The organism is Streptomyces sp. NEAU-YJ-81, assembly GCF_017592595.1.
In the GTDB taxonomy this organism is placed as follows: domain Bacteria; phylum Actinomycetota; class Actinomycetes; order Streptomycetales; family Streptomycetaceae; genus Streptomyces; species Streptomyces hygroscopicus_B.
The window spans coordinates 1-57,671 of the sequence record NZ_JAGFNO010000038.1 but is presented as its reverse complement, the minus strand read 5'-3'; the positions used below and the strand labels follow the sequence as shown (position 1 = coordinate 57,671).

General features: G+C 73.7%; 4 protein-coding genes and 1 pseudogene (1 of these 5 running past the window's edge). All 5 read left to right on the top strand.

Annotated features, from left to right (window positions below):
- Window positions 1-2,607, top strand: the final stretch of a protein-coding gene (locus J5X86_RS43935) for a type I polyketide synthase (RefSeq protein ID WP_208522224.1). It extends 7,686 nt beyond the left edge of the window; 2,607 of the gene's 10,293 nt are visible here — the last part of the coding sequence; its start codon lies beyond the left edge, outside the window; it ends in the stop codon at window positions 2,605-2,607.
- Between the two features lie 25 nt (window positions 2,608-2,632).
- On the top strand, window positions 2,633-28,309 hold the full coding sequence (locus J5X86_RS43930; RefSeq protein WP_208522223.1) for a type I polyketide synthase: 25,677 nt from the start codon (window positions 2,633-2,635) through the stop codon (window positions 28,307-28,309).
- Between the two features lie 79 nt (window positions 28,310-28,388).
- Window positions 28,389-33,350, top strand: a pseudogene (locus J5X86_RS43925) (type I polyketide synthase); the annotation flags it as partial.
- Window positions 33,351-33,611: 261 nt separating this feature from the next.
- The gene (locus J5X86_RS43920) at window positions 33,612-49,208 is read left to right on the top strand and encodes a type I polyketide synthase (RefSeq protein ID WP_208522221.1); all 15,597 of its coding nucleotides are present in this window, start codon (window positions 33,612-33,614) and stop codon (window positions 49,206-49,208) included.
- Between the two features lie 51 nt (window positions 49,209-49,259).
- Window positions 49,260-57,671 (top strand): type I polyketide synthase (locus tag J5X86_RS43915; RefSeq protein ID WP_208522220.1); only part of this gene is annotated, 8,412 nt, incomplete at its 3' end.

Genomic DNA, 57,671 nt, shown 5'->3' with positions numbered 1-57,671 from the left:
GAGGAGATCACCAGCCCCGACTTCTGGGTGCGCCACGTCCGCGAGGCCGTCCGCTTCCTCGACGGCGTACGGGCGTTGGAAGCCCAAGGCGTCACCACCTTCGTGGAGCTGGGCCCCGACGGCGTCCTGACCGCCATGGCCCAGGAGTGCGTCACCGACGCCGACGTGGCGGGCTTCGCGGCCGGGCTGCGCAAGGACCGCCCCGAGGCCGAGACCCTCACCACCGCGCTCGCCCAGGCGTATGTCCGGGGCGCCGAGGTGGACTGGGCCGGGTACTTCGCCGGGACCGGCGCCCACCGCGTCGACCTGCCGACGTACGCGTTCCAGCGCCGCCGCTACTGGCCGGAGTTCGCCCTGGAGGCCGGGACCGCGGCCGAGGGCGCCGTGGACGCGGTGGACGCGCGATTCTGGGAGGCCGTGGAGCGCGAGGACTGGGAGTCGCTCGCCACCGAGCTGCGGGTCGAGGGCGACCAGCCGCTCAGCGCGGTGCTGCCCGCCCTGTCGACGTGGCGCCGCGCCCAGCGCGAGCGGTCCGCCGCCGACGGCCACCTCTACAACGTGGTGTGGAAGCCGCGTCCGCAGGCCCCGTCGGGCTCCCCGGCCCCGGCCGGCACCTGGCTGACCGTCGTTCCCGCGCACCACGCCGACGACCCGCGGATCACCGCCGTGGCCGACGACCTGACGGGGCGCGGGGTGCGGGTCGTCCGCGTCGAACTGGACGCCGCGGACACCGACCCCGCGGCCGTGGGCGACCGCCTCGCCCAGGCGACGGCCGACGGCCCGGTGGCCGGAGTGCTGTCCCTGCTGGCGCTGGACGAGCGGCCACACCCGGCGCATCCGGCGGTGCCAGTCGGCCTCGCGCTGACCGGTGCGCTGACCGAGGCGCTGGCGCGGCCCGAGGCGCTGGCCCTGCGGGGCGAGGACGCCCCGGCGCGGCTGTGGTGCGCCACCCGGGGCGCGGTCGCGACCGGCGGCGCCGACCGGCTGGACAGCGCCACCCAGGCCCAGGTCTGGGGTTACGGCCGGGTCGTCGCCCTGGAGCAGCCCGAGCGCTGGGGCGGTCTGGTCGACCTGCCGGAGACCGTGGACGAGCGGGCGCTGGACCGGCTCGCGGCCGTGCTCGCCGGGGCCGACGACGAGGATCAGGTGGCGATCCGCGCCACCGGGGTCTTCGTACGCCGCCTCGTCCCGGCCCCGCGCGACGTGGCCACCGCCGCCGCCGAGCCCTGGACGCCGCGCGGCACCGTGCTGGTGACCGGTGGCACGGGCGCCCTGGGGCGGCATGTCGCCCGCTGGCTGGCCCACAACGGCGCGGAGCGGCTGGTGCTGCTCAGCCGCCGGGGCCCCGACGCGCCGGGCGCGGCCGAGATCGTGGCCGAACTGTCCGGCACCGACACCGCCGTGACCGTCGAGGCATGCGATGTGGCCGACCGCGACGCGCTCGCGGCGCTCGTGGAGAAGCTGGCCGCCAACGGCACCCCGGTACGCGCCGTGGTGCATTCGGCCGGGATCTCCCAGGAGCCCGGCACCGGCACCGAACTCCCTGAGTTCGCCGGGATCGTGGCGGCCAAGACGACCGGGGCGGTCCACCTCGACGCTCTCTTCGGCGAGGACGCCGAGCTGGACGCCTTCGTGCTCTTCTCCTCGATCGCCGGGGTGTGGGGCAGTGGCGGCCAGGGGGCGTACGCGGCCGGAAACGCCTTCCTCGACGCGCTGGCCGAACAGCGCCGGGCGCGCGGTCTCACCGCCACCTCCGTGGCCTGGGGCCCGTGGGCGGAGGGCGGTATGGCCGCCGAGGGCGACGCGGAGGAGCAGTTGCGCCGCCGTGGACTGCCGCCGATGGCACCGGAGCTGAACATGGTCGCCTTCCAGCGGGTGCTCTCCCGCCAGGAGACCGCCGTGACGGTGGCCGATGTCGACTGGGAGCGGTTCGCCCCGGCCTTCACCGCCGCCCGCCCCCGCCCGCTGATCGACGATCTGCCGCAGGTCGCCAAGGCCCTAGGGGGCGGTGGCGAGGGCGAATCGGCGGACACGGCGGCGGCCGACGGCGCCTCGGCGCTGCGCGAGCGGCTCGCCGGACTCGCCGTGGCCGACCGTAAGGACGCGGTGCTGGAGGTGGTCCGCACCCATGTGGCCAGCGCCCTCGGCCATGCCTCAGCCGACGAGGTCGAGGCCGGACGCGCCTTCAGCGAGCTGGGCTTCGACTCGCTCACCGCGGTCGAACTGCGCACCCGGCTCGGCGCGACCACCGGCCTCAAACTGCCCGCGAGCCTGGTCTACGACTACCCGACACCGGCCGCGCTCGCCGAGCATCTGCTGACCGAGCTGATCCCGGACGGACCGGGCCACGGCCCCGGCCATGCCCAGGCCCATGTGGACACCGATCCGCAGGACGCCGAGCTGCGCCGCACCCTGGCCACCATCCCGATGGGCCGGATCCGGGAGGCGGGGCTGCTGGACACGCTGCTCCGGCTGGCCGATCCACAAGCAGCCACTTCCGATCCCAGCCGCGTCGAGGACGAGGCGGAGTCCATCGACGAGATGGACGTCCAGCACCTCATCGACATGGCGCTCGACCTCGACAGCCTCGACGGCAACGATTCCTGACGCGGGCCCAAGCACGGAGTACACGATGACAACCCCCAACGAAAAGCTCGTTGACGCGCTGCGGGCCTCGCTGAAGGAAACCGAGCGGCTGCGGAAGCAGAACCAGCAGCTCGCCGACGCGTCCCGGGAACCGATCGCGATCGTCGGCATGAGCTGCCGGTTCCCCGGCGGCGTCGGCAGCCCCGAGGAGCTGTGGCGGCTCGTCGTGGACGGCCAGGACGCCATCTCCGGCTTCCCCACCGACCGCGGCTGGGACATCGAGGCGCTGTACGACCCGGACCCGGAGCGCGAGGGCACGTTCTACGCCCGCGGGGGCGGCTTCCTGTACGACGCGAGCCGGTTCGACCCGGGCTTCTTCGGGATCTCGCCGCGTGAGGCGCTCGCGATGGACCCGCAGCAGCGGCTGCTGCTGGAGACCTCCTGGGAGGCGTTCGAGCGGGCCGGGATCGACCCGGACACGATGCGGGGCTCGCGCACCGGCGTGTTCGTCGGCGCGTCCACGCAGGCGTACGGGGCGGGGGAGTACGACCTCCCGGAGGGTGTCGAGGGCCATCTGCTCACCGGCACCGCCTCCAGCGTCGCGTCCGGGCGGCTCTCCTACGCCTTCGGCCTGGAGGGTCCGGCGGCCACCATCGACACCGCCTGCTCGTCCTCCTCGGTCGCGCTGCACCTGGCGGTCCAGGCGCTGCGGCAGAGCGAGTGCTCGCTGGCGCTGGCGGCGGGCGCGACCGTGCTGTCCTCCCCGGATGTGTTCGTGGAGTTCAGCCGTCAGCGCGGACTCTCCGCCGACGGCCGCTGCAAGTCCTTCGCGGCGTCGGCGGATGGCACCGGCTGGTCCGAGGGTGTCGCGGTGCTGCTGGTCGAGCGGCTGTCGGACGCGCGGCGCAACGGGCACCCGGTGCTCGCGGTGGTGCGCGGCAGCGCCGTGAACCAGGACGGCGCGTCCAACGGCCTGACCGCGCCGAACGGCCCCTCGCAGCGGCGCGTCATCCGGCAGGCCCTGGAGAACGCCCGTCTCAACCCCGCCGACGTGGACGCGGTGGAGGCCCATGGCACGGGCACCACGCTGGGCGACCCCATCGAGGCACAGGCCCTCCTGTCCACCTACGGCAAGGAACGGCCTGACGGGCGCCCGCTGTGGCTCGGCTCGCTGAAGTCGAACATCGGCCACACCCAGAACGTCGCCGGTATCGGCGGCGTCATCAAGATGGTGATGGCGATGCGGCACGGGGTGCTGCCGCAGACGCTGCACGTGGACGAGCCCACCCCGCACGTCGACTGGTCGGCGGGAGAGGTGTCCCTGCTGACCGAGGCGCGGCCGTGGCCCGAGACCGGCCAGCCGCGCCGGGCGGGCGTCTCGTCCTTCGGTGTGAGCGGGACCAACGTCCACACCATCATCGAGCAGGCGCCCGAAGCCGAAGCGGCGGAGGCTGCTTCGGCTCCCGTGGCGGCTCCGGCTGTGGTGCCGTGGGTGCTCTCGGGGCGGGGCGTGGCCGCGCTGCGGGACCAGGCCGAGCGGCTGGTCGCGCATGTGGAGGCGCGTGGCGAGCTGCGGCCGGTGGACGTGGGGTTCTCGCTGGCGACCGGGCGGTCGGCCTTTGAACACCGTGCGGTGGTGGTGGCCGAGGACCGGGATGGGCTGCTCGCTGGTCTGGGTGCGCTGGTTGAGGGTCGTGGTGCGCCGGGTGTGGTCGAGGGTTCGGTGGCCGGTGGCAAGGTGGCGTTCCTGCTCACGGGGCAGGGGAGCCAGCGGCTTGGGATGGGGCGTGAGCTCTACCAGGCGTATCCGGTGTTCGCCGAGGCGCTGGATGCGGTGTGCGCGGAGCTGGACGCGCATCTGGAGCGGCCGCTGCGGGATGTGTTGTTCGGGGATGACGCGGCCGTACTGGATCAGACGGGGTTCACTCAGCCTGCGTTGTTCGCGGTTGAGGTGGCGCTGTTCCGTCTCGTTGAGGCGTGGGGTCTGAAGCCGGACTTCCTGTCGGGGCACTCGATCGGTGAGCTGGCTGCCGCGCATGTGGCGGGTGTGTTGTCGCTGGCGGACGCGGCGAAGTTGGTGGCGGCGCGTGGCCGTCTGATGCAGGAGCTGCCTGCCGGTGGCGCGATGATCGCCGTCCAGGCGTCCGAGGACGAGGTGACGCCGCTGCTGACCGAGCGGGTGTCGATCGCCGCGCTCAACGGGCCCACCTCCGTCGTTATCGCGGGTGATGAGGACGCGGCTGTCGCGATCGCGGAGTCGTTCGAGGCCCAGGGTCGGAAGACCAAGCGGCTCACGGTCAGCCACGCCTTCCACTCGCCGCGTATGGACGGCATGTTGGAGGCGTTCCGCGAGGTGGCGCAGGGGCTGACGTACGAGGCCCCGCGCATCCCGATCGTCTCCAACCTCACCGGTTCCGTCGTCTCCGCCGAGGAGATCACGACGGCCGACTTCTGGGTGCGCCACGTCCGCGAGGCCGTCCGCTTCCTCGATGGCATACGGACGCTTGAGGCGCAGAACGTCTCCACCTTCATCGAGCTGGGCCCCGACGGTGTCCTCACCGCCATGGCCCAGGACTGTGTGACCGGCGAGGATGCCGCGTTCATCTCCGCGCTGCGCAAGGACCGCCCCGAGGCCGAGGCGCTGACCACGGCCATCGCCCGGGCGCAGGTCCGTGGTGTGACGCCGGACTGGGCCGCGTACTTCGCCGGGACCGGCGCCCACCGCGTCGATCTGCCGACGTACGCCTTCCAGCATGAGCGGTTCTGGCTGGAGCCGGGTGCGGCGTCCGTGGGTGATGTGGCCTCCGTCGGGTTGGAGTTGGCCGGACACCCGCTGCTGGGTGCGGCGGTGCCGCTGGTGGAGTCCGATGGACTCGTCTTCACGGGACGACTTGGCCTCGACACCCATCCGTGGCTGGCCGATCACACGGTCCGGGATGCGGTGGTGGTCCCGGGCTCGGCGTTCGTGGAGCTTGCCGTCCGGGCCGGTGACCAGGTCGGTTGTGACCTGCTCGATGAGCTGACCCTGCACGCCCCGCTGGTGCTGCCCGCCCGCGGTGGCGTCCGGCTGCAGGTCACGGTGGGTGCCTCGGACGACGCCGGGCGTCGTTCGTTCACCGTCTCCTCCCGTCCGGAGGACGCCGCCGCCGACACGGCGTGGGTGCGGAACGCGGGCGGTGTGCTCGCCTCCGGCGCCCCCAGCCCGTCGTTCGACCTGGCCGAGTGGCCGCCGACCGCCGCCGAGGCGATCGAGCCCGACGCGCTCTACGCCCGGCTGGCCGGGGACGGGTTGCGGCATGGCCCGGGGTTCCAGGGGCTCACGGCCGCCTGGCGGCGCGGGGACGAACTCTTCGCCGAGGTCCGGCTGGACGACGACGTCAAGCCCGGCGCCGGAGAGTTCGCCGTGCACCCGGCGCTGCTGGACGCCGCCCTGCACGCTCTCCACGGCCGCGAGGGCGCCCAACTGACCGATGTCTGGCAGGGCGTCCGGCTGTACGCGGAGGGTGCGTCCGCGCTGCGCGTACGGATCGCGCCCGCCGGAGCCGACACCGTGACCCTGGCGCTCGCCGATGCCACGGGCGAGCCGGTCGCCGCCGTTGACGGTCTGCGCTGCCGTGCGCTCCCCGACGACCTCACCGGCGACGCGGACGTGGCGCGGCAGAGCCTGTTCCGGCTCGACTGGGTGGCCCCGCAGACCACCTCCGCCGGTCCGGATGCCGCCGCCCGCCGTATCGTCCTGGGCGAGGACCCGTTCGGGCTGGTCCCGGCCGGAGTGGCCGCCGCCTCCGCCCCCGATCTGGCCGCGCTGGGCGCGTCCGTCGAGGCGGGCGACACCGCCGCCCCGGAGCTGGTCCTCGCGTCCTTCGCGCCCGCACCCGGCGGCCCGGACGAGAACGTGGCCGAGGCCGCGCACCGGGAGGCGCGGCGCGCGCTGACCCTGGTGCAGGGCTGGCTGGCCGATGAGCGGTTCGCCGACGCGCGCCTGGTGGTCGTCACCCGGGGCGCCATGGCCGCCGACGCCGAGGAGGGCGTCACCGATCTGGTGCACGCGCCCCTGTGGGGTCTGGTGCGCTCCGCCGAGACCGAGAACCCCGGCCGCTTCGTCCTCGTGGACGTAGACGAGGCCGCCGGGACGGCTGAAGCCGCCGGGACTGCCGAGGCTGCTGGGTCCGGCGGGTCCGCTGGCGCCGCCGAGGTCGCCGACACCTTCGCCGACGCGCTCGCCGACGCCCTGGCCACCGGCGAGCCTGAGCTCGCCCTGCGCGCGGGCCGGACCCTAGCGCCCCGGCTGGCCCGCGCCACGGCCCCGGCCCCGGGCTCGGGTTCGGCCCCGGGCTCGGGTTCGGCCCTGGCCTCGGGCTCGAGTTCGGCCTCGGGCTCGACCTCGGCCCCGGCCCCGGACAACGACGCCGACGCCACCCCCGCGTTCGACGCCGACGGCACCGTGCTCATCACCGGCGGCACCGGCGCCCTGGGCCGGCTGCTCGCCCGCCACCTGGTCGCCGAGCACGGCGTACGCCACCTCCTGCTGACCAGCCGCCGTGGCGCGGACGCCGACGGCGCCACCGAGCTGGCCGCCGAACTCCGCGAGCGCGGCGCCGAGGTCACCCTCGCCGCCTGCGACGCCGCGGACCGCGACGCGCTCGCCGCGACCCTGGCCGCCGTCCCGGCCGAGCATCCGCTGACGGCCGTCGTGCACACCGCCGGTGTGCTGGACGACGGCACGGCCGCCGCCCTGACGCCCGAGCAGTTGGAGCGGGTGCTGCGTCCGAAGGTGGACGCGGCCTGGAACCTGCACGAGCTGACCCGCGGCCTCGACCTGTCCGCGTTCGTGCTGTTCTCCGCCGTCGCGGGCACGCTGGGCGGCGCGGGCCAGGCCAACTACGCCGCGGCCAACGTCTTCCTCGACGCGCTCGCCGCCCACCGCCACGCGGCGGGCCTGCCCGCCACCTCGCTGGTGTGGGGCCTGTGGGCCCAGTCCGGCGGTATCACCGGCGATCTGACCGAGACCGATCTGCTGCGGCTGGCCCGCAGCGGCATGGGCGCCCTCACCGACGACGAGGGCATGGCGCTCTTCGACGCCGCCCGCCGCACCGGCCGGACCCTGCTGATCCCGGCCCGGCTCGATCTCGCGGCGCTGCGTTCCGCGGCCGGATCCGGCCCGGTCCCGGCGCTGCTGCGCGGGCTGATCCGCACGACCGGCCGACGCACCGCCGCGGGCGCGCTCGCCGCCGGTTCGTCGCTGGCCCAGCGGCTGCGCGCGCTCTCCCCGAACGAGCGCCGCCGGACGCTGCTCGACCTCGTCCGCGGCCATGTGGCCACGGCCCTCGGCCACGCCTCCGCCGACGCCATCGAGGCCCGCCGCGCCTTCAAGGAGCTGGGCTTCGACTCGCTCACCGCCGTCGAACTGCGCAACCGGCTCTCCGCCGCCACCGGGCTCAAGCTGCCCACCACGATCGTCTTCGACCATCCGAACCCCACCGTCCTCGCCGACCATCTGCGCGCCGAACTACTCGGCCTGGACGTCGACGAGGCCGAGGCCGAGGCCGAGCAGGCGGACCCGGCGCTCCCCGCCACCGCCGTCTCCCTCGCGGATGACCCGATCGCCATCGTCGCGATGGGCTGCCGCTACCCCGGCGACGTCCGCTCGCCCGAGGACCTTTGGCAGCTCGTGGCCACCGGCTCGGACGCCATCACCGGATTCCCCGTCAACCGCAACTGGGAGAGCCAGTGGGCGGCGGACGGCGACGAGGCCGACGCGGCCCCGTCCGACTACGCCCGCGCCGGTGGCTTCCTGCACGACGCGGACCTCTTCGACGCCTCGTTCTTCGGCATCTCGCCGCGTGAGGCCCTGGCCATGGACCCGCAGCAGCGGCTGCTGCTGGAGACGTCATGGGAGGTGTTCGAGCGCGCCGGGATCGACCCGGACTCGCTCCGTGGCCGCTCCGTCGGCGTGTTCGTAGGCGCGGCCTACAGCGGCTACGACGCGGGCCTGGAGCAGGCCGGCGCGGAGGTCGCGGGCCATGTGATGACGGGCAACGCGGGCAGCGTCATGTCCGGCCGTATCGCCTACGCCCTCGGTCTTGAGGGCCCGGCGGTCACCGTCGACACGGCATGTTCGTCGTCGCTGGTGGCGCTGCACTGGGCGATCCAGGCGCTGCGCCAGGGCGAGTGCACGATGGCGCTCGCGGGCGGTGTCACCGTGATGACGACGCCCGGCCACTTCACCGAGTTCGGCCGCCAGGGCGGCCTGGCCGCCGACGGCCGCTGCAAGGCGTTCGCGGCCGGTGCGGACGGCACCGGCTGGGGCGAGGGCGTCGGCATGCTGCTCGTGGAGCGGCTGTCCGACGCGCGGCGCCACGGCCACCAGGTGCTGGCCGTCGTGCGCGGCTCGGCCGTCAACCAGGACGGTGCGAGCAACGGCCTGACGGCGCCGAACGGCCCGTCCCAGCAGCGCGTCATCCGCAAGGCGCTGACCAGCGCCGGGCTGACCAGCGGCGATGTGGACGTCGTCGAGGCGCACGGCACGGGAACCACGCTGGGCGACCCGATCGAGGCGCAGGCGCTGCTGGCCACCTACGGCCAGGAACGCGACGCGGAGCGGCCGTTGTGGCTCGGCTCCATCAAGTCCAACATCGGCCACTCCCAGGCGGCGGCCGGTGTCGCCGGAATCATCAAGATGGTGATGGCGATGCGGCACGGTGTGCTGCCGCAGACGCTGCACGTGGACGAGCCGTCGCCGCATGTCGACTGGACGGCCGGTGACATCGCGCTGCTGACGCAGGCGCGGGAGTGGCCGGAGACCGGCCGCGCGCGCCGCGCCGCCGTGTCCTCGTTCGGCATCAGCGGCACCAACGCCCACACCATCATCGAGCAGGCCCCGGCCGGCACGGCCGAACCGGTGGAGGAGGAGCCCGAGCGGGGCGGCTCCGATGTGCTGCCGTACGCGCTCTCCGCCAAGGGCACCGACGCCCTGCGGGCCCAGGCCGAGCGGCTCTACGCCCATCTGACCGCGCACTCCGACCTCGCACCGGCCGACGTCGCCCACACCCTGGTCACCGGGCGCGCCGCGCTCGACCACCGCGCGGTGCTGGTCGCGGACGGCAGGGACGACCTGCTGCGCGGCCTCGACGCGTTGGCGCGGGGCGAGTCCGCGCCGGGGCTGGCCGAGGGGGCGGTCGCCGAGGGTGAGCTGGCGTTCCTGTTCACGGGGCAGGGGAGTCAGCGGCTGGGGATGGGGCGTGAGCTCTACCAGGCGTATCCGGTGTTCGCGGAGGCGCTGGACGCGGTCTGCGATGAGCTGGACGCGCATCTCGAACGGCCGTTGAAGACGGTCCTGTTCGGGGATGACGCCGAGGCGCTGGATCAGACCGGGTTCACCCAGCCTGCGCTGTTCGCCGTCGAGGTGGCGTTGTTCCGGCTGGTGGAGGCGTGGGGTCTGCGGCCCGACTATCTGTCGGGGCACTCGATTGGTGAGCTGGCCGCCGCGCATGTGGCGGGTGTGTTGTCCCTCGCGGATGCGGCGAAGCTGGTGGCGGCGCGTGGCCGTCTGATGCAGGAGCTGCCCGCGGGCGGCGCGATGATCGCCGTCCAGGCGTCGGAGGACGAGGTGGCGCCGCTGCTCACCGAGCGGGTGTCGATCGCCGCGCTCAACGGACCCACTTCGGTCGTCATCGCGGGTGATGAGGATGCGGCGCTGGAGATCGCGGCGGGCTTCGAGGCCCAGGGTCGTAAGACCAAGCGCCTCACCGTCAGCCACGCCTTCCACTCGCCGCGTATGGACGGCATGTTGGAGGGGTTCCGCGAGGTCGCGGAGGGCCTGTCGTACGAGGCCCCGCGCATCCCGATCGTCTCCAACCTGACCGGGAACGTGGTCTCCGCCGAGGAGATCACGACCCCCGACTTCTGGGTGCGCCACGTCCGCGAAGCCGTCCGCTTCCTCGACGGCGTGCGGACGTTGGAAGCCCAAGGCGTCACCAACTTCGTCGAGTTGGGCCCCGACGGCATCCTCACCGCGATGGCGCAGGAGTGCGTCACCGGTGGCGGCGCCGCGTTCGTCTCCGTGCTGCGCAAGGACCGTCCCGAGGCCGAGGCGCTGACCACGGCCGTCGCCCGCGCGTATGTGCGGGGCGTGGCGCCGGACTGGGCCGCGTACTTCGCCGGGACCGGTGCCCACCGCGTCGACCTGCCGACCTACGCCTTCCAGCACCGCCGCTACTGGCCCGAGGAGCCGGTGGCGAGCCTGGCCGCCGCGGGTGTCGACGGCTGGCGGTACCAGGTGGCGTGGAAGCCGCTGTCGCTGGGCTCCGCGGCCCGGCTGTCCGGGGTGTGGCTCGTCGCCGCCCCCGCCGACGATGCCGCCGCCGACGCGTGGACGGACGGTGTCGTCCGTACGCTGACCGAGCGGGGCGCCGAGGTGCGGCGGCTCGACCTGGCCGCCGAGGACCGCGCGGGCCTCGCCGAGCGGCTGCGCACGGCGGCCGACGGCGGCGCCGTGGCCGGTGTGCTCTCGCTGCTGGCCACCGGGGACGCCGACGCCCTGCTGCCCACGGCCGCCCTCGTGCAGGCCATGGGCGACGCCGCGATCGACGCGCCGCTGTGGTGTGCCACCCGGGGCGCGGTCTCGACGGGGCGTCAGGGCGAGCTGGTGGACCCGGCCCGCGCCCAGGTGTGGGGCCTTGGCCGAGTGGCGGCCCTGGAGCTGCCCGACCGCTGGGGCGGTCTCATCGACCTCCCCGAGACCCTGACCGACCGGGTGCTGTCGCGGCTCGCGGTGGTGCTCGCCGGGGCCGGGGACGAGGACCAGATCGCCGTCCGCGCCTCCGGGGTGTTCGGCCGCCGGCTGGCGCGGGCGACCGCACGGCAGGTGGCGGAGGCCGAGGGCTGGAGCGCCCGCGGCACAGTGCTGGTGACGGGCGGTACGGGCGCGCTGGGTGGCCAGGTGGCCCGTTGGCTGATCGACAAGGGCGCCGAGCATGTGGTGCTCACGAGCCGCCGTGGCCTCGACGCCCCGGGCGCGGCCGAGCTGCGCGATGAACTCGCCGCCTCCGGCGCCCGGATCACGGTCGCGGCCTGCGACGTGGCCGATCGGGAGGCCCTGGCCGGGCTGCTGGCCGACCTCCCCGCCGAGCTGCCGCTGACGGCCGTGGTGCACGCGGCCGGGGTGCTGGACGACGGCATTCTGGAGTCGCTGACCCCCGAGCGCTTCGCCTCCGTGCTGCGTGCGAAGGCCGACGCCGCGCTCGCCCTGGACGAGCTGACGCGCGAGCTGGACCTGTCCGCATTCGTGCTGTTCTCCTCGACCAGCGGCACCGTGGGCGCCGCGGGCCAGGCCAACTACGCCGCCGCGAACGCCTTCCTGGACGCGCTCGCCCAGCGGCGGCGCGCCGAGGGGCTGCCCGCCACCTCGATCGCCTGGGGCCCGTGGGCCGCGGGCGGTATGGCCGCCGACGAGGCGCTGGAGCAGCGCATGCGCCGCGCCGGGATGCCGCCCATGGACGCCGATCTCGCGATCGACGCCCTGCAGCGCGCCCTCGACCTGGGCGACGCGGCCGTGACCGTGGCGGATGTCGACTGGGACCGGTTCGCCCCCGGCTTCACCGCGGGCCGTCCCAGCCCCCTGCTGGCCGACCTGCCCGAGGTGCGCCAGGCCGCCACGCGGGGCGCCGCCACCGCTACCGGCGAGGCCGTGCCCGTCGAGACGGCCTCCGCGCTCGCGCGGCGGCTCCTGGGCCTGCCCGAGGCGGAGCGCCACCGGGCGCTGCTGGATCTCGTACGGACCCATGTGGCGGAGGTCCTCGGCCACGCCGATGTGTCCGACATCAGCGCCGAACGGGCCTTCCGTGAGATCGGTTTCGACTCCCTCACCGCCGTCGAACTGCGCAACGGTCTCAACGCCGCCACCGATCTGCGGCTCCCCGCCACCCTCATCTACGACTACCCGACGCCGCTCGCCCTCGCCGACCACCTCTTCGCCGAACTGCTCGGCGGGCAGGTGGCGGTCACGGGCGGCACGTCGCCGGTGGCGGGCACTGCGGCCGACGACGATCCGATCGCGATCGTCGCGATGAGCTGCCGCTTCCCGGGCGGTGTCCGCACCCCCGAGGAGCTGTGGCAACTGCTGGTGTCCGGCACGGACGCCATCGTGGACATGCCCGCCGACCGCGGCTGGGACCTCCGGACGCTCTACAACCCGGACCCGGACGTCGAGGGCACCTCGTATGCCCGCGAGGGCGGTTTCCTGCACGACGCGGCCGACTTCGACCCGGCGTTCTTCGGCATCTCGCCGCGTGAGGCCCTGGCCATGGACCCGCAGCAGCGGCTGCTGCTGGAGACGTCCTGGGAGGCGTTCGAGCGGGCCGGGATCGACCCCGCTTCCCTGCGCGGCTCCACCGCCGGTGTCTTCGTCGGCACCAACGGCCAGGACTATCTGTCCCTGCTGCTGAGCGACTCGCAGGGCCTCGAAGGGCATATGGGTACGGGCAACGCGGCCAGCGTGATCTCGGGCCGGCTCGCCTACACCTTCGGCCTCGAAGGCCCGGCGGTCACCATCGACACCGCCTGCTCCTCCTCGCTGGTCGCCCTCCACTCGGCGATCCAGGCGCTGCGCGGCGGCGAGTGCTCGATCGCGCTCGCGGGCGGTGTGACCGTGATGTCGACGCCCGGTGTGTTCGTGGACTTCAGCCGTCAGCGCGGGCTCGCGGAGGACGGCAGGATCAAGGCGTTCGCGGCCGAGGCGGACGGCACCGGCTGGGGCGAGGGCGTGGGCATGCTGCTCGTCGAGCGGCTGTCGGACGCCCGCCGCAACGGCCACCCGGTGCTCGCGCTCGTACGCGGCACAGCCGTCAACCAGGACGGTGCGTCCAATGGTCTGACGGCGCCCAACGGGCCGTCGCAGCAGCGCGTCATCCGCCAGGCGCTCGCCGGTGCCGGTCTGGCCCCGTCCGAGGTGGACGCGGTCGAGGCACACGGCACCGGCACCCGGCTGGGCGACCCGATCGAGGCGCAGGCGCTGCTCGCCACGTACGGCCAGGACCGGGTGGAGGGGCAGCCGCTGCTGCTCGGCTCCATCAAGTCCAACATCGGGCACACGCAGGCCGCGGCCGGTGTCGCCGGTGTGATGAAGATGGTTCTCGCCATGCGGCACGGGGTGCTCCCGCGCACGCTGCACGTGGACGAGCCCACCCCGCATGTCGACTGGACGGCGGGCGACATCAGCCTGCTGACGGAGCAGGTGGCATGGCCGGAGACCGGCCATCCGCGGCGCGCGGGCATCTCCTCCTTCGGCTTCAGCGGCACCAACGCCCACGCCGTCGTGGAAGAGGCCCCGGCGGCTGACGTTGTTGAGGCCGCTGAGCACGCCGACGCGGGCGGAACGGCCCTGCCGGTGCTGCTCTCGGCCCGGACGGCGGAGGGGCTGCGTGAGCAGGCCCAGCAGTTGCACGGCCACCTGACCGAGCGGACCGAGCTGCGGACCGCCGACCTCGGCTTCGCGCTCGCCGTGGGCCGCTCGGCGTTCGAGGAGCGCGCGGCGCTGGTCGCCGAGGACCGGGACGGGCTGCTGTCCGGCCTGGAGGCGCTCGCCGAGGGGCGTACGGCGGCCGGGCTCGTTCAGGGTTCGGTGGCCGGTGGCCGGGTGGCGTTCCTGTTCACGGGGCAGGGCAGTCAGCGGCTCGGCATGGGGCGTGAGCTGTACTACGCGTACCCGGCCTTCGCGGAGGCGCTGGACGCGGTCTGCGATGAGCTGGACGCGCATCTCGAACGGCCATTGAAGACGGTGCTGTTCGGCGAGGACGCCGAGGCGCTGGATCGGACGGGGTTCACTCAGCCTGCGTTGTTCGCGGTTGAGGTGGCGTTGTTCCGGCTGGTCGAGGCGTGGGGTCTGCGTGCGGACTTCCTGTCGGGGCATTCGATTGGTGAGTTGGCTGCGGCGCATGTGGCGGGTGTGTTGTCGCTGGCGGATGCGTCGAAGTTGGTGGCGGCGCGTGGCCGTTTGATGCAGGAGCTGCCTGCTGGTGGCGCGATGATTGCCATCCAGGCTTCGGAGGACGAGGTCACGCCGCTGCTCAGCGAGCGGGTGTCGATTGCCGCGCTCAATGGGCCCACTTCGGTCGTCATCGCGGGTGATGAGGACGTGGCGCTGGAGATTGCGGCCTCGTTCGAGGCGCAGGGTCGGAAGACGAAGCGGCTCACGGTCAGCCATGCGTTCCACTCGCCGTGTATGGAGGGCATGCTGGACGCGTTCCGTGAGGTGGCGGAGGGGCTGGCGTACGAGGCCCCGCGCATCCCGATCGTGTCCAATCTGACCGGTGGCGTGGTGTCCGCCGAGGAGATCACGACGGCCGACTTCTGGGTGCGCCACGTCCGCGAGGCCGTGCGCTTCCTGGACGGCATCCGCACCCTCGAAGCGCGCAACGTCACCACGTTCGTCGAGCTGGGCCCCGACGGGGTCCTGACCGCGATGGCGCAGGAGTGTGTGACCGACGCCGAGTCGGAGGCCGCGTTCGTCTCCGTGCTGCGCAAGGACCGTCCCGAGGCCGAGGCGCTGACCACGGCCGTGGCACGGGCGCATGTGCGCGGTGTGGCGGTGGACTGGGCGGCCTTCTACGCCGGGACCGGCGCCACCCGACTGGCGCCGGACGAGCTGGCCGAGCTGCCCACGTACGCCTTCCAGCGGCAGCGCTACTGGCCGAAGGTCTCGTCGCTGTTCCTCGGCGATGTGGCCGCGGTCGGGCTGGGCGAGGCCGAGCATCCGCTGCTCGGTGCCAGCGCCGAACTGCCCAGCGCGGACGGCATGTTGTTCACCGGGCGGCTGGCGCTGTCCACGCACCCGTGGCTGGCCGATCACACGATCATGGACACTGTGCTGCTGCCGGGCACCGCGTTCGTGGAGCTGGCGGTCCGGGCCGGTGACCAGGTCGGCTGCGAGGTGCTGGAGGAGCTGACCCTCGAAGCGCCGCTGGTCCTGGCCGAGGACGGTGGCGTCCAACTGCGGCTGTGGGTCGGCGCGGCCGATGACACCGGCCGCCGCCCGCTGGAGCTGCACTCCCGGGCCGAGCACCTGTCGGCCGAGGAGCCGTGGACCCGGCATGCGTCCGGTGTCCTGGCGTCCGGTGACCGTCCGGAGGCGTCGTTCGAGCTGACCGCATGGCCCCCGGCGGACGCCGCCGAGGTGGCGGTCGGCGACCGTTACGCCGAGCTGCGGAACGTCGGTTTCGCCTACGGCCCCGCGTTCCAGGGGCTGCGCAAGGCATGGCGGCGCGGTGGCGAGGTGTTCGCCGAGGTGGTGCTGGACGAGGGCACGGCCGAGGAGGCCGCCGCGTTCGGGCTGCACCCGGCGCTGCTGGACGCCGCACTGCACGCGCTCGGCCTGGCCGGGCTCGGCGGCACCGAGACCGAGGGGCGGCTGCCGTTCGCCTGGACCGGGGTGTCGCTGTACGCGAGCGGCGCGGCCACGCTGCGGGTGCGGATGGCCGCCGTGGGCGGCGACGGCGTCCGGCTGGAGATCGCGGACGCCGCGGGCGCGCCGGTCGCGGCCGTGGACTCGCTGGTGCTGCGCCCGGTCTCGGCCGAGCAACTGCAGAGCGCGCGGACGGCCTACCACGAGTCGCTGTACCGCGTGGAGTGGACGACGGCCGGGCTGGTGGACGCCGCCGGGGCGGACACCGCGGTCGACGGCCGCTGGGCGGCGCTGGGCACGGATACCCTGGGCCTCGCCACATACCCGGACCTGGCCGCGCTGAGCGAGGCCGTCGATTCCGGAACGGCGCTGCCGGAGTACGTCGTGGTGGACCTGGCACCCGAAGCCCGCGTAGACGCAGCACTTGAAGGCCCGGGTGCGGCAAATCAAGCCCGTCCGGCGTTTGAGGACCGGGGCCTTGGGGCGGAGCCCCAAGTTTCGGGAAGGGGCGGGGTGGGGGAAAGCCCCTCGCCCGCCACCACGGCGCACCAGGCCACCACCCAGGTGCTGGGCCTGCTGCAGCAGTGGCTGGCCGACGACCGCTTCATGGACTCACGTCTGGTCCTGCTGACCTCGGGGACCGTGGCCACCGAGGCCGGTGAGCCGGTGGCGGATCCGGCGGGCGCCGCCGTCCGCGGTCTGGTGCGTTCGGCACAGTCCGAGAACCCGGACAGGCTCCTCCTGATCGACCTCGACGGCCACGACGACTCGCAGGCCGCGCTGCCCGCGGTGGTCGCGGCGCTCGCGAGCGGCGAGGCCGAGGTCGCGGTGCGGCAGGGCGTCGTCAAGACGCCACGCCTGGCCCGTGCGGCGTCGGCGGCCGACACCGAGGCCCCGGAGTGGAACCCGGACGGCACGGTGCTGGTCACCGGCGCGTCCGGTTCGCTGGGCGGCCTGTTCGCCCGCCACCTGGTGGCGGAGCGTGGCGTACGGCAGCTCCTGCTGGTGAGCCGTCGTGGCGAGCAGGCCCCGGGCGCGGCCGAACTCGGCGCCGAGCTGGCCGAGTTGGGTGCGAGCGTGCGCTGGGCGGCGTGTGATGTGGCGGACCGGGACGCGCTCGCCGCGACCCTCGCCGACATCCCCGCCGAACATCCGCTCACGGCGGTCGTCCACACGGCCGGTGTGCTGGACGACGGTGTGATCGGCTCCCTCACCCCCGAGCGCGTCGAAAACGTCATGCGTCCGAAGGTGGACGCCGCCTGGAACCTGCACGAGCTGACCCGCGACCAGGACCTCTCGGCGTTCGTACTGTTCTCCTCGGCCGCCGGTGTGTTCGGCGGCCCCGGCCAGGGCAACTACGCGGCGGCCAATGTCTTCCTGGACGCCCTCGCCCAGCACCGCGCCGCCCAGGGCCTGCCGGCCACCGCGCTGGCGTGGGGCCTGTGGGCCGGTGGCGGCATGGGCGACACCCTGGACGAGGCCGACATCACCCGGATGCGGCGGGCCGGAGTGCCCCCGCTGCCGGTGGCGGAGGGACTGCGGCTCTTCGACGCCGCGCTGACCGTCGACGAGGCGTCGCTGGTGCCGATGCGCCTGGACCTCGCGGCGCTGCGCAACCAGCCCGCGATCTCGCCGCTGCTGCGCGGCCTGGTGCGGGTACCGGCGCGGCGCGCCGTGGACGCGGTCGCGGCGGGCGGCGAGACCGGTCTGGCCGGGCGGCTCGCCGGGCTGAGCACGGCGGAGCAGGAGCGGCTGCTGCTGGACCTGGTCCGGGCGCAGGTGGCGACCGTACTCGGCTACGCGGGTGCGGAGACCATCGGTTCCGGGCGGGCGTTCAAGGATCTGGGCTTCGACTCGCTGACCGCTGTCGAGCTGCGCAATCAGCTCAACTCGGTCACCGGGCTGCGGCTGCCCGCGACGCTCATCTTCGACTATCCGGACCCGCAGGTCCTGGCCCGCCATTTGCGGACCGAGCTGGTGGGCGAGGAGTCGGCGGAGGTGCACACCCCGGTCCCGGTGACGGCCGTCACCGAGGACGAGCCGATCGCCATCGTCGGGATGAGCTGCCGCTACCCGGGCGGGGTCACCACCCCCGAGGAGCTGTGGCAGCTCGTCATCGGCGCCACCGACGCCATTTCCGACTTCCCCGTCGACCGTGGCTGGGACCTCGACGCGCTCTACAGCGACGACCCCGACCAGGTGGGCACCAGCTACACCCGCGAGGGCGGCTTCCTGCACGACGCCGCCGACTTCGACCCCGACTTCTTCGGGATCAACCCGCGCGAGGCCATGGCGATGGATCCGCAGCAGCGGCTGCTGCTGGAGACGTCGTGGGAGGCGTTCGAGCGCGCGGGCATCGCCCCGGCGGCCGTACGCGGCAGCAAGACCGGTGTCTTCGCGGGCGTCATGTACCACGACTATCTGACCCGGCTGACCGCCGTCCCCGAGGGGCTCGAGGGCTACCTCGGCACGGGCGGCGCGGGCTCCATCGCCTCGGGCCGGGTGGCGTACACCTTCGGCCTGGAGGGCCCGGCGGTCACCATCGACACGGCGTGCTCGTCGTCGCTGGTGGCACTGCACCTGGCCGCGCAGGCACTGCGCAACGGCGAGTGCTCGCTGGCGCTGGCCGGTGGTGTGACCGTCATGGCCACCCCGGACACGTTCATCGACTTCAGTCGCCAGCAGGGCCTGTCCACCGACGGCCGCTGCAAGTCCTTCGCGGCGTCGGCGGACGGCACCGGCTGGGCCGAGGGCGCGGGCATGCTGCTCGTCGAGCGGCTGTCGGACGCGCGGCGCAACGGACACCGGGTGCTGGCGATCGTGCGGGGCTCGGCCATCAACCAGGACGGTGCGTCCAACGGTCTGACGGCGCCCAACGGCCCGTCCCAGCAGCGCGTCATCCGCGACGCGCTGACCAGCGCCCGGCTCACCACCGCCGATGTCGATGTGGTGGAGGCACACGGCACGGGCACGACGCTGGGCGACCCGATCGAGGCCCAGGCCCTGCTCGCCACCTACGGCCGCAGCCGGCCGGAGGGACAGCCGCTGTGGCTCGGCTCGCTGAAGTCCAACATCGGCCACACCCAGGCCGCCGCGGGTGTCGCGGGCATCATCAAGATGATCATGGCGATGCGGCACGGCGTGCTCCCGCAGACGCTGCACATCGACGAGCCCACCCCGCATGTGGACTGGTCGGCGGGCGACCTCGAGCTGCTGACCGAGGCCCGGCCGTGGCCGGAGCTCGGCCGGCCGCGCCGGGCGGCCATCTCGTCGTTCGGCGTGAGCGGTACGAACGCGCACACGATCATCGAGCAGCCCCCGGCTCCCGAGGAGATCCCCGCGACCGGTCCGGTGGCGGAGCTGCCGACGGTGCCCTGGGTGCTCTCGGGCAAGTCCGACGCCGCTCTGCGCGGCCAGGCCGAACGGCTCCTCGCCCACCTCGGCACCCACCCCGACCTGGACACCACGGACGTCGGCCACGCGCTGGCGACGGGCCGGGCGGCGCTGGAGCGCCGCGCGGTCGTCGTCGGCGAGGACCGTGCCGGGCTGCTGTCCGGCCTGGAGGCGCTGGCGCGCGGCGAGTCGGCCGCGGGGCTGGTCCAGGGGACGGTGGCCGAGGGCGGCAAGGTGGCGTTCCTGTTCACGGGGCAGGGGAGCCAGCGGCTGGGGATGGGGCGTGAGCTGTACGACGCCTATCCGGTGTTCGCGGAGGCGCTGGACGCGGTCTGCGATGAGCTGGACGCGCATCTGGAACGGCCGTTGAAGACGGTGCTGTTCGGGGAGGATGCGGAGGCACTGGACCAGACGGGGTTCACTCAGCCCGCGTTGTTCGCGGTTGAGGTGGCGCTGTTCCGGCTGGTGGAGGCGTGGGGGCTGCGGCCCGACTTCCTCTCTGGTCACTCAATTGGTGAGTTGGCTGCCGCGCATGTGGCGGGGGTGCTCTCGCTCGCCGACGTAGCGAAGCTGGTGGCCGCACGTGGCCGTTTGATGCAGGAGCTGCCGGCCGGTGGCGCGATGATCGCGGTCCAGGCTTCGGAGGACGAGGTCACACCGCTGCTCACCGACCGTGTGTCGATGGCCGCGCTCAACGGGCCGACCTCCGTCGTCATCGCAGGTGATGAGGACGCGGCTCTGGAGATCGCGGCGGGCTTCGAGGCGCAGGGTCGGAAGACCAAGCGGCTCACCGTCAGCCATGCGTTCCACTCGCCGCGTATGGACGGGATGCTGGAGGCGTTCCGGCAGGTGGCCGAGGGGTTGACGTACGAGGCCCCGCGCATCCCGATCGTCTCCAACCTCACCGGCGCCATCGTCTCCGCCGAGGAGATCACGACCCCCGACTTCTGGGTGCGCCACGTCCGCGAAGCCGTCCGCTTCCTCGATGGCGTCCGGACGATGGAAGCCCAGGGCGTCACCACCTACGTCGAGTTGGGCCCCGACGGTGTCCTCACCGCCATGGCCCAGGAGTGCGTCTCCGGCGATGCCGCCGCCTTCGTCTCGGCGCTCCGTAAGGGACGTACCGAGCCGGGGGCGCTGACGGCGGCCCTCGCCGCGCTGCACACCCGGGGGCCGGCCCTGGACTGGTCGGCGTTCTTCGCCGGTACGGGAGCCCGCGCCATCGAGCTGCCGACCTACGCCTTCCAGCGGCAGCGCTTCTGGGTGGAGGACCCGGAGGAGGTCCGCGAGGCCGTCGCGGCCATGGATTCCGTGGACGCGCGGTTCTGGGAGGCCGTCGAGCGCGAGGACTTGGAGGCCCTGGCCGGGACGCTCCAGTCCGAGGACGCCGACGCGCTCTCCTCGCTGGGCGCCGTTCTGCCGATGCTGTCCTCGTGGCGGCGGCGCCAGGGCGAGCGGTCCACCGTGGACGCCTGGCGCTACCAGGTGACCTGGAAGCCGGTGGCCGCCCGCGCCGAGGGGGCGCTGACCGGCCGCTGGCTGGTCGTCACCACCACTGAAGAGGCGGACGGCGCGCTGGCCGAGGGTGTCGTACGGACGCTGTCCGCACGCGGCGCCGAGGTCCAGCGGGTCGAGCTGGCCGCCGCGGACCGTACGGGCATGGCCGAGCGGCTGGCCGAGGCGGTCGCCGACGCCCCGGTGGCCGGGGTGTTCGCGCTGCCGTCACTCGCCGAAAGCACCGAAAGCACCGAAAGCACCGAAAGCATCGAGGGCGGCGAGGGTGCCGACGGGCTGGTCCGCACCGCCGCCCTGGCGCAGGCGCTGGGCGATCTGGGCGTGGACGCGCCGCTGTGGGTCGCCACGCGCGGCGCGGTCTCGACCGGCCGGACGGACGGGCCGGTGGACCCGTGGCAGGCGCGGGTCTGGGGCCTGGGCCGGGTCGCGGCCCTGGAGCTGGCCGAGCGGTGGGGCGGTCTCGTCGATCTGCCGGAGACGCTGGACGACCGGGCGCTGTCGCGGCTGGCGGGCGTGCTGGCCGGTGGCGCGGGCGAGGACCAGGTGGCGGTGCGCGCCTCCGGCGTCTTCGGCCGCCGGCTGACCCGCTCCGCCAACACCGGGCACGGCCGCGACTGGCGGCCGGGCGCGGGTTCGGTCCTGGTGAGCGGCGGTACGGGCGCGCTGGGCGCGCATGTGGCCCGCTGGCTGATCGACAAGGGCGCCGAACACGTGGTGCTCACCAGCCGCCGTGGCCTCGACGCCCCCGGCGCGGCCGAGCTGCGGGACGAACTCGCCGCCTCGGGCGCCCGGGTCACCGTCGCGGCCTGCGACGCCGCCGACCGCGAGGCGCTGGCCGCGCTGGTGGCCGGGCTCCCGGCCGAACTGCCGCTGACGGCGGTGGTGCACGCGGCCGGGGTGCTGGACGACGGCGTTCTGGAGTCGCTCACCCCCGAGCGCTTCGCCTCCGTCCTGCGCGCCAAGGCCGAGGCCGCGGCCAATCTGCACGAGCTGACGCGGGACCTGGACCTGACGGCCTTCGTCCTGTTCTCCTCGTTCGCGGGCTCGATCGGCGCCGCCGGTCAGGCCAACTACGCCGCCGCGAACGCCTTCCTGGACGCGCTCGCCGAGCGCCGCCGGGCCGAGGGCCTGCCCGCCACCTCGGTGGCCTGGGGCCCGTGGGCCGAGGGCGGGATGGCCGCGGACGACGCGCTGGAGCAGCGCATGCGCCGCGCCGGTGTGCCGCCGATGGCGGCGGACCTGGCCATCGCCGCGCTGCAGCGGGCGCTGGACCTGGACGAGACCGCGGTGACGGTCGCGGACATCGACTGGGAGCGGCTGGCCCCCGGCTTCACCGCCTCCCGGCCGAGCCCGCTGCTGCTGGAGCTGCCCGAGGTGCGTACCGCGCTGGAGGCCGAGAGCGGGCGGACGGCCCGTACGGCCGGTGGCGGCGCGGACGAGTCCTCGCTGGCCCAGCGGCTCGCGGGGGTCCCGGCGGCCGAGCGCGAGCGGATCCTGCTGGACCTGGTGCGCTCGGCCGTGGCCGATGTGCTGGGCCACTCCGACGCGGAGGCCGTGGAGGCGGACCGGGCGTTCCGGGATCTGGGCTTCGACTCGCTGACGGCCGTCGAGCTGCGCAACCGCATGAACACCGTGACCGGGCTGCGGCTACCGCCCACGCTGGTGTACGACTACCCGTCGTCCTCGGCGCTCGCCGCCCACCTCCGTACGGAGATCCTGGGCGAGGAGAGCGCGGCCGAGGCGGTCGCCGGTGCGTCGTCCATGACGGTGGCCGTCGCCGACGATCCGATCGCGATCGTCGGGATGAGCTGCCGCTTCCCGGGTGGCGTGCGGTCGCCGGAGGAACTGTGGCGGCTCCTGGTCTCCGGGCAGGACGCGGTGACGGGCTTCCCGGCCGACCGTGGCTGGGACCTGGAGGCGCTGTACGACCCGGACTCCGCCACCGAGAACACCAGCTATGTCCGCGAGGGCGGATTCCTGGCGGACGCCGGGGACTTCGACGCGGCGTTCTTCGGTATCTCGCCGCGCGAGGCGCTCGCGATGGATCCGCAGCAGCGGTTGCTGCTGGAGACGTCCTGGGAGGCGTTCGAGCGCGCCGGGATCGACCCGACGACGCTGCGCGGTCAGCAGGTCGGCGTGTTCGCGGGCACCAACGGCCAGGACTACATGTCGCTCGTCCTCCACTCGCCGGACGGCGGCGATGGCTTCATGGGGACGGGTAACGCGGCCAGTGTGATGTCGGGCCGGGTGTCGTATGCGCTGGGTCTCGAGGGCCCGGCGGTGACGGTGGATACCGCCTGCTCGTCCTCCTTGGTGGCGTTGCACTGGGCGATTCAGGCGTTGCGTGCGGGTGAGTGCTCGTTGGCGCTGGCCGGTGGTGTGACGGTGATGTCGACGCCGGGTTCGTTCGTGGACTTCAGTCGTCAGCGTGGGCTGGCGGAGGATGGCCGGATCAAGGCGTTCGCGGCCGGTGCGGATGGCACCGGTTGGGGCGAGGGCGTGGGCATGCTGCTCGTCGAGCGGCTGTCGGACGCCCAGCGCCATGGCCATGAGGTGCTGGCGGTCGTCCGCGGCTCCGCGATCAACCAGGACGGTGCGTCCAACGGTCTGACGGCGCCGAATGGTCCCTCGCAGCAGCGGGTGATCCGGCAGGCGCTGGCCGGTGCGGGTCTTTCGGCGTCCGAGGTGGACGCGGTCGAGGCGCACGGCACCGGTACGACGCTGGGCGACCCGATCGAGGCGCAGGCGCTGCTGGCCACCTACGGCCAGGAGCGCGACGCCGACCAGCCCCTGTTGCTCGGCTCCATCAAGTCCAACATCGGGCACACGCAGGCCGCGGCCGGTGTCGCCGGTGTGATGAAGATGGTGCTGGCGCTGCGGCACGGTGTGCTGCCGCCGACCCTGCACGTGGACGAGCCGACCCCGCATGTCGACTGGTCCGCCGGGGAGCTGGAGCTGCTGACCGAGGCGCGGGAGTGGCCGGAGACCGGCCGTCCGCGCCGGGCCGCGGTGTCGGCGTTCGGCATCAGCGGCACCAACGCGCACACCTTGCTGGAGCAGGCCCCGGAGCCTGCGGAGAACCGCGCCGTCGCTCCGGCGGTGGAGCTGCCGACGGTGCCGTGGGTGCTGTCGGCCAAGTCCCCGGCCGCCGTACGCGGCCAGGCCGAACGGCTCCTGGCCCACCTCGGCGGTGAGACCGTACCGGCCGCCACCGATGTGGCCTACTCGCTGGCCACGACCCGCGCCGCCCTGGACCACCGGGCCGTGCTCACCGCGGACAGCGGGGACGGGCTGCTGGCCGGTCTCGCGGCGCTGGCGCGGGGCGAGTCCGAGGTGCCGGGCCTGGTCGAGGGCTCGGTGGCCGGTGGCAAGGTGGCGTTCCTCTTCACCGGGCAGGGCAGCCAGCGGCTCGGCATGGGCCGTGAGCTGTACGACACCTTCCCGGTGTTCGCGGACGCGCTGGACGAGGTGTGCGCCCACCTGGACGCGCATCTCGAACGGCCGCTGCGGGATGTGCTGTTCGGCGACGACGCCGCCGCACTGGACCAGACCGGTTTCACCCAGCCCGCGCTGTTCGCGGTCGAGGTGGCGCTGTTCCGGCTGGTGGAGACCTGGGGTCTGAAGGCGGACTTCCTCTCCGGCCACTCCATCGGTGAGCTGGCCGCCGCCCATGTGGCGGGTGTCCTCTCGCTCGCGGACGCGGCGAAGCTGGTGGCCGCCCGTGGCCGTCTGATGCAGGAGCTGCCTGCCGGTGGCGCGATGATCGCCGTCCAGGCGTCCGAGGACGAGGTGGCGCCGCTGCTCACCGACCGCGTGAGCATCGCCGCCCTCAACGGGCCGACGTCGGTGGTCATCGCGGGTGACGAGGACGAGGCTGTCGCGATCGCCGCGTCGTTCGAGGCGCAGGGTCGTAAGACCAAGCGCCTCACCGTCAGCCACGCCTTCCACTCGCCGCGCATGGACGGCATGTTGGCCGCGTTCCGCGAGGTTGCGGAGGGGCTGACCTACGAGGCTCCGCGCATCCCCATCGTCTCCAACCTGACGGGCGAACTGGTCTCCGCCGAAGAGATCACCAGCCCCGGCTTCTGGGTGCGCCACGTCCGCGAGGCCGTGCGCTTCCTCGACGGTGTCCGCACCCTCGAAGCCCGGGGCGTGACCACCTTCGTGGAGCTGGGCCCCGACGGTGTCCTCACCGCCATGGCCCAGGACTGCCTGGCCGAGCCCGGCGCGGCCGAGCTGCTGCCCGCGCTGCGCAAGGGCAGGCCGGAGGCCGAGGCGCTGACCGGCGCGCTGGCCCGGCTGTACGTCCGTGGCCCGGCCCCGGCCTGGGAGGCGTTCTTCGCCGGTACGGGTGCGCGGAAGGTCGCGCTGCCGACGTACGCCTTCCAGCGCAGCCGCTACTGGGTCGACGCCCTGCTGAGCCTGGACGAGGTCGCCTCGGCGGGGCTCGGCTCGGCCGATCACCCGCTGCTGGGCGCGGCGGTGGAACTGCCCGACGCCGACGCCTATGTGTTCTCCGGGCGGCTGTCGCTCGCCTCGCACACGTGGCTGGCGGACCACACGGTCGCGGACACGGCCGTGCTGCCCGGCTCCGCGTTCGTGGAGCTGGCGGTGCGCGCCGGGGACCATGTGGGCTGTGGGCTGCTGGAGGAGCTGACCCTGGACGAGCCGCTGATCCTGCCGGAGCGCGGCGGGGTGCGGCTGCGGGTGTCGGTCGGCGAGCCGGACGCCGACGGGCGTCGCCCGCTGGGCGTGTACGCGCGGGACGAGCGCGCGGAGGCGGACCGGCCGTGGACCCGGCACGCCGCCGGTGTGCTCGCCTCGGGCGAGGCCCTGGCGGGCGTGTCCTCGGCGGGCGTGGCTCCGGCGGGTGGCGGTGCCGAGGCGCTGTCCGTGTGGCCGCCCGCCGACGCGGAAGCGGTCGACACCGATGAGCTGTACGCGAGCATGGCGCGCGCCGGGCTGCTGCACGGTCCCGCGTTCCAGGGCCTGCGCCGCGTCTGGCGGCGTGGCGAGGAGCTGTTCGCGGAGGTTCGGGTGGCGGCGGAGCGGCAGCCCGAGGCCGCCCGCTTCGCCCTGCACCCGGCCCTGCTGGACGGTGCGCTGCAGCCGCTCGCGCTGGGCGCGGGCGGTGCCGCGGTGGCGCGCTCCTGGCGTGGGGTGAGCCTGTACGCGGTCGGCGCCGAGGCGCTGCGCGTACGGCTGGCGCTGACCGAGGACGGCGCGGTGTCGATGGTGGCGGCCGATGAGACGGGTGCGCTCGTCGCGTCGGTGGACGCGCTGGAGACCGGGGCGCTGGAGGTGGACCGGATCGCCGGTGCGACCGCCTCCGACCGCCATGAGTCGCTGTTCCGTATCGACTGGGCGCCGGTGGCGGCACCCTCAAAGGTGTCCTCGCAGACGTCCTCGCAGGCGCCTTCGCAGGCCGCGTCGGCGGGCTTCGCCGTCATCGGCGGCGATGAGCTCAAGCTGAGCGTGGCCCTGGAGACGGCCGGGTTCCGCGCCACGGTCCACGACGACCTCGGCTCGCTGAACGCGGCGGTCGAGGCGGGCGAGGCCGCGCCGGACACCGTGCTGGTGCCGTTCCCGCCGGAGCCGGGCGCCACGGAGGGCGGCCTCGCCGCCGGTGCGCACACGGCCACCCACCGCGTCCTGGGCCTGCTCCAGGAGTGGCTGAACGGCGGCCGGCCCGGTTCGGCCCGGCTGGTCGTGGTCACGCGTGGCGCGGTCGCCGCCGCCGCCGACCCGGCGGTGGCGGACCTGGCGCACGCGCCGGTGTGGGGTCTGCTGCGCTCCGCGCAGTCGGAGAACCCGGGCCAGTTCGTGCTGCTGGACGTGGACGGAGAGGTGTCCTACCCGGCGCTCGCGGCGGCGCTGGACTCGGGCGAGCCCGAACTGGCGCTGCGCGCCGGGGCGGCGTACGCGCCGCGCCTGGCCAGGGTCGAGACGGCCCCTGCCGCCGAGACGTCGGAGAGGAGGGCCGTCGACCCGACCGGCAAGGCCACCGAGCCCACCGGCAAGGCCATCGACCCGGACGGCACGGTGCTGATCACCGGCGCCACCGGTGGTCTGGGCAGGCTGTTCGCCCGCCATCTGGCCACCGCGTACGGCGCCCGCCATCTGCTGCTGACCAGCCGCAGCGGCCCCGCCGCCGACGGCATGGCCGAACTAGTGGCGGAGCTGGCCGAGTTGGGCGCACAGGCCACCGTCGCCGCATGCGACGCGGCCGACCGGGAGGCGCTGGCCGGGCTGCTGGCCACGATTCCGGCCGACCGTCCGCTGACGGCCGTGGTGCACACCGCGGGCGTCCTCGACGACGGTGTCATCGACATGCTGACGCCCGAGCGGGTGGACACGGCGCTGCGGCCCAAGGTCGACGCGGCGGTCAACCTGCACGAGCTGACCCGCGAGCTGGACCTGTCCGCCTTCGTGCTCTTCTCGGCCGCGGCCGGCACGCTGGGCGGCGCGGGCCAGGGCGGCTACGCGGCGGCGAACGTCTTCCTCGACGCCCTCGCCGGCCACCGCCGCGCCACCGGCCGTACCGCGCTGTCCCTGGTGTGGGGCATGTGGGCCGAGGAGCGGGGCATGGGCGGCCGGCTGGGCGAGGCCGACCAGCAGCGGGCGGCGCGCGGCGGGGTGCTGCCGCTGTCCGCCGAGGAAGGGCTCGCCCTGTTCGACGCGGCCCACGCCGTGGCCGACGAGGCGGTGCTGGTGCCCGTACGGCTGGAGATGGCGACGCTGCGCGCCGCCGCCACCACCGGGGAGCTGCTGCCGCTCTACCGCGGCCTGGTGCGCACGCCCGTGCGCCGCGCCGCGACCGGCGGCCCCGCCGCCCCGGAGGCGGTGGCGGACACCGCGGACGGCACCCTGGCCCAGCGGCTGGCCGGGCAGTCGGAGGCCCAGCAGCAGCTGACCGTCCTGGACCTGGTCCGCCGTCAGGTGGCGGCCGTGCTGGGCTACGCCTCGAAGGACCAGGTGGGCGCCGAGCAGGCGTTCAAGGATCTGGGCTTCGACTCGCTGACGGCCGTGGAACTGCGGAACCGGCTGAACGCGGCCACCGGGCTGCGGCTGACGGCCACGCTGGTCTACGACTACCCGACACCGGTGGCGCTCGCGCACCATCTGCGCCAGGAAGTGGCGCCGGAGGCCGACGGCCCCGGAGTGTCCGTACTGGAGGAACTGGAGCGGCTGGAGAACAGCCTGTCCTCGCTGACGCCGGATGATCTGGCATCGGTGACGGAGGACGAGGCCGCGCATGCGAACATCGCGGTGCGCCTCCAGACGCTGCTCGCGAAGTGGAACGACGTGCGTCGCACCGCGGACGACGCCGGGGCGGACGCCGAGGCGGACGCGTTCGAAGAGGTCAGTGACGACGACCTCTTCGACTTCATCGACAAGAGGTTCGGCAACGGCTGAAGCGCGGCAGCACACCCATCCGAACCCCCCGACGAACCAGAGCATTGCGAATAGGTGAACGTCCATGGCGACTGCGAACGAAGCCAAGCTCCGCGAATATCTGAAGAAGGTCACCACCGACCTCACCGCCGCCCACCGGCGGCTGCAGGAGGTCGACGACCAGGCCCATGAGCCGATCGCCATCGTGGGCATGAGCTGCCGCTTCCCCGGGGGTGTGCGCACCCCCGAGGAGCTGTGGCAGCTCATGGCCTCCGGCGGCGAGGCGCAGACGGAGTTCCCGGCCGACCGCGGCTGGGACCTGCGGAACCTGTTCGACCCGGACCCGGACACCCCGGACACCACCTACACCCGTGAGGGCGGCTTCCTGGGCGATGCCACCCGGTTCGACGCGGCGTTCTTCGGGATCTCGCCGCGTGAGGCCATGGCGATGGATCCGCAGCAGCGGCTGTTGCTGGAGACGTCGTGGGAGGCGTTCGAGCGGGCCGGGATCGACCCCGCGTCCCTGCGCGGCAGCCGGACCGGTGTCTTCGCGGGCATGAACGCCTCCGACTATCTGTCGGTGGCGCTCGATGCCGAGGACGACTTCGGCGGCCACCTCGGCACGGGCAACGCCAGCAGCGTCGTCTCCGGCCGGCTCTCCTACGTCTTCGGTCTCGAGGGCCCGGCCGTCACGGTGGACACGGCCTGCTCCGCGTCGCTGGTGGCGCTGCACCTGGCCGTCCAGTCGCTGCGGCTGGGCGAATGCTCGCTCGCCCTGGCGGGCGGCGTCCATGTGATGTCCACCCCCGGTCTGTTCATCGAGTTCAGCCGCCAGCGCGGGCTGTCGCAGGACGGCCGCTGCAAGGCGTTCTCGGCGGACGCCGACGGCTTCGGCCCGGCCGAGGGCGTGGGCGTCCTGCTGCTGGAGCGGCTCTCGGAGGCCCGTCGCCGGGGCCACAAGGTGCTGGCCGTGGTGCGCGGCTCCGCCGTCAACCAGGACGGTGCGTCCAACGGGCTGACCGCGCCCAACGGCCCGTCCCAGCGGCGCGTCATCCAGCAGGCGCTGGCCAACGCCCGGCTGTCCGGCGGCGATGTGGACGTCATCGAGGCCCACGGCACGGGCACCTCGCTGGGCGACCCGATCGAGGCGCAGGCGCTGCTGGCGACCTACGGCCAGGACCGGCCCGAGGAACTGCCCCTGCTGCTCGGATCGGTGAAGTCCAACATCGGCCACACCCAGGGCGCCGCGGGCATCGCCGGGGTGATGAAGATGGTGCTGGCGATGGAGCACGGGGTGGTGCCCGAGTCGCTGCACATCGCCGAGCCGTCCCCGCACATCGACTGGGCGGCGGGGAAGGTCGCGCTGGTCAGGTCGGCCACGCCATGGCCCGAGACCGGGCGCCCGCGCCGTGCGGGCATCTCCTCCTTCGGCTTCAGCGGCACCAACGCGCACACCATCATCGAGCAGGCCCCCGCCGAGGAGCCGGGCCCGGTCGAGCTGGTGTCCAAGCAGCCGGGTGTGCTGCCGTGGGTGCTCTCCGGCAAGAGCGAGGCGGCACTGCGCGCCCAGGCGCGGCGGCTGCTGGACCGGCTCCACGACGAACCGGCGCTGCGCCCGGTGGACATCGGCCTGTCGCTGGCCACCACCCGCTCCGCGCTGGACCACCGCGGTGTGGTCCAGGGCCGGGACCGCGAGGAGCTGATGGCCGGGCTGAACGCCCTCGCCGACGGCGGCATGGCGGCCGGTGTGGAGCGGGGCACGGTGGTCGCCGGGCAGACGGCGTTCGTCTTCCCCGGACAGGGGTCCCAGTGGGTGCGGATGGGCGTGGGGCTGATGGACGCCTCGCCCGTCTTCGCGGCCCATATCGAGGAGTGTGCCGCGGCGCTCGCGGAGTTCACCGACTGGTCGTTGGTGGATGTGCTGCGGGGCGCCGAGGGCGCGCCGTCGCTGGACCGGGTGGATGTGGTCCAGCCGGTGCTGTTCGCGGTGATGGTGTCCCTGGCCGAGCTGTGGCGTTCGCTGGGGGTCGTCCCGTCCGCGGTGATCGGCCACTCGCAGGGCGAGATCGCCGCCGCGTATGTGGCGGGGATTCTCTCGCTGAAGGACGCGGCCCGTGTGGTGGCGCTGCGCAGTCAGGCCATTGGCCGGGTGCTGGCGGGCAAGGGCGGCATGGTGTCGGTGGCGCTGCCGGTGGCCGACGTGCGTGAGCGCATCGAGCCCTGGGGCGAGGAGCGCATCTCCATCGCGGCGGTCAACGGGCCGTCCTCGGTGGTCGTCTCCGGTGAGCCGACCGCGCTGGACGAGCTGCTGGCGTCGTGTGAGGCCGATGAGGTGCGGGCCCGCCGGGTGCCGGTGGACTACGCCTCGCACTCGGCCCAGGTGGAATTGCTCCGCGAGGAGCTGCTGGAGCTGCTGGCCCCCGTACAGCCGAAGAGCGCCCAGGTGCCGTTCCTGTCGACGGTGACGGGGGAGTGGGCCGAGGGTTCCGAGCTGGACGCCGAGTACTGGTTCACCAACCTGCGTCGCACCGTTGAGCTGGAGGGCGCGGTCCGGCGGTTGCTGGACGAGGGCTTCGGGGTGTTCATCGAGTCCAGCGCGCACCCCGTGCTGACGATGGGTGTGCAGGAGACGGCCGAGGACGCCGGTGTGGACGCGGCCGCGATCGGGTCGCTGCGCCGGGACGAGGGCGGCCAGGACCGCTTCTGGGCCTCGGTCGGCGAGGCGTGGTCGCGCGGGGTGAGCGTCGACTGGGAGGCCGTGTTCCACGGCACCGGCGCCCGCCGTATCGAGCTGCCCACCTACGCCTTCCAGCCGCAGCGCTACTGGCCCGAGGCGGCGCCCGAGCGGGCCGCCGGGGAGACCGGACACGACCCCGTGGAGGCGAAGTTCTGGGCCGCCGTGGAGGCCGAGGACTGGCAGACCCTCGCCGCCGAGCTGACGGTCGACGGCGATCAGCCCATGAGCGCCGTCCTGCCCGCCCTGGCCACTTGGCGCAAGCAGGCCCGTGAGCAGTCCACGGTGGACGGCTGGCGCTACCGCGTGACGTGGAAGCCGCTCGCCGAGGAGCGGTCCGCGCGGCTGTCCGGCGGCTGGCTCGTCGTCGCCCCGGCCGCCGAGGACACCTGGACCGACGCCGTGGCCGGTGTGCTCGCCGAACGCGGCGCCGACGTACGGCGGATCGCCGTGGACACCGGCACCGACGGCCGGGACGAGCTGGCCGAGCGGCTGCGCACCGCGCTCGCCGAAGCCGACGGCGGCTCGTTCGCCGGGGTGGTGTCGCTGCTGGCCCCGGCCGAGGGCGCGCACCCCGGGCATGCCTCGCTGCCCGCCGGAACGGCCGCCCAGCTCGCGCTGATCCAGGCCCTGGGCGACGCCGGAATCGGCGCGCCGCTGTGGTGCCTGACGAACGGCGCCGTCTCCGTCGGCGGCTCGGACCGGCCGGCCGCCCCCGAGCAGGCGCTCGTCTGGGGCCTTGGCCGGGTGGCCGCGCTGGAGCACCTGGAGCGCTGGGGCGGTCTGATCGACCTGCCCGCCACGCCCGACGAGCGCGCCCTGAACCGGCTGGTGGGCCTCCTCGCGTCCGACGGCGACGACGACCAGGCCGCGATCCGCGCCACGGGCGTCTTCGGGCCCCGCCTGGTGCGCGCCCCGCTGGCCGACACCTCCGCCGTACGGTCCTGGAAGCCGACCGGCACCACGCTGGTCACCGGCGGTACGGGACGGCTCGGCGCGCAGGTCGCCCGGTGGCTGGCCCGCAACGGCGCCGACCATCTGGTGCTGGCGAGCCTCAGGGGCCCGGACGCCCCCGGGGCCGTCGAGCTGGAGGCCGAGCTGACCGAGCTCGGCGCCAAGGTCACCCTCGCCGCCTGCGATGTGACCGACCGCGCGGCGCTCGCCGAGACCCTCGCGGCCATCCCGGCAGACCAGCCGCTGACCGCCGTCGTGCACACCGCCGCGGTCATCGAGGACGGGGTGATCGAGGGGCTGACCCCGGATCAGGTCGAGCGGGTGCTGCGGCTCAAGGTGGACGCCACGCGCCATCTGCACGAGCTCACCCGGGACCTGGAGCTGACCGCGTTCGTGCTGTGCTCGCACTTCTCCGCCACCTTCGGCGCACCCGGCCAGGGCAACCAGGCGCCCGGCAACGCCTTCCTGCACTCCTTCGCCGAGCAGCGCCGCGCGGACGGGCTGCCCGCCACCACGCTGACCTTCGGTCCGTGGGGCGACGGCGCCACGGTGGACGGCGCGGTCGGCGACCGGATGCGCCGCCACGGCATCAACGAGATGGCGCCGGAACCGGCCACCGCCACCCTCCAGCACGCGCTGGACCGGGACGAGACCGCGCTGACCGTCATCGACATGGACTGGCGGCGCTTCACCCTCGCCTTCACCGCCGACCGGTCGCGTCCGCTGCTGCACGACCTGCCCGAGGCCCGCGAGGTCGTCGAGGAGATGGCCACCGCCGAGGCCGACGGCGGCGGCGCGGCCGCCGGGGCTGCCCTGGCCGGGCAGCTCGCGGCGCTGCCGGAGACCGAGCGGGAGCGCGTGCTGCTGGATCTGGTGCGCAGCGCGGTGGCCGCCGTGCTGGGCCACTCCGGCGCCCAGGCGATCGAGGCGGGCCGGGCCTTCAAGGAGCTTGGCTTCGACTCGCTGACAGCCGTCGAACTCCGCAACCGGCTCGGCGCCGCGAGCGGGCTGAAGCTGCCGCCGAGCCTGATCTTCGACCACCCGACCCCGGCCGCCGTGGCCGCCTATCTGCGGGCCGGGATCTCGCCCGACGAGGCGGCCGACGGCACCGCGGTGCTCGAGGAACTCGACAAGCTGGAGACCGCGCTCACCGGCACCGCGCCCGACAACATCACCCGGGCCCGGATCACCATGCGCCTGCAGTCGCTGATGGCGAAGTGGAACGAGTCGGACGGCACGGCGGTCACCGCCGAGCCCGCCACCACGGCGGCGCCGGAGCGTCCGGCGAAGGACACGGTCGACGCCGAGCAGCTCCAGTCGGCCAGCGACGAAGAGCTCTTCGCATTCATCAACAAGGGTCTCGGAAGGGCATGACGGGAATTCTGCTATTGACGTCGTTCTCGATATCGGCCAGGATTTTCCATACCCTTCAATAGAGTTGCCGAATACCGGTTGCCCCCTATCGCTCCTTGGGTCTCCAGGGGGTCATAGGGGGCATCTAGGGGTTGTTGTGAGGGTTAGTTCGCACATAGCCTCTCAGCGAGAAGTCGACTGATTTGGTTGTTGGTTACCGGCTCCCCTGTTGAGGATCTGTGGAGCATTTCCGATGCCGTCTGCCGTAATTGGATTGCGTAAATGGCGAATGAAGAGACGCTGCGGGACTACCTCAAGCTGGTAACGGCGGATCTGCACCAGACTCGCCTCCGCCTGCAAGAGGCCGAGGCGAAGAACCACGACCCCATCGCGATCGTGGGGATCGGCTGCCGTTATCCCGGGGGCGTTCAGTCGCCCGAGGACCTGTGGCGCATCGTCAGCGAGGGCGTCGACGCGGTCAGCGAGTTCCCGCTGGACCGCGGGTGGAATGTCGACACGATGTACCACCCGGACCCGGACCACCCCGGCACCAGCTATGTGCACGAGGGCGGATTCGTCGACGGCATAGCCGATTTCGACCCGTCGCTGTTCGGCATCAGCCCGCGAGAAGCGCTCGGCATGGACCCGCAGCAGCGGATGCTGCTGGAGACGTCCTGGGAGGCGTTCGAGCGGGCCGGAATCGACCCGGTCGCGGTGCGCGGCCGGCAGATCGGCGTCTTCGTCGGCACCAGCAATCACGATTACCTGGGCGCGATCCTCAGTTCCAACGAGAACTTCGAGGGCTATTTCGGCACCGGTAACGCCGCGAGCGTCGCCTCCGGCCGCCTTTCCTACACCTTCGGTTTCGAGGGCCCGGCCGTCACCGTCGACACCGCCTGCTCCTCCTCGCTGGTGGCGCTCCACCTCGCCGTCCAGGCCCTGCGCAACGGCGAATGCTCGCTCGCGCTCGCCGGCGGCGCGACCCTCATGTGCGCGCCCGGCGTCTTCGTCGACTACAGCAAGATGCGCGGACTGGCCCTCGACGGCCGCTCCAAGCCCTTCGCCCCGGAGGCCGACGGCTTCTGCCTGGGCGAGGGCGTCGGCATGCTGCTCGTCGAGCGGCTGTCGGACGCCCAGCGCAAGGGCCACCCGGTCCTCGCCGTGGTCCGCGGCTCCGCCGTCAACCAGGACGGTGCCAGCAACGGCCTCACCTCGCCCAACGGCCCCTCGCAGCAGCGCGTCATCCTCCAGGCACTGGCCAACGCCCGCCTCAGCCCCGACCAGGTCGACGCCGTCGAGGCCCACGGCACCGGCACCGCCCTCGGCGACCCCATCGAGGCCCAGGCGCTGCTCGCCACCTACGGCCAGGACCGGCCCGAGGGCAAACCGCTGCTCATCGGCTCCATCAAGTCCAACATCGGCCACGCCCAGGCGGGCGCCGGTGTCGGCGGCGTCATCAAGATGGTCATGGCGATGCGGCACGGTGTGCTGCCCAAGACCCTCCACCTCACCGAGCCCACCCCGCACGTCGACTGGACGGCCGGGGACGTCGAACTGCTCACCGCCACCACCGAATGGCCCCAGGACCCCGAGGGCGCGACCCCGCGCCGCGCGGGCATCTCGTCGTTCGGCATGAGCGGCACCAATGTGCACACCATCCTCGAGGAGCCCCCGGCCCTCGCCGCCCCCGCCGAGAGCGGCGAGCCGGAGCCGGAGCGGGCCGAACCGCCCCTGGTCCCGGTCGTGCTCTCCGGCAAGGACGAGCAGGCGCTGCGGGCCCAGGCCCTCCGGCTGCGCACCCATCTGACCGCCCGCCCCGGCCACCGCCTCGCCGACCTCGGCTACTCCCAGGCCGTCACCCGTGCCGCCCTCGACCGCCGCGCCGTGGTCCTCGCGGCCGATCACGACGAGCTGCTCGCGGGCCTCGACGCGCTCGCCGAAGGCCGCCACCACCCCGAGCTGGCCGAGGGGCTGGCCGCCGAGGGCAAGGTCGCGTTCCTCTTCACCGGCCAGGGCAGCCAGCGCCTCGGCATGGGCCGTGAGCTGTACGAGACCTACCCGGTGTTCGCCGAGGCGCTGGACGCGGTCTGCGCCCAGCTCGACCGGTTCCTCGACCGGCCGCTGAAGGACGTGCTGTTCGGCGACGACGCCGCCACGCTCGACCGGACCGGATTCACCCAGCCCGCGCTGTTCGCCGTCGAGGTGGCCCTCTTCCGCCTCGTCGAATCCTGGGGGCTGCGCCCCGACTTCCTCGCCGGTCACTCCATCGGCGAGCTCACCGCCGCCCATGTCGCCGGGGTGCTGTCGCTCACCCACGCCTCCGCCCTGGTGGCCGCGCGCAGCCAGCTCATGCAGCAACTCCCCGCCGGTGGCGCGATGATCGCGGTGCAGGCGTCGGAGGACGAGGTGACGCCGCTGCTCACCGAGCGGGTCTCCATTGCCGCGCTCAACGGGCCCACCTCGGTCGTCATCGCGGGTGACGAGGACGCGGCGCTTGAGATCGCCGCGTCGTTCGAGGCGCAGGGCCGTAAGACCAAGCGGCTCACGGTCAGCCACGCCTTCCACTCCCCGCACATGGACGGGATGCTGGAGAACTTCCGTCAGGTCGCCGAGCGGCTGACCTACGAGGCTCCGAAGATCCCGATCGTCTCCAACCTCACCGGCACCCTGGTGAGCGCCGACGAGATCACCACGCCCGACTTCTGGGTCCGCCACGTCCGCGAGGCCGTCCGCTTCCTCGATGGCGTCCGCCGCCTCGAGGACCACGGCGTGACCACCTTCGTCGAACTGGGCCCCGACGGGGTGCTCTCCGCCATGGCCCAGGAGTGCGTGACCGGCGGCAAGAACCGCACGTTCGCGTTCCTGCCCGCCCTGCGCTCCGGCCGCCCCGAGGCCCGCACCCTCGGCCACGCGCTCGCCCAGGCCCAGGTCCGCGGCGTGCCCGTGGACTGGGCCACGTACTACGCGGGCACCGGCGCCCGCCGCGTCGAGCTGCCCACCTACGCCTTCCAACGGCAGCGCTACTGGCCGGCCAACCCCTTCTCGTACGGCCCCGACCCCGCCGAAGCCGAAGCCGCCGCCCCGGCCGTGGCCGACGCCCGGTTCTGGGAGGTCGTGCACAGCGAGGACCTGGCCGCCCTGGTCGACACCCTCGGCCTCGACGGCGACCAGCCCCTCAGCGAGGTGCTGCCCGTCCTGTCCGCGTGGCGCCGGCGAAGCCACGTCGACACCACCGTCGACGGCTGGCGCTACCGCATCACCTGGACACCGCTGCCGCAGACCCAGGACAAGCCGCTCACCGGCACCTGGCTCGTGATCACCCCCGAGGCGCGCGCGGAGGACCCCTGGGTGGCCGAGTCGCTGCGGCTGCTGGCCGAACGCGGCGTCACGGTCCACGAGATCGCGGTCGATGGCACGACCGCCGACCGCGCCGCCCTCGCCGAGCGGATCCGCACGGCCCTGACCCCGGACCCGGCGCGGGAGACCAGCGGGGCCCCGCACCCCGACGGTGTGCTCTCCCTGCTCGGCCTGGACGAGCGCCCGCACGACCGGCACCCCTCCCTCACCGCCGGACTCGCGGGGACCCTCACCCTCGTCCAGGCCCTCGGTGACGCCGAGGTCGACGCCCCGCTGTGGGCCGCCACCCGTGGCGCGGTCTCCGTCGGCCGCTCCGACCGGCTCACCAGCCCCGACCAGGCCCAGATCTGGGGCCTGGGCCGCACCGCCGCCCTCGAACACCCCGAGCGCTGGGGCGGCCTCATCGACCTGCCCGGGACCGCCGACGACCGCGCCCTCGGGCGGCTCGCCGACATCCTCGCCGGACCCGAGGGCATCAGCGGCGAGGACCACCTCGCGATCCGCCCGCAGGGCATCCACGTCCGCCGGCTCGCCCGCGCACCGCACCACGAGACCACCGGCGACGGCTGGAGCACCCACGGCACCGCGCTGATCACCGGCGGCACCGGAGCCCTCGGCGGCCACGTCGGCCGCTGGCTCGTGGCCCACGGCGCCCAGCACATCCTGCTCACCAGCCGCCGCGGCCCCGACGCCCCCGGCGCCGCCGAGCTGCGCGACGAACTCGCCGCCCTCGGCGCCCAGGTGACCATCGCCGCCTGCGACGTCGCCGACCGCGACGCCCTCGCCGAGCTGCTGGCGACCGTCCCCGCGGACCTTCCGCTGACCACGGTCGTGCACGCCGCCGGAGTACTGGACGACGGTGTCCTCGACGCCCAGACCCCGCGGCGGATGGCCGATGTGCTGCGCGCCAAGGCCGACGCCGCCCGCCATCTGCACGAACTCACCCTCGGACTCGACCTGTCCGCCTTCGTGCTCTTCTCCTCCATGGCCGCCACCTTCGGCGCCGCGGGCCAGGCCAACTACGTGGCCGCCAACGCCTACCTCGACGCGCTCGCCGAACAGCGCCGCGCCGAGGGCCTGCCCGCCACCTCGATGGCCTGGGGCGCCTGGGCCGACAGCGGCATGGCCACCGACGAGCTGGTGGCCGAGCGGCTCCGGCAGTCCGGGCTGCCCGCCCTCGCCCCCGAACCGGCGACCGCCGCCCTGGGCGCCGCGCTCGACCTCGACGAGACGTTCTCCCTCGTCGTCGACATCGAATGGGACCGCTTCGCGCCCGGCCTCTCCGGCCACCGCCCGAACCCGCTGCTCACCGAGCTCTCCGAGGCGCGCCGCGCGATCGAGGCGGCGCGCACCGCCACCGGCGGCCCCGCCATCCCCGGCCAGCCCACCTCGCTGGCGCAGCGGCTGACCGACGCCGGGACCGATGAGGAACGCGACCAGATCGCCCTGGACTTCGTCCGCACCCAGGTGGCCGTCGTCCTCGGCCACCCCGGACCGGACTCGGTGGAGCCCAGCCGCGCCTTCCGCGACCTCGGCTTCGACTCGCTGACCGCCGTCGAGATCCGCAACCTGCTGTCCACCCTCACCGGGCTGAAGCTGCCCGCCACCATCATCTTCGACTACCCCACCCCGATCGCCCTCGCCGATCATCTGCAGGCCGAACTCATCGGCTCCCGCCCGGCGGTGACGGGTGCGTCGTCGGTGGGCGTGGCCCTGGACGACGACCCGATCGCGATCGTCGGCATGAGCTGCCGCTTCCCGGGTGGTGTGCGCTCGCCCGAGGAGCTGTGGCGGTTGCTGGCGTCCGGACAGGACGCGGTGGTCGACTTCCCCGCCGACCGCGGCTGGGACCTGGAGACGCTGTACGACCCGGAGGGCACGGGCGAGCACACCAGCTACGTCCGCGAGGGCGGATTCCTCGCCGACGCCGCCGAGTTCGACCCCGTCTTCTTCGGCATCTCGCCGCGCGAGGCCCTGGCCATGGACCCGCAGCAGCGCCTGCTGCTGGAGACCTCCTGGGAGGCGTTCGAGCGCGCCGGGATCGACCCGACCACGCTGCGCGGTCAGCAGGTCGGCGTGTTCGCCGGTACCAACGGCCAGGACTATCTGCCCGTCATCCTGTCCGCCCCCGATGGCTCGGAAGGCTTCATGGGGACGGGTAACGCGGCCAGTGTGATGTCGGGTCGGGTGTCGTATGCGCTGGGGCTCGAGGGTCCGGCGGTGACGGTGGACACGGCGTGTTCGTCGTCGTTGGTGGCGTTGCACTGGGCGATTCAGGCGTTGCGTGCGGGTGAGTGCTCGTTGGCGCTGGCCGGTGGTGTGACGGTGATGTCGACGCCGGGTTCGTTCGTGGACTTCAGCCGTCAGCGTGGGCTGGCGGAGGACGGTCGGATCAAGGCGTTCGCGGCCGGTGCGGATGGCACCGGCTGGGGCGAGGGCGTCGGCATGCTGCTCGTGGAGCGGCTGTCCGACGCCCGGAAGAACGGCCACCCGGTGCTGGCGGTCGTGCGTGGCAGCGCGATCAACCAGGACGGTGCGAGCAATGGTCTGACGGCGCCGAATGGTCCCTCGCAGCAGCGGGTGATCCGGCAGGCGCTGGCGGGTGCGGGTCTTTCGGCGTCCGAGGTGGACGCGGTCGAGGCCCACGGCACGGGCACCAAGCTGGGCGACCCGATCGAGGCGCAGGCGCTGCTCGCCACCTACGGCCAGGACCGGGCGGAGGGGCAGCCGTTGTGGCTCGGCTCCATCAAGTCCAACTTCGGCCATACGCAGGCCGCGGCCGGTGTCGCCGGTGTGATGAAGATGGTGCTGGCCATCGAGCACGGCATGCTGCCGCAGACCCTCAACGTCGATGAGCCCACCCCGCACGTGGACTGGTCGACGGGCGCGGTGTCGCTGCTGACCGAGGCGCGGGAGTGGCCGGAGACCGGCCGTCCGCGCCGGGCGGCGGTGTCCTCGTTCGGCATCAGCGGCACCAACGCGCACACCATCATCGAGCAGGCTCCCGCGTACGCGGACGAGACCGAGGACACGGCGCCCGCCGCCGCGCCCCGGTCCGGCGTCCCGGCTGCCTGGGTGCTCTCCGCCAAGTCGCCCGAGGGCCTGCGCGACCAGGCCGTACGGCTGCGCGCCCACTTCGACGAGCGCCCCGAACTGGACCTCACCGACGTGGCGTTCACCCTCGCCATGCGCCGTACCGCCTTCGAGGAGCGCGCGGCGCTGGTCGCCGAGGACCGGGACGGGCTGCTGTCCGGCCTGGAGGCGCTCGCCGAGGGGCGTACGGCGGCCGGGCTCGTTCAGGACGCGGTGGCCGGTGGCAAGGTGGCGTTCCTCTTCACCGGGCAGGGCAGCCAGCGGCTCGGCATGGGCCGTGAGCTGTACGACACCTTCCCGGTGTTCGCGGACGCGCTGGACGAGGTGTGCGCCCACCTGGACACGCATCTGGAACGGCCGCTGCGGGAGGTGCTGTTCGGCGACGACGCCGAGGCGCTGGACCAGACCGGTTTCACCCAGCCCGCGCTGTTCGCGGTCGAGGTGGCGCTGTTCCGCCTGGTCGAGGCATGGGGTCTGAAGGCGGACCTCCTCTCCGGGCATTCGATAGGTGAGCTGGCCGCCGCGCATGTGGCGGGTGTCCTCTCGCTCGCGGATGCGGCGAAGTTGGTGGCGGCTCGTGGCCGTCTGATGCAGGAGCTTCCGGCCGGTGGCGCGATGGTCGCCGTGCAGGCGTCGGAGGACGAGGTGCTGCCGCTGCTGACTGAGCGGGTCAGCATCGCCGCGCTCAACGGGCCCACTTCGGTCGTCATCGCAGGCGATGAGGACGAGGCTGTCGCCATTGCGGCGGGCTTCGAGGCGCAGGGTCGCAAAACCAAGCGGCTCACGGTCAGCCACGCCTTCCACTCGCCGCGCATGGACGGCATGTTGGACGCGTTCCGCGCGGTCGCGGAGGGGCTGACCTACGAGGCCCCGCGCATCCCGATCGTTTCCAACCTGACCGGGACTGTCGTCTCTGCCGAGGAGATCGCGACCCCCGACTTCTGGGTGCGCCACGTGCGCGAGGCGGTCCGCTTCCTCGACGGCGTCCGCGCGTTGGAGGCCCAGGGCGTCACCACCTACGTCGAGCTGGGCCCCGACGGTGTCCTCACCGCCATGGCCCAGGACTGTGTGACCGGCGAGGACGCCGCCTTCGCCGCCGTGCTGCGCAAGGACCGTCCCGAGGCCGAGGCGTTGCTGTCGGCCGTCGCGCGGGCGCATGTGCGTGGGGTTGCGGTGGACTGGGCGGCGTACTACGCCCGAACGGGCGCCGCGCAGGTCGAGCTGCCCACCTATGCCTTCCAGCGGCAGCGCTACTGGCCGAAGGTCTCCTCGCTGTTCCTCGGCGATGTGGCCGCGGTCGGGCTGGGCGAGGCCGAGCATCCGCTGCTCGGCGCCAGCGCCGAACTGCCGGACGCGGATGGGATGTTGTTCACCGGGCGGCTGGCGCTCTCCACCCATCCGTGGCTCGCGGGCCACACCATCCTGGACACCGTGCTGCTGCCCGGCACCGCGTTCGTGGAGCTGGCGATCCGCGCCGGTGACCAGGTCGGCTGCGACTACCTCGAAGAGCTGACCCTCGAAGCGCCGCTGGTCCTGCCCGCGCAGGGCGGTGTCCAGCTACGGCTGTCGGTCGGCGCGGCCGACGAGACGGGCCGCCGTCCGCTGTCGCTGCACTCCCGGCTGGAGAGCCTGCCCGCCGAGGAGCCGTGGACCCGGCACGCCGCCGGTGTCCTGGCGTCCGGCGGCCGTCCGGAGGCGTCGTTCGAGCTGAGTGCATGGCCTCCGGCGGACGCGGCCGAGGTGGAGCTGGACGGCCGCTACGAGGGACTGCTGGACATCGGTTTCGCCTACGGCCCCGCGTTCCAGGGGCTGCGCAGGGCGTGGCAGCGCGGCGGCGAGGTGTTCGCCGAGGTGGCGCTGGACGAGGACACGGCCGAGGAGGCCGCCGCGTTCGGGCTGCACCCGGCGCTGCTGGACGCCGCCCTGCACGCCATCGGCCTGGCCGGTCTGGGCAACACGGGCGGGGAAGGGCGGCTGCCGTTCGCCTGGACCGGTGTGTCGCTGTACGCGAGCGGCGCCTCGGCGCTGCGGGTGCGGCTGGCCCCCGCGGGCGCCGAGGGCGTCCGGCTGGAGATCGCCGACACCAGCGGTGCGCCGGTCGCGGCCGTCGAGACGCTCGGGCTGCGCCCCGTCTCGGCCGAGCAGTTGCAGAGCGCGCGCACGTCCTACCACGAGTCGCTGTTCCACCTGGAGTGGACGACGCCGTCCGGGCTCGCCGACGCGGCCGGGGCGGAGGTGCCGGCCGACGGCCGGTGGGCGGTGCTGGGCGCCGATCCGCTCGGGCTCGGGGCCACGGCGTACGGGGACCTCGCGACGCTGGCCGATGCGGTCGCCGCGGGCACGGCGCCCGCGCCCGAGTACGTCGTCGTGTCGCCGTCCGCCGAGACCGGTGAGCGGGTGGCCCGTGCGGCGCACCGCGCCGCCGCCGTGGCGCTCGACGCCGTCCAGCGGTGGCTGGACGAGGAGCGGTTCGGGGACGCCCCGCTGGTCGTGGTGACCCGTGGCGCGGTGGCCGTCGAGGCCGACGAGCCGATGGCGGATCTGGCCGGTGCGGCCGTGTGGGGTCTGCTGCGCTCGGCGCAGTCGGAGAACCCGGGCCGGTTCGTACTGGTGGACACCGATGGCCGGGACGAGTCGCTGCGTGCGCTGCCCGCCGCCCTGGCCTCGGACGAGCCGCAGGTGGCGATCCGCGCGGGCGCGGTGTCCGTGCCGCGGCTGGCGCGGGTGGCCGTGGAGCCGGAGCGGGACGACGCCCGGGGCCTCGACCCCGAGGGCACGGTGCTGGTGACCGGTGCGTCCGGTTCGCTGGGTGGTCTGGTGGCCCGGCATCTGGTGGCGGAGCGTGGTGTACGGCAGCTCCTGCTGGTGAGCCGTCGTGGCGACCAGGCTCCTGGTGCTGCTGAACTCGGCGCCGAGCTGGCCGAGTTGGGCGCGAGCGTGCGCTGGGCGGCGTGTGATGTGGCGGACCGGGACGCGCTCGCCGCGGCCCTCGCCGACGTCCCCGCCGAGCATCCGCTGACCGCCGTCGTACACACCGCCGGTGTGCTGGACGACGGTGTGATCGGCTCCCTCACCCCCGAGCGCGTCGACCACGTCATGCGTCCGAAGGTGGACGCGGCGTGGAACCTGCACGAGCTGACCCGCGACCTGGACCTGACGGCCTTCGTGCTGTTCTCGTCCTCCTCCGGCGTGTTCGGCGGCCCGGGCCAGGGCAACTACGCCGCCTCCAACGTCTTCCTGGACGCCCTCGCCCAGCACCGCGCCGCCCAGGGCCTGCCCGCCACCGCGCTGGCGTGGGGCCTGTGGGCCGGGGCCGGTATGGGCAGCACCCTGGACGAGGCCGACATCGCCCGGATGCGGCGCGCCGGACTGCCGCCGCTGCCGGTGGCGGAGGGCCTCGCACTGCTCGACACCGCGCTGACCGTCCGCGAGGCGTCGCTGGTGCCGATGCGGGTGGACATCGCGGCCCTGCGCACCCTGGCCGCCAGTGGCGCGGTCTCGCCCCTGTTCCGCGGTCTGGTGCGGATCCCGGCGCGGCGCGCGGTGGACGCGGTCGCGGCGGGTGGCGAGACCGGTCTTGCCGGACGGCTCGCCGGGCTGTCCGAGCCCGAGCAGGAGCGACTGCTGCTGGACCTGGTCCGCGGCCAGGTGGCCACCGTGCTCGGCTACGCGGGTGCGGAGACCATCGGTTCCGGGCGGGCGTTCAAGGAGCTGGGCTTCGACTCCCTGACCGCCGTCGAGCTGCGCAACCAGCTCAACACGGTCACCGGGCTGCGGCTGCCCGCCACGCTCATCTTCGACTACCCGGACCCGCAGGTCCTGGCCCGCCATCTGCGCACCGAGCTCGTCGGCACGCGGACCCCGGCGGTGCACACCCCGGTGCCGGTCGTGGCCGCCACCGACGACGAGCCGATCGCCATCGTGGCGATGAGCTGCCGCTACCCCGGTGGGGTCACCACCCCCGAGGAGCTGTGGCAGTTGCTCGCCGCGGGCGAGGACGGCATCTCCCGCTTCCCCGACAACCGCGGTTGGGACCTCGAGGCGCTCTACGACCCGGACCCGGAGACCCAGGGCACCTCCTACGCCCGCGAGGGCGGATTCCTGCACGACGCCGCCGAGTTCGACCCGGCGTTCTTCGGGATCTCGCCGCGCGAGGCGCTCGCCATGGACCCGCAGCAGCGGCTGCTGCTGGAGACGTCCTGGGAGGCGTTCGAGCGCGCCGGTATCGACCCGCTGTCGGTGCGCGGCAGCAGGACCGGTGTGTTCGCGGGCGTCATGTACCACGACTACGGGTCCCGGCTGCACGCCGTCCCGAACGAGGTCGAGGGCTATCTCGGCACCGGCAGCTCCAGCAGTGTGGTGTCCGGCCGGGTGGCGTACACCTTCGGTCTTGAGGGCCCGGCCGTCACGGTCGACACGGCCTGCTCGTCGTCGCTGGTCGCGCTGCACCTTGCGGCGCAGGCGCTGCGGCAGGGCGAATGCTCGCTGGCGCTGGCCGGCGGTGTCACGGTGATGTTCACCCCGGGTACGTTCATCGACTTCAGCCGCCAGCGCGGACTGGCCAGGGACGGCCGCTGCAAGTCCTTCGCGGCCGCCGCCGACGGCACCGGCTGGGGCGAGGGCGCGGGCATGCTGCTGCTGGAGCGGCTGTCGGACGCCCGCCGCAACGGCCATGAGGTGCTGGCGATCGTGCGCGGCAGCGCCGTCAACCAGGACGGCGCGTCCAACGGTCTGACCGCGCCCAACGGCCCGTCCCAGCAGCGCGTCATCCGCCAGGCGCTGGCCAACGCCCGCCTGACCACCGGTGAGGTGGACGTGGTCGAGGCGCACGGCACGGGCACGACCCTGGGTGACCCGATCGAGGCGCAGGCGCTGCTGGCCACTTACGGCCAGGACCGGGACGCGGAGCGGCCACTGTGGCTGGGCTCCGTCAAGTCCAACCTGGGCCACACCCAGGCGGCCTCCGGTGTCGCCGGAATCATCAAGATGGTGCTGTCGATGCGGCACGGTGTGCTGCCGCGCACCCTGCACGTGGACGAGCCGTCGCCGCACGTGGACTGGTCGGCGGGCGCGGTGTCCCTGCTCACCGAGCAGCTGGAGTGGCCGGAGACCGGCCGCCCGCGCCGGGCCGCGGTGTCCTCGTTCGGCATCAGCGGCACCAACGCCCACGCCATCATCGAGCAGCCGCCCGCCCCCGAGCCGAGCGAGCCCGCGGCGGAGCCCGAGGCCCTGCCGTATGTGCCCGTGCTGCTGTCGGCCCGCACCGAGGACGGTGTGCGGGCGCAGGCGCGGCGGCTGCGGTCGCGGATCGCCGCCGAACCCCGGGCCGCCCTCACCGACCTGGGCTTCTCGCTCGCGACGACCCGCGCCGCGCTCGAACACCGCGTCGCCCTGGTCTCCGAAGGCCACGACGACGCGCTGGGCGCGCTCGACGCGCTGGCGCGCGGTGACCACCCGGCGCAGGCGCTGCGCGGTGTCGCCACCGAGGGCAAGGTGGCGTTCCTGTTCACCGGCCAGGGCAGCCAGCGGCTCGGCATGGGCCGTGAGCTGTACCGGACGTTCCCGCGCTTCGCGCAGGCGCTGGACGAGGTGTGCGCGCATCTGGACGGGCATCTGGAGCGGCCGCTGCGGGATGTGCTGTTCGGCGACGACGCCGAGGCGCTGGACCAGACCGGGTTCACCCAGCCCGCGCTGTTCGCCATCGAGGTGGCGCTGTTCCGGCTGGTCGAGGCGTGGGGCCTGAAGGCGGACTACGTGTCCGGCCACTCCATCGGTGAGCTGGCCGCCGCGCATGTGGCGGGTGTGTTCTCGCTCGCCGACGCCTCCGTGCTGGTCGCGGCCCGTGGCCGCCTCATGCAGGAGCTGCCCGCCGGTGGCGCGATGATCGCGCTCCAGGCGTCCGAGGACGAGGTGGCGCCGCTGCTCACCGACCGCGTGAGCATCGCCGCCCTCAATGGCCCGAACTCCGTGGTCATCGCGGGTGACGAGGACGCGGCGACGCAGCTCGCGGCGGACTTCGAAGCGCGGGGTCGCAAGACCAAGCGGCTCACGGTCAGCCATGCCTTCCACTCGCCGCATATGGACCCGATGCTCGCGGACTTCCGCAAGCTGGCCGCGTGCCTGACCTACAACGCCCCGAAGATCCCGCTGGTGTCCTGCCTCACCGGCACCGTGGTCTCCGCCGATGAGATCCGCCTGCCGGAGTTCTGGGTGCGCCATGTCCGGGAGTCCGTCCGCTTCGCCGACGGGGTCCGCACCCTGCGCGACCAGGGTGTGACCACCTTCGTGGAGCTCGGCCCGGACGGGGTGCTCTCCGCGATGGGCGAGGACTGCCTCGCCGAGACGGAGACCGGGACCGAAGGGGAGGCCGGCACCGACGCGGTGTTCGTTCCCACCCTGCGCGGTGGCCGCCCCGAGGCCCAGGCGCTCGCCACCGCCCTCGCCCACGCCCATGTCCGCGGCGCGGCCCCGGACTGGGCGGCGGTCTACGCCGGGCGCGGCGCCCGCCGCGTGGAGCTGCCCACCTACGCCTTCCAGCGCCAGCGCTACTGGCTCGACGTGGGCATCTCCGTCGAGGACGTGATCTCCGCGGGCCTCGGCACGGCCGACCATCCGCTGCTGGGCGCGGCGGTGGAACTCCCCGACACCGGTGGCTTCGTGTTCACCGGGCGGCTGTCGCTGCTGACCCACCCGTGGCTGGCCGACCACGCCGTCATGGACACCGTGCTGCTGCCCGGCACCGCCTTCGTCGAACTCGCGCTGCGGGCCGGCCACGAGGCGGGCTGTGACACGGTCGAGGAGCTGACCCTCCAGGCGCCGCTGGTCCTGCCCGAACAGGGCGCCGTCCAACTGCGGCTGGAGCTCGCGGCGGCCGATGAGACCGGGCGTCGTTCGCTGACCCTGCACTCCCGCCGGGAGGACGTCCCCGCCGACGAGCCGTGGATCCGCCACGCCTCCGGCTTCCTCGCCCCGGGCGAGCAGGCGAGCGAGGCCGAGCAGGTGGACCTGGGCGTATGGCCCCCGGCCGACGCGACGGCCCTCGCCACCGAGGAGTTCTACGAGGGCGCGGCCGCCGCCGGACTCGGCTACGGCCCGGTCTTCCAGGGGCTGCACACCGCCTGGCGGCGCGGCGACGAGCTGTTCGCCGAGATCCGGCTGCCCCAGGGCTTCGAGCCCGAGGCCGCCGCGTACGGGGTGCATCCGGCGCTGCTGGACGCCGCCCTGCACACGCTCGGCCTCGACCCGGAGGGCGAGGAGAACGAAGGGGCGCGGCTGCCGTTCGCCTGGACCGGCGTACGGCTGTACGCCGGGGGCGCCGCATCGCTGCGCGTACGGCTGCGGCCCGGCGCCGACGGGGTGTCGCTGCACCTCGCCGACGGCACCGGCGCCGCCGTCGCCACCATCGACGGCCTGGTGGTGCGCCCGCTCTCGACCGAGCAGCTCGACGCCTCGCGCGCCGCACACCACGAGTCGCTGTTCCGGCCCGAGTGGGCGGCCCTGTCCGCATCCGCCACCGACATTCCGCTCGGCGAGCGCTGGGTGACCCTCGGCGCCGCCACCGGCTCCACGGCCACCGGCTTCACCGTCGCGGGCGAGCGGCTGGACGACTACGCGGACCTCGCGGCACTCGCCACCGCTCTCGACGGCGGCGCGTCCGCCCCCGACGTGGTCGTGGCACCCCTCACCGCCACCGGCGGCGCGGCGTCCCTGCCCGACACCGCGAGGGCCGTCGCCCGGAACACCCTGGACCTGGTCCAGAACTGGCTGAACGACCAGCGGTTCGCCGACACCCGCCTCGTCCTCGTCACCCGTGGCGCGGTCGCGGCGGCCCCCGGCGAGGACATCGCCGACCTGGCCCACACCACCGCCTGGGGCCTGGTCAAGTCCGCGCAGTCGGAGAACCCGGGCCGCTTCGTCCTGGTCGACCTCGACGGCACCGACGCCTCCCAGCGGGCCCTGCCGTCGGTGCTCGCCACCGACGAACCGCAGGTCGCCCTGCGCTCCGGCACCGGCCACGCCTACCGGCTCGCCCGGGTCCCGGCCCGGCCGGACACCCCCGAGCCCGCCACACTGGGCGACCCGGACGGCACCGTGCTGCTGAGCGGCGCCACCGGCGCGCTCGGCGGACTCTTCGCCCGCCACCTGGTGGCGGAGCGCGGGGTGCGGCGTCTGCTGCTGGTGAGCCGCCGTGGTGGCGAGGCACCGGGCGCGGCCGAACTCGCCGCCGAACTGGGCGAGATGGGCGCCGAGGCCACCTGGGCGGCCTGTGACACCGCCGACCGGGACGCCCTGGCCGCCACCCTCTCGGCGATCCCGGCAGCGCATCCGCTGACCGCCGTGGTGCACACCGCGGGCGTCCTGGACGACGGTGTGATCAGCTCGCTGACCGGTGAGCGGATCGACACCGTGCTGCGCCCCAAGGTGGACGCGGCGTGGAACCTCCACGAGCTGACCCGCGAGCTGGACCTGGCCGCGTTCGTGCTCTTCTCCTCGGCCGCCGGTGCCTTCGGCAGCTCGGGACAGGGAAACTACGCCGCGGCCAACACCTTCCTGGACGCACTCGCCCAGCACCGCCACGCCCAGGGCCTGCCCGCGAGCTCGCTCGCCTGGGGCCTGTGGGCGGCGGCCGACGGCATGGCCGGAAGCCTCGACGCCTCCGATGTGACCCGCATCTCGCGCGGTGGCTTCGCGGCGCTCCCGCAGGACGAGGGCCTGGCCCTGTTCGACCTGTCGGGCACCCTGCCTGAGGCCGTGCTCGTCCCGATCCGCATCGACACGGGCGCGCTGCGCGGCCAGGCCGCCGCAGGGCTGCTGCCGCCGCTGCTGCGCGGCCTGGTCCGCACCCCCGTACGGCGCTCCGCCGACACCGGCGCCACCGGTGCCGGGGCCCTGGCCGACTCGGGCGCGGGCTCGCTCGCCGAACGGCTCTCCGGGCTCTCGGAGACCGAACGCGACCGGGAGCTGCTGGAGGTCGTCCGGAGCCATGTGGCGGCCGTCCTCGGCTACGCCACCCCGGACGACGTGGACGCCGGCCGCGGCTTCCTCGACCTCGGCTTCGACTCGCTCACCGCCGTGGATCTGCGCAACCGACTGGGCGCCGCCGCCGGGCTGCGCCTGCCGGTCACGCTGATCTTCGACTACCCGACGCCCACCGCGCTCGCCGGGTATCTGCGCGAGGAACTGGGCTTGGACGGCGCGGCCGGACACCCGCCCGTACACGCGGAACTCGACAAGCTCGAGGCGATCCTCGCCACGATCGCCCCGGACGACATCGAGCGCCCCGGCATCACCACCCGCCTGCGCGACCTCCTGTCGAAGTGGAATGAAACGCAAAGTGCTACGGACAGCACCGCAGAAGACCGTGAAATCCAGTCCGCTACGGCAGACGAGATCTTCGATCTCCTCGACGACGAGCTCGGGCTCTCCTGACCAGCTCCACAAGAGCTCATCGACTCATCTCAGCACCGCGGGGACGGCGTAATGGCGACGGCGAACGAAGAGAAGTACCTCGACTACCTCAAGCGGGCCACCACCGACCTGCGCGAGGCGCGGCGGCGGCTGCGCGAGGTCGAGGAGCGTGAGCAGGAGCCGATCGCCATCGTCGCGATGAGCTGCCGCTACCCCGGCGGGGTCAGCACCCCCGAGGAGCTGTGGGAGCTCGTCGCCCGCGGCGGTGACGCGGCCACGCCGTACCCCACCAACCGCGGCTGGGCCACCGACGTCCTCTTCGAGCCGGACCCGGACAGCGGCCAGGAGCCGTACGTCCACGAGGGCGGCTTCCTGCACGACGCGGCCGACTTCGACCCCGCGTTCTTCGGCATCTCGCCGCGCGAGGCGCTCGCCATGGACCCGCAGCAGCGGCTGCTGCTGGAGACCTCCTGGGAGGCGTTCGAGCGCGCGGGCATCGACCCGACCTCGCTCCAGGGCAGCCAGACCGGTGTGTTCGCGGGCGTGATGTACCACGACTACGCCTCCCGGCTGTTCTCCGCGCCCGAGGACGTCGAGGGCTTCCTCGGCAACGGCAGCTCCGGCTCCATCGCCTCCGGCCGCGTCGCCTACACCTTCGGCCTGGAGGGGCCGGCCGTCACCATCGACACGGCCTGCTCCTCCTCCCTGGTCGCCCTGCACTTCGCCGCGCAGGCGCTGCGCCGCCGGGAGTGCTCGCTGGCCCTGGCCGGCGGTGTCACGGTCATGTCCACCCCCGGCACCTTCACCGAGTTCAGCCGCCAGCGCGGACTCGCCGCCGACGGCCGCTGCAAGTCCTTCGCGGCCGCCGCGGACGGCACCGGCTGGGGCGAAGGCGCCGGAATGCTGCTGCTGGAGCGGCTCTCCGACGCCCGCGCCAACGGCCACCAGGTGCTCGCCCTCGTCCGCGGCAGCGCCATCAACCAGGATGGCGCCAGCAGCGGCCTGACCGCGCCGAACGGCCCCTCGCAGCAGCGCGTCATCCGCCAGGCCCTGGCCTCCGCCCGGCTCTCCGCCGGGCAGATCGACGTGGTCGAGGCGCATGGCACGGGCACCACGCTCGGCGACCCGATCGAGGCACAGGCCCTGCTCGCCACGTACGGGCGCAACCACACCGAGGACCAGCCGCTGTGGCTGGGCTCCATCAAGTCCAACATCGGGCACACGCAGGCCGCCGCGGGTGTCGCGGGCATCATCAAGATGGTCATGGCGATGCGCCACGGGACGCTTCCGCGGACCCTGCACGTCGACCAGCCCACCCCCAACGTCGACTGGTCGGCCGGCGCCGTCTCGCTGCTCACCGAGGGGCGCGCCTGGCCCGACACCGACCAGCCGCGCCGGGCCGCGGTGTCCTCGTTCGGCATCAGCGGCACCAACGCGCACACCATCCTGGAGCAGGCGCCCGAGCCGGACGCCGAGGAGCCGCAGACCGCGAAGACGGCCGATGACGGCGCCCCCGCCGAGGCCCGCGCCGCCGCCGCGCTGCCGCTGTGGACCGTGGCGGCCAAGAGCCGCCCCGCGCTGCGCGCCCAGGCCGCGAACCTGCGCGCCCACCTCGAGGCCCACCCCGAACTGCGCCTCACCGACGTCGGCTTCTCGCTGGCCATCGGCCGGGCGGCCTTCGACCACCGGGCGGCCATCGTCGCCGACGACCGCGAGGGCCTGATACGGGCCCTCGACGCACTCTCCCGCGAGGAGCCCGCGACCGGGCTGGTCGAGGGGAGGGTCACCGGCGGCAAGGTGGCGTTCCTGTTCACGGGGCAGGGGAGCCAGCGGCTGGGGATGGGGCGTGAGCTGTACGACGCCTATCCGGTGTTCGCCGAGGCTCTGGACGCGGTGTGCGCGGAGCTGGACCAGCATCTTGAGCGGCCTTTGAAGGACGTGCTGTTCGGGGCCGATGCTGAGGCGTTGGATCGGACGGGCTTCACTCAGCCCGCGTTGTTCGCGGTCGAGGTGGCGCTGTTCCGGCTGGTGGGGGCGTGGGGGCTGCGGCCCGACTTCCTCTCCGGGCATTCGATCGGTGAGTTGGCCGCCGCGCATGTGGCGGGTGTGCTGTCGCTGGCGGATGCGTCGAAGTTGGTGGCGGCGCGTGGGCGTTTGATGCAGGAGCTTCCGGCGGGTGGCGCGATGATCGCGGTGCAGGCGTCGGAGGACGAGGTGCTGCCGCTGCTCAACGAGCGGGTCTCGATCGCCGCGCTGAACGGCCCGACGTCGGTGGTCATCGCGGGTGACGAGGACGCGGCGGTGGAGATCGCGTCGTCGTTCGAGGCGCAGGGTCGTAAGACCAAGCGCCTCACGGTCAGCCATGCGTTCCACTCGCCGCGTATGGACGGGATGCTGGAGGCGTTCCGGCAGGTGGCGCAGGGGCTGTCGTATGAGGCTCCGAAGATCCCGATCGTGTCGAATCTGACCGGTGGCGTGGTGTCTGCCGAGGAGATCACGACCCCCGACTTCTGGGTGCGCCACGTCCGCGAGGCCGTCCGCTTCCTCGACGGCGTACGGACGCTGGAGGAGCGCAACGTCACGAAGTTCGTCGAACTGGGCCCGGACGGTGTGCTCACCGCCATGGCCCAGGACTGCCTGACCCGCGACGACGCCACCCTTGTGTCCGCACTGCGCTCCGGCCGCCCGGAGCTCCAGAGCCTGGCCACCGCCGTCGCCGGAGCCCATGTCCACGGTGTCTCCCCGGACTGGACCGCCGTGTTCGCCGGGACGGACACGGCCCGTACGGACCTTCCGCTCTACCCCTTCCAGCGCGACACCTACTGGCTCGACACCGGCTACTGGGCGGGCGACATGGTGTCCGCCGGGCTCGGCGCGGCCGACCACCCGCTGCTGGGTGCCGCGGTGGCGCTCGCCGACTCCGACGGCTTCCTCTACACCGGCCGTCTCGCCCTGGACACCCATCCGTGGCTGGCCGATCACGCGGTGGCGGGCTCGGTGCTGCTGCCCGGCACGGCCTTCGTGGAGCTGGCGATCCGCGCCGGTGACCAGGTCGGCTGCGATCTGCTGGAGGAGCTGACGCTGGAGGCGCCGCTGGTGCTTCCCGAGGTGGGCGGTGTCCAGCTCCAGCTTTCGGTGGGCGCGCCCGACGGTTCGGGGCGGCGCGCGCTGACGGTGTACTCGCGGCACGAGGACGCGGCGGTCGACGAGCCGTGGGTGCGGCATGCGTCGGGTGTGCTGGGTTCGGGCGCGCCCGCGGCGTCGTTCGACCTGGCGGCGTGGCCTCCGGCGGGGGCGTCGGCGCTGCCCGTCGAGGGTCTGTACGAGGGTCTGGCCGAGGCGGGGCTGACGTACGGCCCGGTGTTCCAGGGGCTGACGTCCGCCTGGCGGGTCGGTGACGAGGTCTACGCCGAGCTGGAGCTGCCGGAGGACGCGCGGTCCGAGGCGGGGCTGTTCGGTCTGCATCCGGCGCTGCTGGACTCGGCGCTGCATGCGGTGGGTCTTGGTGGTCTGATCGAGGGTGCGGACGGGGCGCGGCTGCCGTTTGCGTGGGCTGGTGTGTCGTTGCACGCGGTGGGTGCTTCGGTGCTGCGGGTGCGGTTGTCGGCGGCCGGTGCGGACGCGGTGTCGCTGGCGGTGGCCGATGGCGCCGGGCGTGCCGTCCTGTCGGTGGACTCGCTGGTGCTGCGGCCGGTGTCCGTCGAGCAGATCCAGGGCGCACGGGGCGGCCGTCAGGAGTCGCTGTTCCGGCTCGACTGGGCCGAGGTATCCGCCCAGGGCCCGGCGGGACGCTGGGCCCTGCTGGGATCCGACGCGCTCGACCTGGCGTCGACCGGGCAGCGGTTCGACACCTACGCCGACCTGGACGCGCTGGCCACGGCGGTCGAGTCCGGCGCGGCGCTGCCGGATGACGTGGTGGTCGCCCTTCAAGCCCGTCCGGCGATTGAGGACCGGGGTCCTGGGGCGGAGCCCCAGGTTGCGGGAAGGGGCGGGATAGGAGAAAGCTCCTCACCCGCCGACGCGGTGCACCGCGCCACCGCCCAGGCGCTGAGCCTGCTGCAACAGTGGCTGAATGACGACCGCTTCACGAACTCGCGCCTGGTCCTGCTGACCTCCGGTGCCGTGGCCGCCGGTGCGGACGAGCCGGTGGCCGATCTGACCCATGCCGCCGTCTGGGGCCTGGTGCGCTCCGCCGAGTCGGAGAACCCCGGCCGGTTCGTCCTGGTCGACGTCGATGGCGCGGCCGATTCGCTGAGGGCGGTGCCGGACGCGCTGGCGTCGGGTGAACCGCAGGTGGCCGTACGGGACGGGGTGCTGCGGGCGCCGCGCCTGGCGCGCGCCGCCGCCGCGAGCTCGGGCTCCGGGGAGGACGCGCCGGAGTTCGACGCCGACGGCACGGTGCTGGTCACCGGTGCGAGCGGCACGCTGGGCGCTCTGTTCGCCCGCCACCTGGTGGCGGAGCGTGGCGTACGGCGCCTGCTGCTGGTAAGCCGTCGTGGTGGCGAGGCTCCGGGCACGGCCGAACTCAGCACGGAATTGGCCGAGTTGGGCGCCGAGGTGCGATGGGCGGCGTGTGATGTCGCCGACCATGGCGCGCTGGCCGAGGCGCTGGCGGCCATTCCGGCCGGGCATCCGCTGACGGCCGTGGTGCATACGGCCGGTGTGCTGGATGACGGTGTGATCGGTTCGCTGACGCCGGAGCGGCTGGAGCGGGTGCTGCGTCCGAAGGTGGACGCCGCCTGGAACCTGCACGAGCTGACCCGCGACCTCGACCTGTCCGCGTTCGTTCTCTTCTCGTCCGCCGCCGGTGTCTTCGGTGCCGCGGGGCAGGGCAACTACGCCGCCGGCAACGCCTATCTGGACGCGCTCGCCCAGCACCGTACGGCGCTCGGCCTGCCCGGAACGTCCCTGGCCTGGGGCCTGTGGGCCGCCGAATCCGGTGGTATGGCCGGTGAGCTGGACCAGGCCGATGTGTCCCGGATGAGCCGGGGCGGTGTCGCCGCGCTCGCCACCGACGAGGGCAAGGAACTGTTCGACGCGGCCGGACGGGCGGGCGAGGCCCTGCTCGTCCCGGTGCGGCTGGACCTGGCGGCGGCACGGGCCGAGGCGGCGTCCACCGGTGTGGTGGCCCCGCTGATGTCCGGGCTGGTGCGCGTCCCGGCGCGGCGTACGGCGGAGGGCTCCGCCGGAACGGGCGCCCTGGCACAGCGGCTGGCCCGTCTGAACGAGACCGAGCGGCTGGAGACGCTGCTGGAGCTGGTCCGTACCCAGGTCGCCGCCGTCCTGGGCTATGGCACCGCCGACTCCGTCGACCCCGACCGCGCCTTCCGCGACCTGGGCTTCGACTCGCTGACCGCCGTCGAACTGCGCAACCGCCTGAACGCGGTCACCGGGATGCGGCTCCCCGCCACCCTGGTCTTCGACTATCCGACCTCCCTCGTCCTGGCCGAACACCTCAGGGACGAACTGGCGGGCACCGGCGCCCGGTCGGGCCTGCCCGTCCAGGCCGTGGGCGCCATCGACGACGAGCCGATCGCCATCGTCGGCATGAGCTGCCGCTTCCCGGGCGGGGTGCGCACCCCCGAGGACCTGTGGCGGCTGCTGTCCGCCGGCCAGGACGCGATCTCCGGCTTCCCCGTCGACCGTGGCTGGGACCTGGACGCGCTCTACCACCCGGACCCGGAGCACCCCGGCACCTCGTACACCCGCGAGGGCGGTTTCCTCCACGACGCCGCCGACTTCGACCCCACCTTCTTCGGGATCTCGCCGCGCGAGGCGCTGGCGACGGACCCGCAGCAGCGGTTGCTGCTGGAGACGTCGTGGGAGGCGTTCGAGCGCGCGGGCATCGACCCGGCCACGCTGCGCGGCAGCCGTACCGGTGTCTTCGCGGGCGTGATGTACCACGACTACGCCACGCTGGTGGAGCAGGCCCCGGACGGCGGCGGCGAGGGCGCGATCGGCTCCGGCAGCACTGGCTCCATCGCCTCCGGCCGCGTCGCCTACGCCCTCGGCCTGGAGGGCCCGGCCGTCACCGTCGACACGGCGTGTTCGTCGTCGCTGGTGGCGCTGCACTGGGCGATCCAGGCGCTGCGCTCGGGTGAGTGCACGATGGCGCTGGCCGGTGGTGTCACGGTGATGGCGACTCCCGGCACGTTCGTCGGCTTCAGCCGCCAGGGCGGCCTGTCCGCCGACGGCCGCTGCAAGGCGTTCTCGGCGGACGCGGACGGCACGGGCTGGGCCGAGGGCGCGGGCATGCTGCTGGTCGAGCGGCTGTCGGACGCGCGCAAGAACGGTCACCCGGTGCTGGCCGTGGTGCGCGGCAGCGCGGTGAACCAGGATGGTGCGTCCAATGGTCTGACGGCGCCGAACGGCCCGTCCCAGCAGCGCGTCATCCGGCAGGCGCTGGCCGCCGCCGGGCTGTCGGTCGGCGATGTGGACGCGGTCGAGGCACACGGTACGGGCACGACGCTGGGCGACCCGATCGAGGCGCAGGCGCTGCTCGCCACGTACGGCCAGGAACGGGACGCGGAGCGGCCGTTGCTGCTCGGCTCCATCAAGTCGAACATGGGCCACACCCAGGCCGCCGCCGGTGTCGCGGGTGTGATGAAGATGATCCTCGCCATGCGGCACGGGGTGCTTCCGAAGACCCTGCACGCCGACGAGGCGTCGCCGCATGTGGACTGGTCGGCGGGCGCGGTCGCGTTGCTGACGGATCAGGTGGAGTGGCCGGAGACCGGCCGTCCGCGCCGCGCGGGCGTGTCGTCGTTCGGCATCAGCGGCACCAATGTGCACACCATCATCGAGCAGGCGCCGGAGGTGGAGGCGGCGGAGGCTCCGTCGGCTTCCGCTGTCCCGCCCGCCGTGGTGCCGTGGGTGCTGTCGGGGCGGGATGCGGCTGCGCTGCGGGACCAGGCCGAGCGGCTGGTCGCCCATGCGACGGACCGGCCCGAGCTGGACGCGGTCGACCTGGGCTACTCGCTGGCGACCGGCCGATCGGCGTTCGACCACCGTGCGGTGGTGGTGGCCGAGGACCGGGATGGGCTGCTGAAGGCTCTGCGGGCGCTGGCCGAGGGACGTCGCGCTGCGGCGCTCGTTCAGGGTTCGGTGGCCGGTGGCAAGGTGGCGTTCCTGTTCACGGGGCAGGGGAGTCAGCGGCTGGGGATGGGGCGTGAGCTGTATGACGCCTATCCGGTGTTCGCGGAGGCGCTGGACGCGGTCTGCGATGAGCTGGACCAGCATCTTGAACGGTCTTTGAAGGGCGTCCTGTTCGGGGACGATGCTGAGGCGCTGGATCAGACGGGGTTCACTCAGCCTGCGCTGTTCGCGGTTGAGGTGGCGTTGTTCCGGCTGGTCGAGGCGTGGGGTCTGCGTGCGGACTTCCTGTCGGGTCACTCGATTGGTGAGCTGGCTGCCGCGCATGTGGCGGGTGTGTTGTCGCTGGCGGATGCGGCGCAGTTGGTGGCGGCTCGTGGGCGGTTGATGCAGGAGCTTCCGGCGGGTGGCGCGATGGTCGCGGTGCAGGCGTCGGAGGAGGAGGTGTTGCCGCTGCTGACTGAGCGGGTCAGCCTCGCAGCGCTCAACGGGCCGACCTCCGTGGTCATCGCGGGTGACGAGGACGTGGCGCTGGAGATTGCCGCGTCGTTCGAGGCGCAGGGTCGGAAGACCAAGCGGCTCACGGTCAGCCATGCGTTCCACTCGCCGCGTATGGACGGGATGCTGGAGGCGTTCCGCGAGGTGGCCGAGGGGCTGACGTACGAGGCCCCGCGCATCCCGATCGTCTCCAACCTCACCGGTTCCGTCGTCTCCGCCGAGGAGATCACGACGGCCGACTTCTGGGTGCGCCACGTCCGCGAAGCCGTCCGCTTCCTCGACGGTGTGCGAACCCTTGAGGCGCAGGGCGTCTCCACGTTCGTCGAGCTGGGTCCGGACGGTGTGCTCACCGCCATGGCCCAGCAGTGTGTGACCGGCGAGGACGCCGCGTTCGCGGCCGTGCTGCGCAAGGACCGTCCCGAGGCCAAGACGCTGACCACCGCCGTCGCCCGGGCCCATGTCCGTGGTGTGGCGGTCGACTGGGACGCCGTCTTCGGCGGTACCGGCGCGGCTCGGGTCGAGCTGCCCACGTACGCCTTCCAGTACGCGCGCTACTGGCCCGAGCTCCCGGCCGCTGCCCTGGGCGGTACGGCCGGGCTGGGGCTGGCGACCGTCGACCATCCGCTGGTCGGGGCCGCCGTGCCGCTGGCCGGTGGTGAGGGGCTGCTGCTCACGGGCCGACTGGGACTCGACACGCATCCGTGGCTGCTCGACCACGCCGTGATGGGTTCGGTGTTGCTGCCGGGTACGGCTTTTGTGGAGCTGGCGGTTCGCGCGGGTGACCAGGTCGGTTGTGACCAGGTCGAGGAGTTGACGCTGGAGGCGCCGCTGGTGCTTCCCGAGGTGGGAGGCGTTCAGCTTCAGCTTTCGGTGGGTGCGCCGGATGGCTCCGGT

What these genes read in the sequence shown, in the direction of transcription:
- J5X86_RS43920 (WP_208522221.1), top strand. Translation starts at nt 33,612, where the DNA reads ATGGCGAATGAAGAGACGCTGCGGGACTACCTCAAGCTGGTAACGGCG.
- J5X86_RS43930 (WP_208522223.1), top strand. Translation starts at nt 2,633, where the DNA reads ATGACAACCCCCAACGAAAAGCTCGTTGACGCGCTGCGGGCCTCGCTG.